Source organism: Nostoc sp., assembly GCF_036919575.1.
In the GTDB taxonomy this organism is placed as follows: domain Bacteria; phylum Cyanobacteriota; class Cyanobacteriia; order Cyanobacteriales; family Nostocaceae; genus Nostoc.
Genome location: NZ_JBALBY010000002.1, coordinates 1 through 57,671, shown reverse-complemented (window position 1 = coordinate 57,671; position 57,671 = coordinate 1). Strand labels below are relative to the sequence as shown.

General features: G+C 41.2%; 48 protein-coding genes and 1 pseudogene (1 of these 49 running past the window's edge). 28 read left to right on the top strand and 21 right to left on the bottom strand.

Features of this window, described 5'->3' with window-relative positions; translation table 11 throughout:
- The 6 genes and pseudogenes from V7K27_RS00795 to V7K27_RS00770 all read left to right on the top strand — a co-directional run.
- Positions 1 to 247 carry the 3' portion of an SDR family oxidoreductase gene (locus tag V7K27_RS00795; protein WP_334943375.1) on the top strand. It extends 665 nt beyond the left edge of the window, so the window shows 247 of its 912 coding nt (coding positions 666-912); the start codon falls outside the window, past its left edge; the stop codon is at positions 245 to 247.
- The gene (locus tag V7K27_RS00790) at positions 223 to 582 is read left to right on the top strand and encodes a polysaccharide biosynthesis C-terminal domain-containing protein (protein ID WP_334943373.1); all 360 of its coding nucleotides are present in this window, start codon (positions 223 to 225) and stop codon (positions 580 to 582) included. Before V7K27_RS00795 ends, V7K27_RS00790 begins: the two co-directional genes overlap by 25 nt.
- A gap of 2 nt (positions 583 to 584) precedes the next feature.
- Positions 585 to 1,538 (top strand): CgeB family protein, encoded by a 954-nt coding sequence (locus V7K27_RS00785; RefSeq protein WP_334943372.1) that lies wholly within the window; start codon positions 585 to 587, stop codon positions 1,536 to 1,538.
- A 34-nt stretch (positions 1,539 to 1,572) separates the two neighbouring features.
- On the top strand, positions 1,573 to 3,114 hold the full coding sequence (locus V7K27_RS00780) for a B12-binding domain-containing radical SAM protein (RefSeq protein WP_334943370.1): 1,542 nt from the start codon (positions 1,573 to 1,575) through the stop codon (positions 3,112 to 3,114).
- A gap of 38 nt (positions 3,115 to 3,152) precedes the next feature.
- Positions 3,153 to 5,165 (top strand): annotated as a pseudogene (locus V7K27_RS00775) (glycosyltransferase); the annotation flags it as partial.
- 330 nt (positions 5,166 to 5,495) lie between these two features.
- Positions 5,496 to 7,955 carry a glycosyltransferase family 4 protein gene (locus V7K27_RS00770; RefSeq protein WP_334943468.1) on the top strand — a complete coding sequence of 820 codons (2,460 nt, stop codon included), beginning with the start codon at positions 5,496 to 5,498 and terminating at the stop codon, positions 7,953 to 7,955.
- Here the strand turns inward: V7K27_RS00770 and trxB are convergent.
- Complete coding sequence (gene trxB / locus V7K27_RS00765) at positions 7,931 to 9,301, bottom strand: thioredoxin-disulfide reductase (RefSeq protein ID WP_334943368.1); 1,371 nt, start codon at positions 9,299 to 9,301, stop codon at positions 7,931 to 7,933. The two genes, V7K27_RS00770 and trxB, sit on opposite strands and share 25 nt — an antisense overlap.
- Before the next feature lie 426 nt (positions 9,302 to 9,727).
- Here trxB and V7K27_RS00760 point away from each other — a divergent pair, with 426 nt between their 5' ends.
- The 4 genes from V7K27_RS00760 (at position 9,728) to V7K27_RS00745 (ending at position 14,334) form a co-directional block, all read left to right on the top strand.
- The gene (locus V7K27_RS00760) at positions 9,728 to 10,348 is read left to right on the top strand and encodes a hypothetical protein (protein WP_334943366.1); all 621 of its coding nucleotides are present in this window, start codon (positions 9,728 to 9,730) and stop codon (positions 10,346 to 10,348) included.
- 125 nt (positions 10,349 to 10,473) lie between these two features.
- Positions 10,474 to 11,040, top strand: a complete 567-nt coding sequence (locus V7K27_RS00755; protein WP_334943364.1) for a Uma2 family endonuclease — start codon at positions 10,474 to 10,476, stop codon at positions 11,038 to 11,040.
- A gap of 359 nt (positions 11,041 to 11,399) precedes the next feature.
- Positions 11,400 to 11,975: a type IV pilin-like G/H family protein gene (locus tag V7K27_RS00750; RefSeq protein ID WP_334943362.1), complete on the top strand. Its 576-nt coding sequence runs from the start codon at positions 11,400 to 11,402 to the stop codon at positions 11,973 to 11,975.
- 139 nt (positions 11,976 to 12,114) lie between these two features.
- Complete coding sequence (locus V7K27_RS00745) at positions 12,115 to 14,334, top strand: O-linked N-acetylglucosamine transferase, SPINDLY family protein (RefSeq protein WP_334943360.1); 2,220 nt, start codon at positions 12,115 to 12,117, stop codon at positions 14,332 to 14,334.
- Between the two features lie 162 nt (positions 14,335 to 14,496).
- On the opposite strand, the gene V7K27_RS00740 is transcribed toward V7K27_RS00745, so the two are convergent.
- Positions 14,497 to 15,141 carry a nucleotidyltransferase family protein gene (locus V7K27_RS00740; RefSeq protein ID WP_334943358.1) on the bottom strand — a complete coding sequence of 215 codons (645 nt, stop codon included), beginning with the start codon at positions 15,139 to 15,141 and terminating at the stop codon, positions 14,497 to 14,499.
- 11 nt (positions 15,142 to 15,152) lie between these two features.
- Positions 15,153 to 16,310 (bottom strand): XdhC family protein, encoded by a 1,158-nt coding sequence (locus V7K27_RS00735; protein ID WP_334943356.1) that lies wholly within the window; start codon positions 16,308 to 16,310, stop codon positions 15,153 to 15,155.
- A gap of 554 nt (positions 16,311 to 16,864) precedes the next feature.
- Between V7K27_RS00735 and V7K27_RS00730 the strand changes: the two genes are divergently transcribed.
- Entirely contained in the window at positions 16,865 to 17,728 is an 864-nt protein-coding gene (locus tag V7K27_RS00730) for an alpha/beta fold hydrolase (protein WP_334943354.1), read from the top strand.
- 256 nt (positions 17,729 to 17,984) lie between these two features.
- On the opposite strand, the gene V7K27_RS00725 is transcribed toward V7K27_RS00730, so the two are convergent.
- From V7K27_RS00725 to V7K27_RS00705, 5 genes are all read right to left on the bottom strand, one after another.
- Positions 17,985 to 19,556 carry an MFS transporter gene (locus V7K27_RS00725; protein WP_334943352.1) on the bottom strand — a complete coding sequence of 524 codons (1,572 nt, stop codon included), beginning with the start codon at positions 19,554 to 19,556 and terminating at the stop codon, positions 17,985 to 17,987.
- 19 nt (positions 19,557 to 19,575) lie between these two features.
- A complete protein-coding gene (locus tag V7K27_RS00720) occupies positions 19,576 to 20,892 on the bottom strand; it encodes a Gfo/Idh/MocA family protein (protein ID WP_334943350.1) in 1,317 nt (438 codons plus the stop codon).
- Between the two features lie 135 nt (positions 20,893 to 21,027).
- Positions 21,028 to 21,225: a hypothetical protein gene (locus tag V7K27_RS00715; RefSeq protein WP_334943348.1), complete on the bottom strand. Its 198-nt coding sequence runs from the start codon at positions 21,223 to 21,225 to the stop codon at positions 21,028 to 21,030.
- 467 nt (positions 21,226 to 21,692) lie between these two features.
- Positions 21,693 to 22,466: a DUF4142 domain-containing protein gene (locus tag V7K27_RS00710; RefSeq protein WP_334943346.1), complete on the bottom strand. Its 774-nt coding sequence runs from the start codon at positions 22,464 to 22,466 to the stop codon at positions 21,693 to 21,695.
- 164 nt (positions 22,467 to 22,630) lie between these two features.
- Positions 22,631 to 23,701 (bottom strand): aldo/keto reductase, encoded by a 1,071-nt coding sequence (locus tag V7K27_RS00705; protein WP_334943344.1) that lies wholly within the window; start codon positions 23,699 to 23,701, stop codon positions 22,631 to 22,633.
- A 722-nt stretch (positions 23,702 to 24,423) separates the two neighbouring features.
- Between V7K27_RS00705 and V7K27_RS00700 the strand changes: the two genes are divergently transcribed.
- Entirely contained in the window at positions 24,424 to 24,624 is a 201-nt protein-coding gene (locus V7K27_RS00700) for a hypothetical protein (RefSeq protein WP_334943343.1), read from the top strand.
- Between the two features lie 72 nt (positions 24,625 to 24,696).
- The gene (locus V7K27_RS00695; RefSeq protein ID WP_334943466.1) at positions 24,697 to 25,071 is read left to right on the top strand and encodes a hypothetical protein; all 375 of its coding nucleotides are present in this window, start codon (positions 24,697 to 24,699) and stop codon (positions 25,069 to 25,071) included.
- Positions 25,072 to 25,201: 130 nt separating this feature from the next.
- Here V7K27_RS00695 and V7K27_RS00690 read toward each other — a convergent pair whose 3' ends face one another.
- The 4 genes from V7K27_RS00690 to V7K27_RS00675 all read right to left on the bottom strand — a co-directional run bounded on the left by V7K27_RS00690 (position 25,202) and on the right by V7K27_RS00675 (position 30,264).
- Entirely contained in the window at positions 25,202 to 27,415 is a 2,214-nt protein-coding gene (locus V7K27_RS00690; protein ID WP_334943341.1) for a xanthine dehydrogenase family protein molybdopterin-binding subunit, read from the bottom strand.
- On the bottom strand, positions 27,412 to 28,395 hold the full coding sequence (locus V7K27_RS00685) for an FAD binding domain-containing protein (RefSeq protein ID WP_334943339.1): 984 nt from the start codon (positions 28,393 to 28,395) through the stop codon (positions 27,412 to 27,414). The genes V7K27_RS00690 and V7K27_RS00685 overlap by 4 nt, the downstream gene beginning before the upstream one ends.
- The gene (locus V7K27_RS00680; protein WP_334943337.1) at positions 28,382 to 29,005 is read right to left on the bottom strand and encodes a (2Fe-2S)-binding protein; all 624 of its coding nucleotides are present in this window, start codon (positions 29,003 to 29,005) and stop codon (positions 28,382 to 28,384) included. Before V7K27_RS00680 ends, V7K27_RS00685 begins: the two co-directional genes overlap by 14 nt.
- A gap of 494 nt (positions 29,006 to 29,499) precedes the next feature.
- Positions 29,500 to 30,264, bottom strand: coding sequence for a DUF429 domain-containing protein (locus V7K27_RS00675; protein ID WP_334943464.1), 765 nt, complete (start codon positions 30,262 to 30,264; stop codon positions 29,500 to 29,502).
- A 408-nt stretch (positions 30,265 to 30,672) separates the two neighbouring features.
- Between V7K27_RS00675 and V7K27_RS00670 the strand changes: the two genes are divergently transcribed.
- The gene (locus tag V7K27_RS00670) at positions 30,673 to 31,932 is read left to right on the top strand and encodes a glycosyltransferase family 4 protein (protein WP_334943335.1); all 1,260 of its coding nucleotides are present in this window, start codon (positions 30,673 to 30,675) and stop codon (positions 31,930 to 31,932) included.
- Between the two features lie 13 nt (positions 31,933 to 31,945).
- On the opposite strand, the gene V7K27_RS00665 is transcribed toward V7K27_RS00670, so the two are convergent.
- Positions 31,946 to 32,092 carry a hypothetical protein gene (locus tag V7K27_RS00665; protein ID WP_334943333.1) on the bottom strand — a complete coding sequence of 49 codons (147 nt, stop codon included), beginning with the start codon at positions 32,090 to 32,092 and terminating at the stop codon, positions 31,946 to 31,948.
- Between the two features lie 96 nt (positions 32,093 to 32,188).
- Between V7K27_RS00665 and V7K27_RS00660 the strand changes: the two genes are divergently transcribed.
- Entirely contained in the window at positions 32,189 to 33,049 is an 861-nt protein-coding gene (locus V7K27_RS00660) for a calcium-binding protein (protein ID WP_334943331.1), read from the top strand.
- Positions 33,050 to 33,054: 5 nt separating this feature from the next.
- Here the strand turns inward: V7K27_RS00660 and V7K27_RS00655 are convergent, their stop codons facing one another.
- Positions 33,055 to 34,245 (bottom strand): DNA cytosine methyltransferase, encoded by a 1,191-nt coding sequence (locus V7K27_RS00655; protein WP_334943329.1) that lies wholly within the window; start codon positions 34,243 to 34,245, stop codon positions 33,055 to 33,057.
- A gap of 548 nt (positions 34,246 to 34,793) precedes the next feature.
- On the opposite strand from V7K27_RS00655, the gene V7K27_RS00650 reads away from it, so the two are divergent.
- A complete protein-coding gene (locus V7K27_RS00650; protein ID WP_334943327.1) occupies positions 34,794 to 35,927 on the top strand; it encodes an SAM-dependent methyltransferase in 1,134 nt (377 codons plus the stop codon).
- 183 nt (positions 35,928 to 36,110) lie between these two features.
- On the opposite strand, the gene V7K27_RS00645 is transcribed toward V7K27_RS00650, so the two are convergent.
- A complete protein-coding gene (locus tag V7K27_RS00645) occupies positions 36,111 to 37,199 on the bottom strand; it encodes an acyl-CoA desaturase (protein WP_334943325.1) in 1,089 nt (362 codons plus the stop codon).
- A gap of 203 nt (positions 37,200 to 37,402) precedes the next feature.
- On the opposite strand from V7K27_RS00645, the gene trpS reads away from it, so the two are divergent.
- The 3 genes from trpS to V7K27_RS00630 all read left to right on the top strand — a co-directional run bounded on the left by trpS (position 37,403) and on the right by V7K27_RS00630 (position 39,919).
- Entirely contained in the window at positions 37,403 to 38,413 is a 1,011-nt protein-coding gene (gene trpS, locus V7K27_RS00640; protein WP_334943323.1) for a tryptophan--tRNA ligase, read from the top strand.
- Between the two features lie 226 nt (positions 38,414 to 38,639).
- Positions 38,640 to 39,560: a methylenetetrahydrofolate reductase gene (locus V7K27_RS00635; protein ID WP_334943321.1), complete on the top strand. Its 921-nt coding sequence runs from the start codon at positions 38,640 to 38,642 to the stop codon at positions 39,558 to 39,560.
- 101 nt (positions 39,561 to 39,661) lie between these two features.
- Positions 39,662 to 39,919, top strand: coding sequence for an Rpn family recombination-promoting nuclease/putative transposase (locus tag V7K27_RS00630; protein ID WP_334943319.1), 258 nt, complete (start codon positions 39,662 to 39,664; stop codon positions 39,917 to 39,919).
- Positions 39,920 to 40,387: 468 nt separating this feature from the next.
- On the opposite strand, the gene V7K27_RS00625 is transcribed toward V7K27_RS00630, so the two are convergent.
- Both V7K27_RS00625 and V7K27_RS00620 read right to left on the bottom strand, forming a co-directional pair.
- Entirely contained in the window at positions 40,388 to 40,936 is a 549-nt protein-coding gene (locus tag V7K27_RS00625; RefSeq protein WP_334943317.1) for a phosphate-starvation-inducible PsiE family protein, read from the bottom strand.
- An 89-nt stretch (positions 40,937 to 41,025) separates the two neighbouring features.
- Positions 41,026 to 41,922 (bottom strand): tetratricopeptide repeat protein, encoded by an 897-nt coding sequence (locus tag V7K27_RS00620; RefSeq protein WP_442947577.1) that lies wholly within the window; start codon positions 41,920 to 41,922, stop codon positions 41,026 to 41,028.
- 496 nt (positions 41,923 to 42,418) lie between these two features.
- Here V7K27_RS00620 and V7K27_RS00615 point away from each other — a divergent pair, with 496 nt between their 5' ends.
- Positions 42,419 to 44,452, top strand: coding sequence for an elongation factor G (locus V7K27_RS00615; protein ID WP_334943315.1), 2,034 nt, complete (start codon positions 42,419 to 42,421; stop codon positions 44,450 to 44,452).
- 209 nt (positions 44,453 to 44,661) lie between these two features.
- Entirely contained in the window at positions 44,662 to 44,913 is a 252-nt protein-coding gene (locus tag V7K27_RS36345) for a hypothetical protein (RefSeq protein WP_442947576.1), read from the top strand.
- 242 nt (positions 44,914 to 45,155) lie between these two features.
- Here V7K27_RS36345 and V7K27_RS00610 read toward each other — a convergent pair whose 3' ends face one another.
- On the bottom strand, positions 45,156 to 45,626 hold the full coding sequence (locus tag V7K27_RS00610) for a hypothetical protein (RefSeq protein WP_334943313.1): 471 nt from the start codon (positions 45,624 to 45,626) through the stop codon (positions 45,156 to 45,158).
- Positions 45,627 to 45,806: 180 nt separating this feature from the next.
- Here V7K27_RS00610 and V7K27_RS00605 point away from each other — a divergent pair, with 180 nt between their 5' ends.
- Positions 45,807 to 46,463 (top strand): Uma2 family endonuclease, encoded by a 657-nt coding sequence (locus V7K27_RS00605; RefSeq protein WP_334943311.1) that lies wholly within the window; start codon positions 45,807 to 45,809, stop codon positions 46,461 to 46,463.
- Here V7K27_RS00605 and V7K27_RS00600 read toward each other — a convergent pair.
- The 3 genes from V7K27_RS00600 to V7K27_RS00590 all read right to left on the bottom strand — a co-directional run bounded on the left by V7K27_RS00600 (position 46,455) and on the right by V7K27_RS00590 (position 49,931).
- A complete protein-coding gene (locus V7K27_RS00600) occupies positions 46,455 to 47,240 on the bottom strand; it encodes a DUF4058 family protein (RefSeq protein ID WP_334943309.1) in 786 nt (261 codons plus the stop codon). The genes V7K27_RS00605 and V7K27_RS00600 overlap by 9 nt on opposite strands.
- A 160-nt stretch (positions 47,241 to 47,400) precedes the next feature.
- Positions 47,401 to 47,619, bottom strand: coding sequence for a hypothetical protein (locus V7K27_RS00595; RefSeq protein ID WP_334943307.1), 219 nt, complete (start codon positions 47,617 to 47,619; stop codon positions 47,401 to 47,403).
- Positions 47,620 to 47,756: 137 nt separating this feature from the next.
- Entirely contained in the window at positions 47,757 to 49,931 is a 2,175-nt protein-coding gene (locus tag V7K27_RS00590) for a GumC family protein (RefSeq protein WP_442947575.1), read from the bottom strand.
- Positions 49,932 to 51,079: 1,148 nt separating this feature from the next.
- On the opposite strand from V7K27_RS00590, the gene V7K27_RS00585 reads away from it, so the two are divergent.
- From V7K27_RS00585 to V7K27_RS00560, 6 genes are all read left to right on the top strand, one after another.
- The gene (locus tag V7K27_RS00585) at positions 51,080 to 52,444 is read left to right on the top strand and encodes a glycosyltransferase family 4 protein (protein WP_442947574.1); all 1,365 of its coding nucleotides are present in this window, start codon (positions 51,080 to 51,082) and stop codon (positions 52,442 to 52,444) included.
- Between the two features lie 352 nt (positions 52,445 to 52,796).
- On the top strand, positions 52,797 to 53,225 hold the full coding sequence (locus V7K27_RS00580; RefSeq protein WP_334943303.1) for a hypothetical protein: 429 nt from the start codon (positions 52,797 to 52,799) through the stop codon (positions 53,223 to 53,225).
- A 49-nt stretch (positions 53,226 to 53,274) separates the two neighbouring features.
- A complete protein-coding gene (locus V7K27_RS00575; RefSeq protein WP_334943301.1) occupies positions 53,275 to 54,117 on the top strand; it encodes an ABC transporter permease in 843 nt (280 codons plus the stop codon).
- A gap of 175 nt (positions 54,118 to 54,292) precedes the next feature.
- A complete protein-coding gene (locus V7K27_RS00570) occupies positions 54,293 to 55,252 on the top strand; it encodes a GDP-mannose 4,6-dehydratase (protein WP_334943300.1) in 960 nt (319 codons plus the stop codon).
- A 96-nt stretch (positions 55,253 to 55,348) separates the two neighbouring features.
- Positions 55,349 to 56,584, top strand: a complete 1,236-nt coding sequence (locus V7K27_RS00565; RefSeq protein WP_334943298.1) for an ABC transporter ATP-binding protein — start codon at positions 55,349 to 55,351, stop codon at positions 56,582 to 56,584.
- A gap of 105 nt (positions 56,585 to 56,689) precedes the next feature.
- Positions 56,690 to 57,430 carry an FkbM family methyltransferase gene (locus V7K27_RS00560; RefSeq protein ID WP_334943296.1) on the top strand — a complete coding sequence of 247 codons (741 nt, stop codon included), beginning with the start codon at positions 56,690 to 56,692 and terminating at the stop codon, positions 57,428 to 57,430.
- The last annotated feature ends 241 nt before the right edge of the window (positions 57,431 to 57,671 follow it).

Here is a 57,671-nt window from a genome sequence, read left to right as displayed (position 1 = left end):
AGAAAAAGTAAATCGCTTTCAGTTTTTTAATTACTATGCCAGTATGTTTAATCTGAATGTTAAACTATTGGCTCCTGCACAGGCTGGTATTGGTAGAGAAAGAATGCTGTTACAATCAGATTCTTCTTTATCAATTGAACAAACTGCTAATAGACTTGTTGGTGTTAGTTTCAATTCAGTTCAAGAGGGGTTTAGTAGGTTAAAAGTTGTTGGAGATGTGTCATGCAAAGACTTTCAACTTATATAATGAAGACAGATAATCGGGGTGGTTTTTGGGGAATCACACAAAATAATTGGGCAGAAGTAAACTTTATTGAAACCGCAGCAAAGCAAATCCGAGGCAACCATTATCACAAAGAGACTAATGAACTTTTTTTCATAATTTCTGGCGAAATTAGAATTGTAATTGATAATTTGCATTCAGGTGAACATATTGACTTTGAAGTTAAAAAGGGTGATGTATTTATAATTGAACCCTATGAAATACACACCTTTTATACCAAGACAGACTCACAATGGATTAATATGCTATCCAAACAGCTAGACCCTGAAAATCCAGACTTTCATGCAATAGAGGTTTAGATATGAACCAAAAGTTGCGAATTGGATTACGTTTACGTGGAATTGACACATTTGATGTTAGCAAGCCTGGTAACGTGCAAGGCGATGAGCAGGTAGCACGGGGATGGCAGAAATATCTACTTAGATGTGATGATGTGGAGTCAGTGTACTTATATTCATCTAGTGGATTAATTACAGAGAAGCTGGATGTTGTCATCCATTTCTATCCTTATTTGGAACTGGATGAAAAAGTAAAAAACTTTTTATATCTACAAAATGCTTTTCCTAATGCTTCTAACCCAACTAAATGGCTTTATCCTCCTGAACTTCATATTGGTACAGTCGGCGTATTTAATCAAATAAAGTCTAGATTTGATGGATATATATTCACAAGCAAAAAATTAATGGAAGCTTGTGCTTCGGGAGCCGTTATTCCTTTTGCAACTGATCCTGAACTGTTTTTTCCGCAACCTTCAAATCATTATCAGCATCCTGTGTCTTTTGTAGGTAATGATATTAGGGGTCCACTTGTAAATCAGCATTACTTTGTGCCGGCCTTGCCATTTGGTCTTGTCATATATGGAAATAAAGCTTGGTCTGAGCCATTACAAAAAGCTTGTCTTGGCAAATTACCAATGCCAGATTTACCTAAATTATATTCAAGTTGTTTAATTAATCTTAATGCTCATATAGAAGAGCATATTGAGTTAGATACTATCAATCTGAGAATTTACGACATATTGGCTTGTGGAGGGTTTATTCTTTCTGATCATGTTGATTCATTACAAGCTATCTTTGGAGACTCGCTAGTATGCACTACAGGAAATGAAGATGAATGGGCTAAGATTGTGCGCTATCTAGCTGATGACGAGGAACGACAGAAACGAAGTCAAGAAGGACGTAAGCTTGTTTTAAGCGACCATACCTATGCAAATCGCGTAAAAACACTCATTAGTTATTTAAAAGAAGTTCTTTAAAGAAGAACAATAATTATCATTTTTGGAGGTTGAAATGAACATACTTTTTGCAAATATTCCTTTTGTTAAATATGACAGTAAAGGAAATATATACACTGGTCCTAATGCAGGTTCACGTTGGCCTTGGACTTCGCCGGGATTAACGGATTATGCTTGCTTTCCCTTCTTCATGAGCTATGCAGTTAGCTACTTAATCAAACATGGTATTGATGCAAATTTTTATGACGGAGTTGCTCTTAAACATTGGGATTACGAACTAGTAAAGAGCCATATTGCTAAGTTTCAACCAGATATCTTGTTCTTGGAAACCTCAACACCTTTATTTCCCATTATTAAGGAGTTAGCTATATGGGCGAAAGAAAGCTTTTCTTCTCGTATTGTTTTAGTAGGTCCACATATTCAAGCTTATGCTAATGATTTAATTAATGAATCATTTATAGATCATTGTATTGTAGGTGAATATGAGAAGCCAGCATTAGATATAGTATCTAAGTTAGACAAGGCTAAACCTATATATGTTTACGACCATATCGAAGATATTAATTTAATAAATGGGGAAAATTTTCTACCATTTAGACATCAAGACTACTTGTATAACTACTGGGATTCTAGTATGAATACTCCTCGTTCACAGTTAACTGTTAGCACTTCCCGTGGCTGCCCATTCAAATGTACATACTGTCAATGGCCTAAAGTAATGAATAATGGTCAATATCGTAATCGCTTACCTGAATTGGTAATTGATGAGATCAAAACAGTTATCTCCACATACCAAGATTTTATTAATAACTTAAAAGCTGAGGCTCACGTAAATTATCACCATCTAATTAAGAAACAAAGTGAACTGAGTCAGAAGTTTCGCCAATACGCAAATCAAGGAAAAGTAACACAAGCTATTTATTTATATTCAGAAGAATGGCGAATTGCTAATCTTATAAATGAGAAAGGTATTCAAAGCATTTTTTTTGATGATGATACCTGGAATCTAGGTGGTAAAAGAATCACCGAGCTATGTAAGGGATTAAAAGATATAGGACTACCCTGGACTATGATGGGCAGAATAGACACAACCAGTTTAGAAATATATGACTTAATGGTTGAAAGTGGTTGTGCGGGTATGAGATTTGGAGTTGAGAGTTTTAATCAAAAATTGCTTGATAACACCAAGAAAAATTTAAGTGCTAAAAAAAGCTACGAAAATATTAAGTATTTAATTACTCGCTTTTCAGGGATGGAGTTTCACTTCACTACTATGAAAAACCTCCCTGGCGAAACTCAGCAAGATTGGGATAATGATCTAAAAATCCTGAACGAATTAAAGGAAATAGGAGCAAACCATAATAATAATATCCATTGGCAAAACTCAGATTGTGTTGCATTTCCTGGTACTGAGCTATGGGAAGAAATGGTAGCTCTTGGTAAGGGAGAGGAATTAAAAAACCTTGATCTATATGATGGCAGCACTCATAACAATGAAAAACTAGCTGGTACTGTTGGATGGTTGGGTGCAGATTACCAACCAAAATGGTCTAAGTATTCTCAGATGGGAGAGCCAACAAACCTTCCCAGCAGCTAATTAAATTGACTAATTTTGAAATTATAGAGGTGACTTGCATGAATATTTTGATAGACGGTTATGTATTTGCGCGGCAAGATGAGACTGAGTTACACCAATTTTGGAAACAGGTTATACCAAAGATTGTTAATCGCCTGCAAAACGATCAAGTATATTTCTTAAATCGCACTTCAAACCCTATTTTTCAAGAAATTTCTAGCAGATTTAAGAATTTATTTGCCCCTTTAGTAGATTTTGAAAAATCTGCTATTGAAGACCGACGTTTAGCCGCACTGTGTCAAGAGCTTGATATTAATATATTTATAAGTACTTACTACACAAGTGCAGGCGCAGTAGTAAAATCTGTGTTTATATTATGCGATAAATTCTCATCTAATATTTTTGAAACTGACTATCATATCTCTTTATCTAGACAGCGTGCTATTAAAATGGCATCTTCCTATATTGCTGTTTTTCCAGATGAGGTAGATAATTTTAGGGCTAGGTATAAAATTCTGGAGAATAGAATTCGGGTAGTAGATACTACAGTAACTAATACTGAAGTAGATTGGGAAAGAATTGCTGAACAGTCTGCGATCGCAATTCAAAATATTTTTGATGAAAAACTTAGCCCAGAAGTTATCATTTCACATATAGCGGAAGAAGAAGCAGTAAAATCCGAAGCTTCTTCTCTTACACAAGACATAGAGAAAGCAGCATTAGATTTATGGGAGACAGAGAGAAAGCCTCAAAGTTATGTGTCTGCCCAAAACCCTCTTCAGACCCTTTCTGTTTGTATGATGGTGCAAAATTCTGAAAAAACTTTGGCTCTTGCCTTAGAGTCACTAAGTGAAGTTTATGATGATTTAATAATAGTTGACGGAGGTAGTACTGATTCTACTTGTCAAATTGCTTTGTCTTATGGAGCGAAAATAATTTATTCAAAATGGAAGGGAAATCATTCTGAGCAGCGAAACGTTTATTTGAAAGAAGTTAAGACTGATTGGGTATTTGTTCTTGATTCTGATGAGTTTATCGACAAGAAAACTCTTGAATTTTTAGCTCTAATAAAACAGCAGCCAGAATCACTAATAACTGATAATTTTTGGATTTCAAGAAAATGGATTACTCCATTTAATAAAAAATATTACATAGCAAGTCAACCACACTATCCTGATTGGCAGCATAGGCTTTTTAAATATAATGAAAAAATTTATTATGAAGGCAAAATTCATGAAGTAATACATGGTCTTTCACACCAAGGTGTATATTTAACAAACTTAAGTATATATCATTTAGATTTATTAATTAATAGTGAATCCCAACGGCAGCAAAAAGTTATAAAGTATTCCTTAATCTCACCCCAAGATGGAATGCCACACTTTTACTTGCCAAATATAAAAAATGTACAAAAACAAGCATGGAGTTATAGTCAAATCCTTCCTATAGTTCAAAGCTTACTTAATCCTATGCCTATCAAATGCAAAGTATGTGAATCTGATGCATATCTCTTTGATAAAACTATCATATTAGGTAAGTATGAAGTTGATTATTTTCAATGTTCTAATTGTGGTTTTGTTCAGACAGAAGAGCCTTACTGGTTAGCAGAAGCTTATTCTGATGTCATCGCAAAAAGCGATGTCGGTTTAGTATTTCGCAATAATTATTGTTCACAAAAAACATCTCATATCATTTTTAATCTATTTGACCGTGAGGCTAAATTTTTAGACTATGGTGCTGGCTATGGTCTGTTTGTTCGGATGATGAAAGACTTAGGCTTTGATTTTTATTGGTTTGATAAGTTTTGCAATAATTTGTTTGCTCAAGGTTTGGAAGTAGGGATAAATAATTCTTGTGAATTAGTAACTGCTTTTGAAGTTTTTGAACATTTTGTGAATCCTATTGAAGAGATAGAAAATATTTTGCGATTTTCTAGAAACATTTTATTTAGTACAGAGATTTTGCCTACAGATAATCCTAAACCTGATGAATGGTGGTATTATGTACCTCACGAAGGACAGCACGTATCAATATATACTTTAAAGGCTTTGTCAATAATTGCAGATAAGTATAATTTGAACTTTTATTCTAGTGATACATTTAATGGTATATCTTTACACTTGCTGACAGAAAAAAAACTAGCACCTGATGTTTTTAAGAACTTGTGTCACAGTCAGCCTGGGGAAATAAAAAAAGTATCTTTACTACCAAGTGGTTTAACTAAAGGAGATGGTTTATCGCTAGTAGATAACGGAACACAGATTAAAATAGCCTTAGATATTGCTGTACTAGGTTTAGGAACTATATGTGAAACTGCCAAAACAGGAGTTTTTAGAGTAACAGAGTATCTTTTAAAAGGACTAATAAAATCTCCTCAGTGTCATATTTATTTATGTACGAGTATGCCTGATTTATTTGATGCTTGTCAGATTTATATCAATCAAAATTGTGAATGTAAAAATCTTCATTTATTTCACTCGTCAGAACTAGAATATCAAAATATAGATATTTATCACTCTACTTATTATCCTTTACCAAATAATATTTATTATGCTACAAGACTTGTCACAAGTTATGATTTAATTCCTATTCTTTTTCCAGAGTATTTTAATCATAATTCAGAGCATAAGCATATGATTAAAAATAGGATAGATCAAATAGATAAGAATGATTTTGTGTGCTGTATTTCCGAATCAACAAAACAAGATATTTGCAAATACCAACTAAATCTTGATGAAAAGCAAGTATTTGTTACATATTTAGCTGCTGATAAAGAAAAATTTTATCCTTGCGATGATCAGGAATTAATTATCAAAACGAAAGAAAAATATAAAATACCAGATCAACCTTATCTCTTAACTTTATCAACCCTAGAGCCAAGAAAAAATATAGCTCATGTTATCCGTTCTTTTTTGAGATTACTTAAAAACCAGCATATTGATGATCTTAATCTAGTATTAATAGGTACAAAAGGATGGCAATATGAAGAAATTTTTGCAGAAATAGATAGAGTTAAAGAATTAGAAAACCGAATTATTGTTACTGGTTATGTTCCCGATGAAGATTTAGCTTCTCTATATTCAGGCGCATTAGCCTTTATTTATGTATCTTTATATGAAGGTTTTGGCTTACCACCATTAGAAGCTATGCAATGTGGAACTCCAGTCATAACCTCTAACACTTCTTCCTTGCCTGAAGTGGTTGAAGATGCCGGAATTATGCTTGATACTCATGATGGAATAGGGCTTTGTGATGCCATATTTAAGCTATATTCTGAACCCGAATATCGAGAGATTTTAGCAAAAAAATCTGTTCAACAGGCTCAAAAATTTAGTTGGGATAAATATGTTCAAGAAACTATCAAAATTTACGAGTTAGCGAAAGAAAAAGCAAAAACTTTACCTCCTCGTAATATTTTAATTGATGGTGTCTTTTTCCAACTCTATAAAACAGGAATTGCTAGAGTTTGGCGAAGTCTGCTAGAACAATGGTCAAATAGTGATTTTGCTAATCATATCCTAGTCTTAGATAGAGCCAATACTGCACCCAAAATTAATGGTATCCGTTATCGCATAATTCCCGCCTACGACTATAACAATACCGACGCTGATAAACAGATGCTTCAACAAATATGTGATGATCAAGAAGCGGAATTATTTATATCTTCCTACTACACCACCCCCATTAATACCCCTTCGGTATTTATGGCTTATGATATGATTCCTGAAGTATTAGGAGGAAATTTAAATGAACCTATGTGGCGTGAAAAACACAATGGTATCAAACACGCCTCCGCTTTTATTGCCATTTCTGAAAATACAGCTAAAGATTTAAGTAAATGTTTCCCTGAGATACCCTTAGAATCAATTACGGTGGCTCATTGTGGAGTAGATTCTCTCTTTTCTTCAGCTTCCTTAGATGAAATTAAAGATTTTAAATATAAATATGGCATTGATAAACCATACTTCCTGTTGGTTGGTACTGGAACTGGTTACAAGAATAGTATTTTGTTCTTCCAAGCTCTTTCAAAACTTGCCAATAGCTATGGATTTGATATTGTTTGTACAGGAAGCGGCGGTTTATTAGTACCTGAGTTTAGAGCTTACACATCAGGTAGTGTTGTTCATATGCTGGAACTTAGTGATGAAGAGTTGGCAACAGCTTACTCTGGTGCTGTAGCACTAGTTTATCCTTCTAAATATGAAGGTTTTGGAATGCCTGTATTAGAAGCAATGGCTTGTGGTTGTCCTGTTATTACTTGTCCTAATGCTTCAATTCCAGAAGCAGCAGGAGACGCAGCAATATATGTGAATGATGATGATATCGATGCACTAGCAAATGCGCTCTGTGAAGTGCAAAAGCCTAGTATTCGGAACTCATTAATTACTGCGGGTTTGGCACAGGCGAAAAAGTTTTCCTGGTCAACAATGGCGAATACTATAAGTGCTACCTTGATTAAGGCTACTGTTTTACATTTAAATCTTAAGGAAACTAACCTAATTATTTTCCCAGACTGGTCACAGCCAGAAGACCTACTATATCAAGATTTAGCAAGTGTCATTTCTACTCTCACTACTCACCCAGATAAAAGCCATATAACTCTCCTGATAGATACTCATAACGTTTCTGAAGAAGAAGCCGATATGCTTTTATCTTCTTTGACCATGAATTTGCTCATGGAGGGTGATGTAGATATAACTGAGGGGCCAGAAATTTCTCTGCTAGGCAAGATGAGTGATACACAATGGAAAACTCTTTTGCCTATAATTAATGCTCGAATCGCTCTAGCAACAGATAATCAACAGGCGATCGCCCAAGCGAAAGCAGAAACTCTTCCTTACAAGTTGCTTTCAATCAACTGACGGTATTCGCTCTTTTGCTTCACACCTTTAACTTCCTTCACCAGTTCCTTATTTTTGAACAATTGAACAGTTGGTGTTCCTGTCACACCAGCATTTTCAGCAATATCTCGATCTTTGTCGATGTCAATTTCCACAAAGTGAATTTTGCTGTCAAATTCATCCACCACTTTATTTAAAATTGGCTTTAGGGTATGACAAGGGCCGCAACCAGGAGAGACGTATTTAACCAAGAGTAAGCGATCGCTTTCATGGAACAATTTCCGTAAAGCATAACCTCCCTCATGGCGCGTCCCATTCAAATTAAATTCAGCTTCTTCCTCGGCTTCAGTCTTTTTGGCTGGCTGATGTTCTAATTCATTATCTGCTGTTTCTGCCTGTTGATGGAATTCTTGAATCAAGCCACTGAATGACAACCAACGTTCTGCTAACATCGCCGCCATACAGCCAGTACCCGCAGCCGTAATTGCTTGCCGAAACTCATGATCTTGCACATCGCCAGCAGCAAAAACGCCCTCTACACTCGTTTCTACAGTACCGTGCTTGGTGACAACATAACCCACCTCATCCAGTTCTAATTGCCCCTTAAATAGAGAGGTATTGGGACTGTGACCAACGGCGTAGAATAAACCCTTAGCGTGCAGTTTGCTCTCTTCACCAGTTTTGGTATTGCGGACTTTCACCCCTTCCATGTGACCATTACCGAAGATATCCACAGCCTCTGTATTCCAATGCACCTGAATTTTTGGGTTGCTCAAAACCCTGTCTTGCATGGCTTTAGACGCTCGCATCTTATCAGTGCGTACCAACATATTCACCTTAGAACCGTATTTGGTGAGGTAAATTGACTCTTCCGCCGCCGAGTCGCCAGCACCAATTACAGCCAATTCTGCGCCATGAAAAATTGGTGTTGCACCATCGCAAATCGCACAAGCAGAGATTCCCCGACTCCAAAATTCATGTTCGCTGGGTAAACCCAAACGCTTTGCTGTTGCACCAGTAGCAATGACAATGCTGTTGGTTTTAATTTCCCTTTCTTGCGATCGCACTATAAAGGGACGCTGACTCAAGTCAACTGAGATAACATCTTCAGTATATAGTTCAGCGCCCCAGCGCTCCGCCTGTGCCTTCATCTGATCCATCAGTTCTGGCCCCGTAATCCCTTGGGGAAACCCAGGAAAGTTCTCGACTTCCGTGGTTGTCATTAGTTGCCCACCAGGTAATCCCCCGGCTTGGAAACCTTCAAATACAACGGGTTTCAGGTTAGCGCGTCCCGCATAAATGGCGGCTGTGTAGCCTGCTGGCCCAGAACCGATAATTACTAAGTTTTCTACTGTGGGGTTAGTCATGACCATATCCAAACTCATAACGACTACGCTTAATATAGCATAATAAATTGTGATTGGCTACATCATGGTGGAAGCGATCGTAAAATGCCTATGGTGCTATACGCTCAATACTTGTCAAACAGCCTCTTAGAGGATGTTTGAAAAGTCCTATTGTCGGTATCAAATAGTTTTAGATCCCCCTAAATCCCCCGATAAATTGGGGGACTTTGATTCTGGTTCCCCCCTTTTTAAGGGGGGTTAGGGGGGATCTAAAAGTGCCTAAAGTCACAGCGAAACACTTTTCAAACAACCTCTTAACTCCTAAGACTGTTCTTGCAGATGCTTCCTGATAGTTTCAACGTTTAGTTCTAAAAATTCTGCTATTTCTTGAATGCTCATACCTCTCTCAACACATTTCCCGACATCTCACCCATAATTTAAAATCTCATGAAGCTAGATCCAACTCAGACATATACCTTTAGCAAATATTTTGAAAGCGGTTACTATTCTGAAGACTTGGCTCAAGCCTTCGGTTATTCACTAGAGTACAAAGTATTTCAATTGCCACAATACTCAGGCGAATTGGATAGATTGCTCGAATTGAGAGAAAGGATAGAAGAATCTCTCCCTTATGTAGAGTTGACTACTGAGTTAGCGAGAAGGGAAGTAATAATTTCTAGAATAGTCTTAGAGTTGATACATTACACGAAGGCAAAACTAAGAATAGAATTTAGCCTGAGAGTGAATAATCAACTTCAAGGTACACTAGATTATTTAATTAGAACCACCCAACCAAATCAACTATTAGTCATAGAAGCGAGTCTTGCTGATTTAAGTAGAGGCTTCACTCAATTAGTAGCCCAAATAGTTGCACTGGATTTTTGGGAGGATTCCCCAACTGTTGCAGAACAACCTATATTAACTGGTTGTGTCACTACAGGAAGTTTGTGGCAGTTTGCAAGTCTAGATAGAGTAAATAAACATTTTACTCTAGGGATTAATAGCTACAGAGTTGTCGAAGATATTGAGGAATTGATGAGAATATTAGTAAGGTTATTGAAAAATTGAGAGAGAAACCAAAAAACATCTCACTATCTCACCCATCCCTACTTACCTTGTAGCTTTCTTAGAGTAGCGGCAATTCATGAATTGCCGCTACTTATGATATATATAAGAGTATTTTCTGTAATATTATGTCTTTCACCATTACAGACTTAGAGCAACTACAAACCGAGCATCCAGAATGGCAGATGGAGTTGGTAGAGGGGAAAATCATAGTTATGGGGCCATCAGATTACGAGTCAGAGGAAATTGGCGCTCGTCTAATTACCTTCTTGAATAACTGGGTCATGTCGCGCAAATTAGGGCGTATAACTGGCTCTAGCGCTGGATTTATCCTGCCGAATATAGAAGAGGACGACTCGGAAAAAAGAAACCTACGCGCCCCTGACGTGTCTTTTGTTAAGGCTGACCGATTGAAGAAGACCAAGCGCGACTTTGTAGAGTTAGTTCCAGACCTGATGGTTGAGATTAAATCTAAAAGCGATAGAATCAAACCGCTTGAAGAGAAGATTCAGTTATTTTTGCAGCTTGGGTCTGTAGTCGGCATATTGATTGACCCTGATAAATTGACAGTAACCGTTTATCGAATAAACCAAACTCCAGTGTTGATGCAGAATGGCGACACGCTCACACTACCAGACTTGCTACCAGGTTGGGAACTGGCAATATCAGAGTTGTGGCCACCTGAGTTTGATTAAGGCGCTTTTAGAATCGAAATTGAGAATCTATATAATATAGTCAACTTAACGTTAAAAAGGCGGTTATAAACCGCGCCTACACAGGCAAAACCCACCTTTCCTGGCGGAACGCTACGCGAACGTAGGTTAAGAAACCCTTGATTTTGTATTAGTCCACGGAGGTGGACTTTGTTTGTGTAGCCGCGTTCGCGTCAGCGTGCCGGAGGCTCTATTCTATTCGCCAAGGCTTAAATTAACTATATAGATAGATAGTCAAAAAATAGTCAAAAATTTTTTTTGGTGGGGTGATAGGAAACCGATCGCAGTTGGGTAAGTTATATCTAGAACACAGAATCACTTCCTACCCCCGGAAAACACTTATGAAGACCGAACTAAAAGCCAAGTTTCTCCAACACATTCTCGCCAAGAAGAAGGCAGATGAGGGTTTTACACTTATTGAATTACTAGTAGTAATTATCATCATCGGTATTTTGTCTGCGATCGCCCTACCTTCTTTCTTGAACCAAGCTAACAAAGCCAAGCAGTCGGAAGCTAAAACCTACGTGGGTTCCATGAACCGCGCGCAGCAAGCTTTTTACTTAGAAAATACTTTATTTACAAGTACAATTGGTAGTTTAGGACTTGGTATTGCAACATCAACCATAAATTACCAATACCAAATTGCCTGGGCGGGTGGTAGTGTAGCAACCAACCAAGCACAAGTAAAAGTTACTACCGCGCCTCTCAAAAGCTATGTTGGTGGTGTAGAGGTGACAAGCCAAGCTGCTACCAGTGAAGCTACTACCATCGCTGTTTTGTGTGAATCTGCAGACACAGTTCTTGCCGGTGGTACAAATGCAAGTGCTACCACTGCATTTACCTTCACCGCTGGAGCACTTGATTGTACCAGCAACAGCGGCATCGGCGCCAACAAGTTTATCTCTATGGCTAAGTAACCAACCAAAGACAAAGAGTATATAAATTGTCTTTCAACTAGATATTTTCCAAAGTGGGTAGATGCTTCTATCCACTTTATTTCCATTATGTCAGTAGTTCACAATTATATTCCTCATAAAATTTTCTCAGAGAATTACAATGATTACTGATATATATAATTGGCAAAATCAAGCAGAACAATACTTCATTCAAGAAAAATATTCGCAAGCAGCACAGTTATATGAACAAGCAATAGCGATAGAACCAAATGCTATTTCTTATTATTGGCATTTAGGGTTACTATTGCTATTACAAGGGCAAGAAGCAGAAGCTCAAATGGCTTGGATGCTGCCAATGACAGAGGCAGATGAAGAACAGTTACCAATTTGGACAAATGAACTATTTCAAGTTTTGCAAAGAGAAGCTGAAAGACGCGAAACACTTACAGAAGATTCTCTAGCTTGGTTAATTCGCCAGCACATGCGGGAAATTAATCCTAGTTATATAAATAATTTACTTCAAATCCTTATACTTTCTCTCAAATTACAAAAATTTGAAGAAATTGATAATTTGAATGAGTGGGGATTAATTGAAAGCTTAAAGGCAAAAGAAAATATAGAAATTAATACCGAATTATTAATCCAAGTTTTAAAACAATTTTTAAATACTGTTCCCTTACATCCAATTAATCTAAATTTAATAGAAGCTAGTCTGTCTTATTTCTCTGATCCTCATCAATGCTTCTGTATAGTGCTTCCTGCCGCTGTGAAAATTGGCCATACTTTAGGGCAGCCTTTACTAGCAGCATCTCTTCTGGAATTGCATTTGCAACTGGAGCCAAATAATGTAGAAATTTTGCGGCACTTAGCGAGTTTTTATCAAGACACTCGTAATTATTCTCAAGGAATAGAGACAGCTAGGTTGTGTTATTCCTTATCAGAAAGCTTGGCTGATAAAATTTTTGCACTCCATTTGCTGTTAAGGGGTCTAATGTCAGCAGGAGGATATTGGCAAGAGATATGTACAACTTGTCAAGAATTGGAAACTGTGTTTCAACAGTTTATTAAAGCTGAACGAATTCCTTTACAAGAAGCAACAATACTACGCTTGCTTTCGCCATCTTTTGCGATACCTCACATTAAAGATGCTCCTGCTGATTTCCGAGCTATTCATAATCAGGTAGCTGAGATTTATAATAAATATATTCAAGGTCTTGGCCAATCAAAAGCAAAAAACTATGCTCATGAAATTATTAATCATCAATCTTTAACACACCATGCGAATAAATTAAAAATTGGTTATATATCTTACGCTTTAAGGAATCATTCGGTTGGTTGGCTAGCTCGTTGGTTATTTCAACATCACGATCGAGATAAATTTGATATTCATACTTATTTTGTTAACTACAAATTAATAAACGATAATCTCCAAGAGTGGTATCTAAGTCACGGAGGTAAAGCTCACAAATTAGGCATGAATGGTCTAGAAATTGCTGACCAGATATATCAAGATGAAATTGATATTTTAATTGACCTTGATAGCATCACTCTAGATATTACTAGTGAAGTGATGGCACTCAAGCCAGCCCCAATTCAAGTTACTTGGCTGGGGTGGGATGCATCAGGCATACCTGCAATTGATTACTTTATCGCAGACCCTTATGTACTGCCAGATGATGCCCAAAATTACTATACAGAGAAAATCTGGCGATTACCTCAAACTTACATAGCAGTAGATGGTTTTGAAGTTGGTGTACCAACTCTCCGCCGCGATGACTTGGATATTCCTATGGATGCCGTTGTATATCTCAGCGCCCAAAGAGGATATAAACGCCATCCACAAACGACAAAGTGGCAAATGCAAATTATCAAACAAGTACCTAACAGCTACTTTTTGATTAAAGGACTTGCTGAGGAGGAAACAATTAAACGCTTCTTTTACCAAATTGCCGAAGAAGAAGGTGTAGATTGTTCTCGGTTACGATTTTTACCAATGGTTCATTCAGAGGCAGTTCATCGTGCTAATTTAGGCATTGCTGATATTGTATTAGATACATTTCCCTACAACGGAGCGACAACAACCTTAGAAACATTGTGGATGGGTATTCCTTTGGTGACACGAGTTGGTGAACAATTTGCAGCGCGTAACAGCTACACCATGATGATAAATGCGGGTATCACAGAAGGCATTGCCTGGACTGATGAAGAGTATATAGAATGGGGTGTGCGTTTGGGGAAGGATGAAGTTTTACGCCAGCAAGTTGCTTTGAAGCTGAAAGCATCGCGGCAAACAGCACCCCTGTGGAATGGCAAACAGTTTACCCGCGAAATGGAAAAGGCTTATGAGCAGATGTGGCAGAAGTATATTGAGAAAAAATAAGCTCCTATAGCGTTTTTCGTTTGTATGCAATACACTTTGACCTCTCTCCAAACCTCTCTCCTAAAAGGAGAGAGGCTTTGAATCTTACTCCCCTTCCCTTGTAGGGAAGGGGCTGGGGGTTAGGTCTGTATTAAACTCAACCCAGAAGCGCTATAGTGCTTACTATACTTCAGAAGCCGCTCTGGTAATTGATAGCAATTGTTCGTAATCCTTTGGTGTATCAATATCGATATTCCCTAGTGGAAACGAAATGGAAAACACTTCATTCAGATTATTATTAATAACTTTTTTTGCTCCTGAAGTTTCTTTCAAAGCCGCAAGTTCTGAAAAATATCTCTGACTAAATAGAGCGGGTACACCTAATGTATTCGCATATTCACAAGCAATGATCGGTTTTTTTGCCGAATAATAGGCATCCACAAGTTGATTAATAATTTGGTGAGAAACAAATGGCTGGTCGCAAAGTGTAATAACTACTGCTTCTATTTGTTCAGGAAGATTATTTAATAATTCAATACCGCTCTTGATTGAAGCACTCATTCCACAAGCCCAATCCAAACTCTGAACTACTATAACGGGAAGTTGCTTAATTTGGGGATGAATCTGTTCTGCATTTGCTCCAAGTACTACTACCACAGGTTGACAAACTGAAGCGATCGCTATTTCTGTAATATACTGCAAAAAACTACGTCCTTGGTAAAGCAATAGTTGTTTTGGTGTACCCATACGAGTCGATGCACCCGCAGCAAGAATCATAATTGCTATGGTTGATTTTTGATTGTCTATTTGCTCACTGTTAAATACCATAACAGATAAAACTATGTGGTAAGTAGCAAGTTTAAGCTGCTTTCATAGCATTGGTGAATTGGTTGATTGCGATTTCTTAAAAAATTACCACTGCGGTTTGTTAACACTGCTTGAATTTCAGCAATAATCGCGATCGCTATTCCTTCAGGTGTATCTGCTCCAATGTCAATCCCAATCGGGCCATGCAATCTTTTTAATTGTTCAGTATTATAAACCATTCCTTGCGAATGTAAATCTTCAAGCAATCTTTCAGTACGCAGCTTTGGGCCTAAAACCCCGATGTAGCGTGCCGGAGATGGCAGCAACATTTTCAAAATTTCCAGGTCGTCAAGGTAATTATGCGTCATGACTACAGCAACTGTGTAGTCATCTATAAATACCTGTTGATGTACAATTTCTCGCCGACTCAGAATGATATCGCAAGAAGCAGGAAATCGCTCTTGAGTTGCCTCATTAGCTCGACAATCGACTACAGTAACGTCCCAACCTAATGCTTGAGCAAACTGTGCTACGGGTACAGCGTCATAACCTGCACCAAATATTACTAGAGGCGTGGGTGGTTGGATGACTTCGATGAAAACTTCTGCACTGCCTAAAGGTAACTGATAGTTATTTACCCTTGACTTTTGATTAGCAAAGGCTGCTTGAGCATCTGCAATCACAGATGGAATTAAATTTGGATCTTTGATGTCAGTAATAATTTTACCATTTGGATGCAGCAGTAAGCGCGACCCAAGTTTGACATTGACTGCGCCTTCAAAGGCAAAGACTGTGGCAATAATACCCAAATGTTTTTTATTAAAGCACTCCTGGATAAATGCGATCGCATTCGGTGTACTTTCTCTCTCAAGACGTTCGACGAGAACTTGCACTATCCCATTGCACCCTAGACCAAAGCCCCAAAGAATATCTTCAGATGCGGTGTGATCGTAAGTAACAACAATTGCTTCACCGTCTGACATTCGTTGTTGAGTATGCTCAAATACGTCATTCTCCAAGCAACCAGCGCTGATTGTTCCAATCATCCGACCTGTATTTGCGATCAACATTTTGGCACCCGGTCGGCGATAGGTTGAACCTTCGGTTTTGACTACAGTGGCCAGGAAAGTGATTTCACCACTTTTTTGACTTGACTCGAAGCCTTCTAAAATTGCTTGTAATTCGTTCATTTGATTGCTTATTTTTCGGTTTCTAGCAGTTTGTCAGCTTGAGCAGCAGTCCCAGACTGTGCCGTTGTGCGTCGCTGCTAGTGTCAAACACTCCTTCGATTTGCCGCCCGTTAACGATTACAGTCTATGCATTCGACTGACAGCGAGCGCGGTGTTGTACTACTCAAGATAAGGGAAAATATCCCTGAAATCATGCCCCACAGGATAGTTGTCAACTTGAGCCATTTATCTATCATTAGAGTTAGCACGGAATACTGATTTTCCGTAACTGACTGTGAATACTCTCAACCAGCCGCAAGATTACAGAATTTTATGTTATCTTTTGTGCCGCAGGAAATGAAAGACCCTGCTCCTTACCATCTATAGCGGTTCTCAATTGCATGAAATACAGACCTAACAAGAACAGCCCCAACCCTTGTAGCGTTGAGGAGTAAGCCTCAAAGCCTCTCTCGTCTTAGGAGAGAGGTCAAAGTGTATTGTATACAAATGAGAAGCGCTATATTGATAAGCATCGTTGATTAACATTGCCGTAAAAATTTAAGTCTTTTCTTCAAATGAATTCATACACTGAAACAGAATTCCTGGTTGGTGATATTCCGTACCAAATGTTCGTTCAATGTTACCGGCCAAGGAAAGACCGAAATTCAGTTCCTATTGTACTTTTACACGGCGGTTTTCATACAGGTAGTTGCTTTGTCAAAACACCCGATAATCGCCAAGGTTGGGCAGTATATCTGACAGAACAAGGCTGGGAAACCTACATTGTTGACTGGCCAGGGCATGGTCGATCAGGCTGTGTCCCAGATTTTCCCACGATGCCATATCAACGGGTAATTGATGCTACTGTGGCGCTACTCGAACAAATTGGCCCGGCTGTGATTCTTACCCACAGTATGTCTGGTGTCGTTGGTTGGCAGATAGCACAAACCCATCCCAAACTTGTTAAAGCTATTGTAGGCATTGCACCAGGGCCACCAGCCAATCTATTACCAGCGATCGCAAAAGACTCTCATGAGGCTTTTCTCGAAGACCGTCCACGTATTCAGTCGCGTGAAGAAACTAAAAAATACTTCACTAACTCAGATAATTTTCCGCAAGAAGTATTTGAGAATTACTTTTGTAGTTTAGTCCCTGAGAGTGCGCGAATTAGTAACGAGCGCAGAAATGTTGAAGGACAAGGGCTTTATATTTCCCACCCTCAGGTACTATTTGATATTCCCATCTTAGTGATCACAGGCGACCAAGACCCGCGCCATTCTCGTGAGGTAGATGCAGAAACTGCAAAATACTTCCGGGGTGATTTTGTTTGGCTTCCTGAAGTTGGACTTCCTGGCCATGGTCATATGCAAATGCTGGAACACGGTAACTTAGCGATCGCTGATCTATTTATCAATTGGCTGCATAGCAAAGGTCTATAGCGGTTCCCGACTTGGTGAGGTACGTTTTTAAATCTGCTTAGTTTTCTAGAAAAGATTGAGGTGTACCTCAGTTGCTTAGGAAAGGCTATATATGAGCTTTTATCCATTTTCTCAAAACGCTATTGTCAACTATTATTTTTTGGCGTAGGCGTAGCTCGCTGTAGGCATCGCACAACTTTTCGGTCTACTGATATTAAGCAAGGGAAGAGCGATCGCATTTCATCAGAAGTCTTTTCTAAGTTCGTGCTTCTTGAGATTAGTGAGCGTAAATCATGTGAGAAATAACTGGGGGTTCATCGCCTTGATGAAAGGCAAAAACCTTTTCACGAATCTCTCGATCTGCCACTGTAAACCGTTCATATTGACGCAAATGATCCACCCAAGACTCGACGATAAATGTCTCTAAGTAGCGATTTGGCTGACCTGTATCATGAAAGATGCCCCAGCGAATTGCACCATCTCGTAACCGCACCACGCGCAGGGCATTAATTGCCGCAATGAATTCCTCTGTTTGATCTGGGTCAATACAATATTCAATTGTGACTAAAACTGGGCCTTGTTCTGGTTGCAATTCAATTACTACCAGAGGTTCGGCTCGCCATAATGCTGAAGCTAAGTCAAGTTTTCCTGACAGCAAACGATAACGCCGCGCCGTCAATGTTCCCCCCACTAAGCCAATTGCAGCAACAAATAAGGCACTCGGCGTTCCCCAATGTTCTGCTGCTGCACCCCAAACAATACTACCAATTGCTGAACCTCCTTGAAATACCATTTGATAAATTCCCAGCGCCCGCGCCTGCACCCAAGCCGGAACAACAAGCTGCACTGTGATATTCAAACTGGATGTCATGCTTGTCCAGGCAATCCCAGCCGCCACTAAAGCCAGCAACACCAAAGGTATATTGTCAATCAATGCCAGAATTAATGTCGCGATCGCAAACACAAAAGTTGATGCAATCACAACTCCATCAGCTGTAAGATGTTGCCGCACTCGTGGCATCAAAATCGCCCCGACAATCGCCCCAAATCCAAAGCTACTGAGTAGTAAACCATACCCACCTGCTCCCTGTTGCAAATCCTGCTGTGCTACCAAAGGCAGCAACGCTAACAAAGCACTCGTGCAACTAGTTAAAACAGCTGCTCGAATTAACACGGCTTGCAGAGCGGGAGAAAAGCGGAGATAGCGAATACCAGCCCGCATAGAACCTAATACTCGCTCTGCGGGTAGGGCGCTTTCATAAAACGGTTTGCGCTGCCAACGGTAGAGAACGATAATTACCGCAACAAAGGAGAGGGCATCAATTAAAAACACAACTCCCGCATTTGTTGCTACCAAAATCAAGCCAGCGATCGCCGGGCCAACGGCTCGGGCAATATTAAACCCAGCACTATTTAAAGCAATGGCAGCCATGAGTTGCGATCGCGGTACGAGTTCTGGTACAATCGCTTGCCAAGCTGGGCCATTCATTGCCGCTCCTAAGTTGAGCAAAAACGTCAGCCCTAGCAGTGACCACGGTGTAATTGTACCTGCAAAAACCAATCCACTCAAGATCAGTCCAGCAACCAACATCCAAGCTTGCCAAAACAGCAGTAACCGACGGCGATCAAAAATATCTGCCGTTGCTCCGGCTGGTAGTCCTAACAGCAGCATCGGCAAAGTTGCTGCTGTTTGCATGAGTGCCACCAACAGAGGAGAGGTGGTGAGAGAAGTCATTAGCCAAGCTCCCGCCGTGTCCTCCATCCAACCCCCAATGTTGGAGACAATTGAGGCAATCCAGCGATCGCGAAACAAAGAGTTACGGAGCGGACTCCAAGCAGAGTTTGTCATGACTGCGCTATCCACCTATTTACTTCAGCATTCTAGGAGCCGGGCCACGAGTAACATCTAATCCTGACATCCGAGGTAGAGCGATCGTCTTGCCTGTTTGTGCGGCCTCGTAAATCAACGCTATCAGTTTTTGGTCTTGTAAACCTTCTTCACCAGGGGTATGAGGTTGTTTATTCTGAATCACACAATCCGCCATGTGATCAATTTCTAAGGCGAACTGGTTCTTCTCGCCCATGCGAATTTCGCTGACGTTTTCTGCCATGCTATTTGTTGGTGATTTACGTGAAATCATCATCCGCAAACCGTTGTAAGAGAACGCCGGATCGAGTTGTCCCCAAGCATCAGAACCGAAGACGCGAAACCGACGCGCTTCGTGAAAGCCGTAACTGGTGGAGCAAATCGCTACTATCCCACTAGGAAACCGCAGCTGGAAGGTGGCACTTTCTTCTACTTCTTTGAAGCGCGGATCGCCAGGGGTGCTGAAGGTTTGGGCGCTAATTGCGATCGGTTCCTCTCCTGTCAAATAGCGAGTTGCATTCAAGCAATAAATTCCCACATCGGGTAAACAGCCACCTCCAGCTAAGGCACGTTTCAATCGCCACTGGTTTAAGTCACCCCCCTGGTTTTGGCCGTTGTCTGCCTGAATCACCTTGATGGTTCCCAATTCTTTGCTGCGGATCATCTGAATCATGGCGCGATGGTGCGGCTCATATTGGCAGCGATAAGCAATCATCAGCTTGCGATCAGCTTGTTTGCACGCGTCGATCATCTGCTGACAATCTTCCACTGTGGTTGCCATCGGCTTCTCACACAGAATATGTTTACCTGCTTTCGCACCACGCACCGTATATTCTCGGTGCATACTGTTAGGCAGTACGATATAAATCACATCAACGTCTGGATTGTTGCGAAGATTGTCGTAATTTTGATAGTTGTAAACATTCTGCGGTTTGATGCCATACTGCTGTGCAATTTGATTGGCTTTGGCAGCATCGCCACTAACTAATGCAGTTGGCTTTGCTAGTTTAGATTCTGCAAATGCAGGCATAATTTCTTCTAATGCCAGTCTACCAAGTCCGACGATCGCAAACCCCAAGCGTTGCTCTGGGGGTAATGCAGTTGCTGGCCCTCCTGTCTCAACTTCGGTTGATGCCGAGATGGGCGGAAACTTAATCTGAGGCGGCAAGGAACCTCCGCGTGGGGTGGCTTGCTGAGTTGGTTGTTGGGCTGCAACCTCTTCGCCTATACTACCAATTGCGGTGGTTGAAATGGCTCCTAACCCAGCAGTAGTTAGAATCTGACGACGAGAAAATTTTCCTTTCAATAATTCAGACATTGTGGTTCTTTAATGATCAAATTTTGGACTTAGTAGAGCTTTGCGTAAATATCGTGGCGAATTGAGGGTTGAAATTTAAATGCATAGGCGCGGCGCAATCCGCAGAGTCAAGCGCAGAGGCACGCAGAAAATTTGCTACAAATTAAATTTGGTAATACCCTGCAATGCCAATGCGTTGACTGACAATGCCAATGCGTTGGCTGACAATGCCAATGCGTTGGCTGACAATGCCAATGCGTTGACTGACAATGCCAATGCGTCGGCTGACAATGCCAATGCGTTGACTGACAATGCCAATGCGTTGGCTGACAATGCCAATGCGTTTTTCTGCAATTAAAAACGCTACACTTTTTCAGCAAGCCCTATTTAGGCAACTCGAAGAAATAAATTATCTATAGGAATCATATTTGAGTTCTGAAAAAATCTCGGTAGTCTTGTAGTAGCCTGTCATGGCTTTTAATGTTGCAAAAAAAATTGCTTTGTTGGGTGGAGGCTTTGCGTAACCCAACATCCTGATAATCAGTTGGGTTGCGCTCCGCTCCACCCAACCTACCTACCTACGTCTAATGTCCACTACGTGTATTTCACTAATCTTATACTAGTCCTATAATTCCTTCATACAAGGCTAATATTAGATTCTTCTCTCCCAACCTCTCCACATCCACGGCAGTTGCTCCTAGGGGAAACCCCCAAGGCATACTGCCGAGGCTTTTACGGACGCTCGATTACTCGCTATTGCTAACGCCCCACTGCTTCCCCAACTTCAAGAGCAATGGAATATTTTTTTATTTGAAAGTCCCTTACGGGGTACTGGTTGAACTTGGGGTGCTAGTTGAACTTGGGGTACTAGTTGAACTTGGGGTACTGGTTGAACTTGGGGTACTGGTTGAACTTGGGGTACTGGTTGAACTTGGGGTACTGGTTGAACTTGGGGTGCTAGTTGAACTTGGGGTACTAGTTGAACTTCCAGGATTAATAATGGAACGAACTTGTTGCAGGTGTTCTTGGAGGGTTGGTAGCGTTTGAGCCGCAAATGCTTTCACGTCTGAATCTTGTCCTTGTTGAGCTTCACTTTGAAAAGCGGAGATATCCTTTTCATGATCTTCAAGCATCTGATTCAGATATTGGCGATCAAAGTTAGCACCAGAAAGTTTAGATAAGCGTTGCTTCACTTGCTGATTTTTCCTGCCGATACTAGTTGGCAGCGTCACACCTTTTTGAGTCGCTAACTGTTTGAGTTGATTGTTGACTTGGGTATGATCTTGAACCATATGCTTTCCAAACTGTTTTACCGCATTGCTAGTTCCACGTTGTGATGCTAGTTGTCCTAGTTGGACTTCTGCTAAACCACCTTGAGCCGCTTCTTTGATAAACTGTCTGTCTGAAGAACTGAGGCTATTTTGCCCTGACGTAGTTGGTGACGCAGTTGGTGATGGAGTCTCAGTTGTTTGCACAGGCACAGCAGCTGGAGCTTCAGATATATTCTGGTCATGGGGAGTAGTTGGTGTGCAACCAGTCGCCAGAGATAAAGCGATCGCTACTATACCAGTAGAAACTATTTTGAAGTTGGACATAATCAATGTTTTCCTTGGATAAAGCTATCTTTTGCAACGTAGAATGAAAAACAAGCGCGATCGCCCAGTTATTGCAGCAGCAGGCGTTGAAGAATTTAAATCTTGAGCAAATCGAGAGATATCGCTGTTTGCATAAAAAAACAGTTAAAGAATAGGATTAATATTTACCCTAACCAAGCTGGATTCATTGCTGTACTATCATTTTGGGTTGTAGTCTTATATCGTTCGTACTCCCCTTTAGCTGCTGCCTCACGGGTACGCGCTAACAGTGCTGTAACTCGTGCCTGATCCATTGGCTTAAAGGTGCGAACTGCTTCAAACGCCTGGTCTAAAATTCTCATGCTGTCGATGCCCGTAATTACAACTGAGGTTGGCAAATTCATGGCGTAGTGCAGGCACTCGATCGCACTGACTGTATTGCTTCTAAGAATGTAAGACTCCCCAATAGTTTTCATTGCCAGTACACCAATGTTGTTTTTTACTAGCACAGGTAAAACCTGATGTTCAAAACTTCTAAAATGGGCATCCATCACATTCAAGGGCATCTGCACAGTGTCAAAGCGGAAAGCATTTTGTGTAGCAGTTTCCAGCATCTGAAGGTGAATCTGAGGATTCTTGTGTCCTGTAAAACCGATATAGCGAATTTTGCCCGCTTTCTGCGCTTCGACTACTGCCTCCATCGAGCCGCCAGGAGCAAATACCCGATCGGGGTCTTCAAAGCGCAGTATTTCATGATGCTGTAATAAATCAATGTGATCGACCTGCAAATCTTTGAGCGATTCATCAATCTGCATCTTGGCAGCGGCTTTGGTGCGACCGTCGATTTTCGTCATTAGGAAGACCTTTTGACGATAACCATCTTTAAGAGCATTTCCCATCCAACGCTGGCTACGTCCGTCGTGATAGTCCCAAGAATTATCCATAAAGTTGATACCGCGATCAATCGCACTGCGGATCAGTTTGATACTTTCTTGCTCCTCTTGAATTTTTCCAATGTGATATCCCCCCAAGCCAATCACAGATACTTGTTCTTTGGTGCGTCCGAGGTGGCGATACAACATTTCGCCGCGTCGGGTTGCAGTGGGTGAACTTTGGGCTAGCTGTTGAGTATTTTGATCAACAGGTTCTGTTTGGGCTAATAACGGCTGCAAAAATCCTTCCGAAACTGCAAGTCCTGCCGCTACTAATCCCGAAGCAGAAGCAGTTTTTAACAAGCTGCGTCTACTAATCTCCATAATTGTCTCCTACAAGTAACAACAGGAATGAGCCGTATAGTATCACGACAATCTGGCACAGAGACTCTAACTAAGGTGTGTTTTGAAATATACTCCGCAAGATGCATTCACAATGCTTACCTTTTGTTTACAGCTATTTTCAGGTAAATAGACCATGCGGTAGGGGCACAGCAATGCTTATTAGTGTCAACTTAAGGCAAAACCCTTTTAAAATCTCGTTTCCAGCAAGAGGCTGGAAATGCAGTTCCTGGTGGCTCTGCCGCGAGTTACAGAGGCGGAGCCTCAATGAGGGGCATTCCCAGTCGGAGACTCTTAACGAGACACGAGACAACGAGACAATCTTCAAAGCTGCTTATAGACTGGCTTTCACGTTAAGTTTACACCAATGAGCTTTTTCTGTGCCTCTACGACAGATGTGGTTCAAATACATGATTTCTGCTGTAATAGGACTTACGCAAAACTACACAGCGTAGGGGCAATTCATGAATTGCCCCTACCGTCAAATCAGGGTTTGGGCTATTGTTTGCGTAAGTCTTGTGTAAGTAGGTGGGCGCAATTAAAGTTAACTGACGTGGGCTGTCATTTGTCCTTTGTCCTTTGTCATTGGTAAGGGTTTTAAGCCTATTTACGTTCCGTAACATAATTTGGTTTATTCCCACCAACTTACTTAAGCTTGCTTGATTTAAAGCTTTATCAATAAAAGTAGGAGTTTTCAACTGTGAATGCAAGTTGATGCATTCCCAATGCAAATTGATGCATTCCTAATGCAAGTTAATGTATTGCTAATGCAAGTTGATGCATTCTTAATGCAAGCTGATGTATTGCTAATGCAAGTTGATGCATTGGCAATGCAAGGTGATGCATTGCCAATGCAAGCTGATGCATTCGCCATGCTTACCTTTTGTTTAAACTTGCCGATTTAAAACTTTAACTTACTGATATGTTTTTAGTTGCAATGGGTACATTAAATGTATACTATATTGGTAGATACATTTATGAGTATCCAAGATACAACACGCCGTTTGCGCCCTCAAACCATTAGTCAAGATATTAGCTCATTCCACGGTTTGCAAACCGTCAGTACCTACAACACGAGTCGTGCTGATGCTTCAGATGCAAAGTTACACGAAGTTTATCAGGCGATGTTGATTTCTCAACAAACTGAAACCGAGAAACTAGCTTTATACCGTGCTGCTTCTGATGCTGCCCGACTAGGAGAATGGGAATTTCATAATGCTGTATTAGCGATGAAAGAAGTCGTGCGGGGGCAATATGGTTCAGATAGCGATCAAGCTCAGGCTGTGGGATTGAAGAAAAAATCAGATCGCAAGCGTCCTTCCCGCAAAAAGCTAGTTGCGATCGCCAGTTAGGAATAAGAATTAAATAACATACAATTTACGTCGCTGGCTTACCTCACCCTCAATCCCTCTCCTTATAAAGGAGAGGGAAGCTAGATATAGCATGACCAATGACCAATGACCAATGACCAATGACCAATGACTACAGCAGTTTGTCTAATGTAATTGGTAAATCACGGACGCGCTTACCTGTGGCATGATACACAGCGTTAGCGATCGCCCCTGCGGTTCCAGTAATGCCAATTTCACCGATTCCTTTCACACCAAGCGGGTTAATATGTGGATCGTGTTCATCAACGAACAGCACTTGAATATCAGGAACGTCTGCATTTACTGGTACGTGATACTCACCTAAATCGGCATTGACAACGCGCCCCCGATAAGGGTCTGTTAGGGTGTGTTCCATTAGCGCCATGCCAATTCCATAGACAATCCCACCGATCAGCTGACTGTTGGCTGTTTTCGCATTGAGTACGCGTCCGACGCCAAAAGTTCCCACCCAGCGCGTGACTCGCACTTCACCCAAGTCAGGTTCAACGCGGACTTCGGCAAACTGCGCTCCAAATGCGTGCATTGAGAACTTCTTTTGTTCCTCTCCGGGCTTGGCATCTGCACGCGCTTCGATCATTTTCATTCCATGCCGTGCCAAGATTGCCTCATAAGTTTCGCTTGCTGACGATTTATTTTTTAAGAAAAAGCTGCCATCTTGGGCAATCACATCTTCAGCTTTTGAACTATAAAGCGGCGATTTTTGATCGGCGAGTGCTAGTTGCAAAAGCTGACTGCGAGCTTGATTTCCGGCTAAATGCACTGCCGAACTCACACTAGCGGCGGTTTGCGAACCACCGGAAACGGGGGCTTGTGGCATCTTAGTATCGCCTAGTTCAAACCGGACTTTGTTAACTGGTAGACCGAGTGCTTCAGCTGCGACTTGAGTCATCACAGTATAAGTACCCGTACCAATATCTTGCGAACCGCTCCGCACTACGGCTGTACCGTCTGCCATAATTTGAGCGATCGCAGCTGCTGGGGAACGATAGGTAGGATAAGTAGCTGTTGCCATACCCCAACCGATCAAATAGTTGCCGTCTCGCATCGAACGCGGCTGAGGATTGCGCTTTTGCCAGCCAAACTTTTCTGCCCCTAATTTGTAACATTCTCTCAGTGACTTGCTCGACCAGGGCAGTCCTTTGCTAGGATCAACTTCAGCATGGTTACGCAAACGCAGTTCCACCGGATCGATATTCAGCGCATAAGCCAGTTCGTCCATTGCCGATTCTAAGGCGAACGATCCAGAAGCTTCGCCTGGTGCCCGCATATAGGTTGGTGTTCCTTCATCGAGATTAACCAGACGGTGGGTGGTTTCGATATTTGGGCAAGCGTAGAGCATCCGGGCGCTTTTACCAACAGGTTCGATAAATTCATCGAAAGTTGAAGTTTGGGAAGTCCCAGCGTGTCGCAGAGCGGTTAATTTGCCCTCGCGGGTTGCACCTAAAGAAACTTGTTGAATTGTCTCTGGTCGGAAGCCAACAGGCCCATACATCTGTATGCGTCCCAGAACTAATTTCACTGGGCGATTAACTTGTTGGGCTGCGATCGCCGCTAGAGGCACATGCGACCAAACCGACCCTTTGCAACCGAAGCCACCGCCCACAAAGTAAGACATAATGCGGATTTTCTCTGGCTCAATTCCTAATACCGCCGCAACTTTTTGTTGAGCCGAAAAGATTCCCTGAGTTGCGTCATACAGCAGCAGTTCATCGCCTTGCCAAACTGCTGTTGTGGCATGAGGCTCCATTGGATTGTGATTTTCGATCGGTGTAGTATAGGTTTGCTCGACGCGGACAGCAGCCGCCGCTAGTCCCTGGTTGACATTGCCGTGAGCTAAATCAGGCGGCTCATTTATCGGGATTTTACCTTTAGGAAAGTATGCCTTAGCGAGGTTGTCTCGCATATTAATGGTTGGTTTTTCTTCGTCATAGCGAACTTGCACCAGAGAAGCAGCGTACATAGCTCGTTCAAATGTATCGGCAATCACAACACCGATATGCTGACCGCTATAAAGCACAACGTTATCTTGCAGCAGATTCAGCTTATTACCGTTGCCCTTTTCGCCAGATGCCTTGGGTGCGTTCAGGTGGGTAATAACTGCTATCACACCCGGTACTTGTTCCGCCGCCTTTGTATCGATTTGGGCGATTTTACCTTTGGCGATCGTGCTTTGAATCGTGACTCCATAAGTCATTTTTGCTATCGGAAACTCTGCCGAATAGCGTGCGCCACCCGTTACCTTGAGATGTCCATCGACTCGATTTAGCGGTTTGCCGACAACTATATTTGTATCGCTTGTATTCATGCCATCCCTCCCACGGTTGTCAGCGCTTTAACAATTGTGCGTTTAGCCAGTTCCACTTTAAAGCCGTTGTATTTTTGAGGTTTAGCTCCGGCGATCGCAACTGACGCTGCTGCTTGAAATGTTGCCTGATTTGCAGGTTTGTTCAAAAGTGCTTTTTCAGCTTCAAAGGCACGCCAGGGCTTTGTTCCCACACCACCCAGGGCAATGCGTGCCGAGCGAATAATCCCATTTTGAATATCCAGCGCCGCCGCAACCGATGTCATTGCAAAAGCATAGGAGGCGCGATCGCGGACTTTTAAATAGTGCGATCGCTTTGCAAAGTTTGAAGCAGGTAAATCAACGGCAACAATTAATTCTCCGTGTTGTAAAACTGTCTCCCGTTCGGGTGTATCCCCAGGTAGAAGATGAAAATCGGCGAGGGGAATACTGCGCTCTCCATTCGGCCCGCGTGTTTGCACAACTGCATCCAGTGCGATCATTGCTACAGCCATATCGGAGGGATGCGTAGCAATACAGCGATCGCTTCCGCCGAAAATCGCGTGAATCCGGTTATAACCCTCAATTGCCGGACAACCTGAACCGGGAACGCGCTTATTACAGGGAAAAGCTGTGTCACGGAAGTAGTAACAACGGGTACGTTGCAGCAAATTTCCGCCTACTGTCGCCATGTTTCGTAGTTGCGGTGATGCCCCAGACAGCAACGCCTCCGATAGCACCGGGTAACGTTCCCGAATTATCGCATCATAGGCAACATCGCTATTACGTGCCATTGCTCCAATGCGTACACCGTTACCTTGGATTTCTATCTTGGTTAGCGGTAGTGGGTTAATATCAACCAACTCTTTTGGGGTCTGTACATTCAGCTTCATCAAATCAATTAAGCTTGTACCCCCTGCCAAGTAAGCAGCTTGCACCTCTGGGGCGACCAACGCCACGGCATTCTCTGCTTGTCCTGCTTTCTGATAGCTAAACGGCTGCATCTTTTTTCCCCTCTAAGACATCGCGGACAGCAGCCACGATATTTGGATAAGCACCGCAACGGCAGATATTGCCGCTCATCAGTTCCCGAATGTCGGCATCGGATTTAGCGTGTCCCTCGTTGACTAAACCCACTGCCGAACAAATCTGTCCCGGTGTGCAATAGCCGCACTGAAACGCATCGTGGGCAACAAACGCGGCTTGCATCGGGTGCAAATTGTTTCCTTGCTCCAGTCCTTCAATAGTTGCGATCGCGGCGTCGGTGTGCATAATTGCAAATGTCAGGCACGAATTAATCCGTTGCCCATCAACCAGCACCGTACAAGCACCGCATTGACCGTGATCGCAACCTTTTTTAGTACCAATTAGCCCGATGTATTCCCGAAGTGCATCAAGTAACGTAACACGCGGTTCAATCTGTAAACTATGTGCTGTTCCGTTCACTTGCAGCGTTACCTTCATCGTCTCAGATGTCGAAGTTGTCAGCATTGGAGTAGTTTTTTTTACTTGAGTTTGTGCTACAGCTTTCCCTACAAAATTAGCGATCGTCGCTGCTACTGTGCTGACGACCATCAATTGACCCAATCTGCGGCGTCTTACGACAAACCTCATTTGTTTACTCCATTCTGTTTTTGTTGGTAATAATATTGAGTAATTATCTTGACTTCAATTCTTTATAGAAAACCACTTTTTATTAGAAGCATTTTCTCAAAATGACATTGTTAATAGAATACAATTTCATCTTGTGATCGTCTCTCTATCAGGAGATTTATGCCATAAGTATCATCTATAGCAGTCTGCTTTGATTTGTGAGAATTGCAAGCCGCAGATCCCCGACTTCTCAAAGAAGTCGGGGATCTTGTTTCTGCGCGTTTGATTCAGGATTGCTATATAGTTATTTAGATAAAATCTACAATTGGCACGGTCAAAGAAAAAGAAAAGCGATCGCCCCAGCCTTTAAGTATCAGAAGTATTTGCTGTAGGACTTACGCAAAATATCTCTGAAACTCTGATTTCTCGGTGTACTCTGCGCCTCTGCGGTTCGTTATTCCGGTAAGTCCTATACTGATATCAGTAAGTTGAAAGATGTCAAGATGACTTAAATCTTATGAGAGTAAAATTCTTTGAGGAATAATAATGTAGCCAGTGGTGCCGCAGCTACGCCCGTCGGAGACATCGCCTAATACGAGGTTACGTTGTTCTCCCCAATACCACCAATGAGCAGCAACATAAGCACAAATTAGGCTATCTAGTTTATCTTCGGTTGCTTTCAGGGCTGCGCCTGTGGTGGGGATTTCAAGAGGAAACGAACCGCAGAGGCAAGAGAGGCGCAGAGGAGGAGAGAAGGAGGGGAGGAGATCGAGAAGATAATTTTGGAGTTTGATTAGTTCTAGGCGGCGCTCATTCAGGCGTCCTTTTTTGTATTTGAGAATGCGTTCTAAGTTGAATAGGTTAACGATCGCTGGGTGGGGAAAGACTTCTATTTGATATCTTCCAAGTTTTTGCGGTTCGATGGTGGGTGCGTGTGCAAAACCGCGTGATTCTAATTCTAAGCCAAAGTTGATGGTGCGATCGGCGAAGGGTAGGTTTTTATTAGCTGGGTAGCATCCCGCATGATATTTGCCAAAGTACTTGTGGCTGAGTTTGTCGGCGAGGCGACTCCCGCTAGCGTTGGGTATGAGGGTAGGTGCATCTACGCCGATGATCGCTGGTTCATCTGGTTGTACCCTCAGATCGATCCAGGTGAGAATGTCTGCAATGGCTTCTTTGCGATCTAAATCAACTAGTTGCAGTTGTCCATCTATCCATTCTAAGCAGCATAGTCCACTTGGTTGCGATCGCCAGCCTAAATCAATGCCAATAAATTTCATGGTCATAACACGAATTTGCGATTATTTTCGCATTTCGCGGCAACGATTCACTTAAATTTACTTGCAAAAAATCATGGAAATAATCTTATAATCTTAAGAAGCTTGTCTTAATTTATAAGAAGAATTCAGAACTCAGGAGTCAGAATTCAGAATTGAATTCTGTACGAGTGGGTAATGAATATTGGTTAAAACCTCGCCCCTGGCGGTCACTGAGCGTGGCCGTTGTGTGGGCGAAAAAAATTAAAATATTCTCGCCTTAAAACTCTATTCCTTTATGGGTAGAGTATTCAGAATTCTGAATTCTAAATTCTGTATTCTGTATTCTGTATTCTGAATTCTGAATTCTGAATTCTGTATTCTGACTCCTGTTTTATTTTATCTGGCAATAAGTTAATCAAGATTATTCCGATGCAGATTTTATTTTTACACCCCAATTTTCCCTCGCAATTCCGCAACCTAGCGACAGTTTTAGGTAAAGATAAGAATTACAAAGTTGTCTTTGGGACAAATCGACGTGAAGGGGAAATACCTGGCGTTTATAAGGCTATTTACACTCCTTCTCGGGAAGCGGCTCCCCAAACCCACCACTATGTTCGCAACCTAGAAAATGCTGTTCTCACCGCGCAGGCTGTCTATCGCGTCGCAGAAAAATTAAAAGCTGAGGGTTTCGTTCCAGATATAGTTTATGGTCATTCTGGTTGGGGACCGACTTTATTTATGAAAGATATTTTTCCCAAAGCCGAATTATTGTGTTATTTCGAGTGGTTTTATCATGCTCACGGTTCCGATGCAGATTTTGACCCCAGTGAACCACTGAATGCTGATGATGAATGCCGCATCCGCGTGAAAAATGCGCCGATTTTGACTGATTTATATAGTTGCGATCGCGGTCTTTCTCCGACGAATTGGCAACGGCAGCAATTTCCTAAAGAATATCATAGCAAAATCACTGTACTTCATGATGGTATTGATACCAAATTTTTTGCTCCCAAAGCAGGCGCAAAGTTAGTTTTACCAAGAATAAATCTTGACCTTTCCCATGTGGAAGAGTTGGTAACTTATGTGGGACGCGGGATGGAACCTTATAGAGGTTTTCCGCAGTTTATGGAAACAGTGGCGCTAATTCAGCAGCGAAGACCTCAGTGCCATGTAGTAGTTGTGGGAGAAGATCGGGTTGCTTATGGGAAAAATCTCCCCGATGGTCAGACTTATAAACAATTAATGCTAGAAAAATTATCTTTAGATTTATCGAGACTGCACTTTACAGATAGGCTACCTTACAATGAATACCTTCAGGTTTTGCAAGCTTCTTCTGCTCATATTTATTTAACCCGTCCTTTTGTTTTATCCTGGTCAATGTTAGAAGTAATGGCAGCAGGATGTTTATTAGTAGCTTCTAAAACTCCGCCAGTATTGGAGGTCATACAGGATGGAGTGAATGGACTGCTGGTAGATTTCTTTTCTCCCCGGAATATTGCTAATAGGGTTGAAGAGGCGCTGAATAATCCTCAAGAGATGAACGCAATTCGGGCGAATGCGCGAGAGACAATTATCAAGCGTTATGATTTGGCAAAACTTCTACCACAGCATTTGCAATGGATGTTCGCTGGTAAAAGTTCTGAGAGCTTGAAAAAGCGCCCAAGTTCTAAAGGATTTGGCAGAAATTAGATGACATTAGTCATTAGTCATTGGTCATTAGATAATTGTAGGTTGGGTGGAACGTAGTGAAACCCAACAAACCCACGAAAATGTTGGGTTTCGTTCCTCCACCCAACCTACGTAGATGAAGGGTTTTTGGCGCTAACACCAAGCGTATTGCATTAGTCATTGGTCATTAGTCATTGGTCATTAGTCGTTAGTCGTTAGTTACAACCAAAAAAGGACAAATGACTAATGATAGAGAAATATAAAAGCGGTATTTAAAATGCGAATTATTTTTACCATTGCCCATTTTTTCAAACCTAGCAGTGAGGGTCGTCATGCTTCCCAACGCAAAGACCCACAACCCCGCTTGGAGGCGTTAACTAAAAGTCTTACCGCCTTACATCAATTATTTGGCAAATCTCAAAGTATCATCAACATTGCTCAACGACTAGCTTTCCCTGCTAACCAGCCGCAGTCTCACGAACTAGATATTGTTATTTGTACAACCCAAGATAATCATCTTCTGAATCAGCTTCCCTTCCCATCCCATTTATATAAACATCATTCTACTGATGTAGAACCTCTGCTTTTGGGGTTTGAGTGCCAAGCTGTTCTGCAAAGTTGTCTCGGTCAATATGATTACTACTGCTTTCTTGAGGATGACCTCATTATTCATGACCCTTGGTTTTTTATAAAATTAAACTGGTTTACCCAACAAGCTGGTGACTTAAACTTGCTCCAACCAAATCGTTATGAAGCCTCCCCCTACGGTTTGGTTCACAAAGCTTACATTGATGGAGATTTGGCTTTAAGAGTAACTGCTCCCTTTCAAAATGTGCAGGAGCAACCGGAACTCAAGGGTACAATTCTGAATACACCAATTACCTTTTGTCGTGCCCTCAACCCTCATGCAGGCTGCTACTTTTTAAATGCAAATCAGATGGCTCATTGGGCTAATCAAACTTATTTTCTCGATCGAGATATTAGCTTTGTTAGACCCCTTGAAAGTGCTGCTACTTTGGGAATTATGAAGACATTTCGGATTTACAAAACCTCACCAGAGCAAGCCAGCTTTTTGGAGATTCAGCACTTTGGAACAGGATTTCTGGGGCTAATTGGAGGACAGGTGGGTTTGGCATAATGCTCTTAATCAAAAATTAGTTCAGTCTGCTCAAGCGGAGTAACTTTAACTCTACTTTTGGTATTAAGAGCAATATCAGTTAGATAAGGAATAAGCGTGTAGCCAATGCACTCTGCTAGACGTGGTGGTACAGCATTTCCAATTTGCCACATAGCTTTTTTCATAGAACCTTTAAAAATAAATGAATCTGGAAATGTCTGTAATCTTGCCATTTCACGCGCTGAAATTACACGGTTTAGATATGGATGAATATGAGTACCGCCGTGATTCTCTTTAACAGTCATACTTGGTTTTTCAGGATATTGTCGTTTGAAAGCATCAACATATTTTGTATATAAAGAACCACCTGGAGGTACTTTAGCAATACGCTCCATATACTCAGGTGAATGCTTAGTCCACTGATGGTTTATCTCTGGTATTGGGGTATATGGTGGTAAATCGGAAATAGCTGATTCAATAGGTTTGTATTCTTCAGGTAACAACTTAGCTTTGGGATAGGGATTTGGCATTCCAAATCTGTTAGCTATAAAGATAGCTCTTGGTCGAATTTGTGGCACTCCGTAGGCAGCAGATTCCAGAATTGCAACAGATATATTCGGATAACCAATAAATTCAAAAGCTTCAATAATTGCTTTTTTTACATCTCCGTTTTGTATAGTCAGAATGCCTGGAACATTTTCCATAACAACATACCAAGGACGTACTTCTGAGACAACACGTACAAATTCATAAAATAAACGATTGCGGGGGTCTTTATGGTCACGTTTTCCTGCTACCGAGAAACCCTGACATGGCGGCCCGCCTATAACAAGATTTATTTCAGGTAAGCCAATTTGTTGTAGCCAATTATGGGAATCAAACTCTTCGATATCTCCACAAAAGTGATGACATTGTGGAAAGTTATTTTTATGGGTAGCAGAAGCGATTGGGTTGATTTCAACACTAGCTAAGGGTTTAAATCCAGCTTGAACTAGTCCTTGTGTTATTCCCCCTGCTCCACAAAACAGATCGATAAAGGTGTAATTAGATGGTGGATTTGGCACAGAATCAACTTCAATGAATATTTTGTATGGATCGGAGTCATTTTGATCTAGTTCTCGTTGGATACGTTCATAACGTCCTAATTTGGGTTTTTTTTGCTTTGTAGTAGAGTGATTTTCCTCATTAGGAAAAAAAGAAAGTTGGGTTCCTTGCATCTTTTGTTTGATATTGATGTCTGCTTCTGTGTGACATATAGCCTACGATATATCAAACATGGCATTCTTTTTCCAGAAACCCAATGAACCAAAGGTGTAGGGGAGTTCAACTGCTCGGCTAGGGTGTATCTGCCACCATTAAGAAATATTTCGCCAACGGGATTATATCTCGGCTCAATCTCGTGTTGTATCTTCAACAATATTCCTAAATGTATGTTAATATTTCTTACATTTTAGTGTTAAAAAACTAAAAAAATCCAATCCTTATATTAGGAATCATATTTGATTTCTGAAAAAATCTCGGTAGTCTTGTAGTGGACTGTCTACGGCTAAAATGTTGCAAAAAAAATTGTAGGTTGGGTGGAGGCTTTGCGTAACCCAACATCCTGAATATATGTTGGGTTGCGCTCCGCTCCACCCAACCTACGTCTTCAACAATACTCCTAGATGTATGTTAATATTTCTTACATTTTAGTGTTAAAAAACTAAAAAAATCCAATCCTTATAGTACCGTAGGTTATTTTAATGCTTTGTTAGGAGTATAGACTATGACTGCTAGTACCCTGCTGCAAGAAATAGAAAAGTATATCCCGATTGTGGGAGATATAAATATCAAGAGTCCATTAGCATACCAAGCAACTCGTGGGGTGGTTGAGGTAGTTAACACAGTCCAAATGGCAGTGGCAGAGGCTTATATCAACGGATTAGAAGTTCCTGATTCAGTCCTAGAATCGTTTTTCGATACCTGTATGCCAATTTTCTTTCAGTATTTCCCATCCCTCCTGGCACCGTATGAATGGGTATTAAAAGAAACTGATCATCTCGCCGAAGGCTCACGGGAACTAATGAAAATTCAGTACGACTTGCCTCAAGCCATGCTGAATACTATGTTATGGGACGGGAAAGTTATTTATCCTAAGTACAGCATGGGATTGTGGGAAAAAGGAGCATTAAACCTTGAGCAATCCCAGATGCACATGATTGATGATGTGATTGAAAAGCTAGACATCAAGGACGGAGACAATATCTTAGACTTTGGGTGTGGCTGGGGATGTGTTCCTAATTATATTCTTTCTAAGTTCCCCAATGTCAAGTTTACGGGTCTTAATTTGAGCCATGAGCAATGTGAATATATCCGCCACAAAATGCAAGATCCTGAGAGTTATCTGAGTTCAGATCGCTTTACCCTATATGAAGGTGATTTGAATAATGCAACTTTCGAGACAAAGTTTGATAAAATCCTCTCGATTGGTGTTTTTTGTCATGTTGGTAACTTAACGGGAGCCTTTAAAAAATTAGCTTCGTTTCTGAAGGATGATGGCAAAGTTTTAATTCACATTATCACAGTCCGCATCCCTAACAATATGTCTAGCGTTTACACCCACAAATATATTTTTCCACACGGTCGGTACTGGAATTACGATGCAGTTCCCAGCCATAACCAAGACCTCAAAACAATTCAAAAATGGTATCTCAATGGCTCTAATTACTCTAAAACACTAACTAACTGGTTACAAAATTTTGACAACAACCAGGCAACAATAAAAACATTAAACTATGGCATGGACTATGCCAAGTTTCGCCGGATATGGAGGTTTTATTTGATCTGGTTTATTCGCAATTTTGCTTGTTGTGATGGAGAATATAATGGTAATGGTCAATTTTTAATGGTTCATGCTTAACCGGACAAAGGTAGAGTTTCCCCTGTTAGGCGTTGAAGGGTATAAGTAGGTAGGCGTAATCAAACATAAGATCAAACCTCACCCTCAATCCCTCTCCTTACTAAGGAGAGGGAAGCCGGAGGCAGGGTGAGGTTTTATATTTAATTTGACCGACTTACTTAGTCTCAATTGTCAACTAGAATATTAGACGGATGTCTTTGCTTCAGCCTTGAACACTGAGTTCTGACAGTTTCGGTTTCTGGCGCAAGCGAGAAGTTCTGTTTCAGAAGGGACTCTAATCTTTGATGCCAGGTTCAGGAACTCAAGCATTCTGATGAACCAAAATGTTGGGTCTGGAAGATAAGCAACCTGTCCTTTTCGCACGGTTATACCATGTCGGGCTGATGACTGGAATGCATGATGAAGATTATGCCAGCCTTCACCCAGAGTCAGAAACGCGACGAGCCAATGATTTCTACTGTAGTCGTTGGTTATGAAGGGTTGATCGCCCAGTATGTGGCTGAGTGAGTTGACGGTGGCGACACAGTGGAAGAGGACAGTCGTGCTGAGGAAAAAAGCGCCGAGATATTCATATCCACCGATGTAGTAGGAGAACGCACCGAGAGCAACGGTGGGAATGAAGTGCAAACGGTCAACAATCTTCAAAACCAGATTATTCTCAACATCGGTGGGAAGCTTCGAGGGAAAAAACTGTGGGGAGAATAGCCATCCAGCTTGAGACCACCAGAATCCTTTGATTCCCTTGAAAGGCATATAGGGGGAATGAGGATCTTTTTCCTGGTCTGAGCATTGATGATGGGCTACGTGGTGAGCTTTCCACCAACTTGGCCCCATCTGCCCGGCTGAAGCAGCTACGATGCTGCCAACGCATAGAACTGAGGTTGGAGCCTGGTAGCTCTTGTGGGTGAGTAGCCGATGGTAGATGCCGGTAGTTGCCAGCATTCGTATTATATATAAGAACACGGCCCATAAGGCAGCACCCCACGATAAGCCAGTAACAATAATGAGTAGTGATCCTAAATGACTCACGACGATCAAAGTAGGACCTAGTACGTAAGAAATAATTGTGAGCTGAGAGTATTGCTTCATTAGTCTTTTAACGTCCTTAAGCTTCAAAATAGAAATGCGCCACATCCTGGCCCCAGTCAAGCTCGCGGACAGCAAAACGCCCACCGTTGCCAGCGTTAACAGTACAGGGACATCTTGGCACAATTTGCTATGCGATTGTATCGACTTATTTACAGCTTTTTCTTTTGCGATCGCACTTAACATTCAAGATAGTCGCTACAAGCTGTCGTTTTCCTTCGTGAAGAGTTTCTATCGCAATCTAAGTTGAGTTAAAATCTCTCATTCTACAACGGCCAGTTGACCTGGAAAATGTCAAAATTAAATGAGTTTTGCGTAGGCGCAAGCGACTTGTCGCCAGACATCGCCACTTTACATAGCGCAGATTTGAGATAACTAAGTTGGAATTTATGGGCAAGCAACGTGTTCTTTCTGGAGTTCAACCAACCGGCAATTACCATCTAGGTAACTACTTGGGAGCTATTCGCAACTGGGTAGAAGGTCAGAGCGAATACGAAAATTACCTTTTTGTGGCTGATTTGCATGCGATTACAGTACCACACGACCCAAAGCAGTTGGCAGCTGATACCTACACCCTTGTTGCTCTCTATCTAGCTTGTGGTCTTGATTTAAATCACTCCACCATCTTTGTACAATCCCACGTTTCGGCTCACAGTGAACTCACCTGGTTGCTCAACTGCATTACACCTCTAAACTGGCTGCAAGACATGATCCAGTTTAAGGAAAAGGCTGTGAAACAGGGAGAAAATGTGAGTGCAGGCTTGTTGGATTACCCTGTGTTAATGGCAGCTGATATTTTGCTTTACCAAGCGGATAAAGTGCCAGTGGGTGAAGACCAAAAGCAACACTTGGAATTGACACGGGATATTGCAGCTCGGTTAAATCACCAATTTGGTAAACCAGATCAACCAGTTCTGAAGTTACCAGATCCTTTAATTCGTAAGGAAGGGGCGAGGGTGATGAGTTTGGCGGACGGTACACGCAAAATGTCGAAGTCTGATCCTTCCGACTTAAGCCGGATCAGTTTGCTAGATTCGCCAGAACAGATTCAATATAAGATTAAGCGTTGTAAAACCGATCCGATTCGTGGGCTGACTTTTGATGATCCAGCGCGTCCAGAGTGTAATAACTTGTTAACGGTGTATACATTGCTTTCTGGGAAGAGAAAGGAAGATGTCGCAATTGAGTGTCAGGATATGGGCTGGGGACAATTTAAGCCATTATTGACAGACACAATAATTGAGTCCCTGAAACCAATTCAAGAGAAATATCAGTCGATAACGGCAGACAAAAGCTATTTAGAGTCTGTGTTGCGGGATGGAGGGGAAAAAGCTAGGGCGATCGCAAATCAAACTTTATCACAAGTAAAAGCTGCTTTAGGCTTCTCTCTTCCTGTATAAGGTTTCACTTTTAGGTGTGATTTGCTATACCATTTAACAAGAAAGAATTCAAGAGTCAGGAGCCAGAATTCAGAATTGAATTCTGTGCGACTAGTGGATGAATAAACGGGTTTAAGTCCCCCACCAAATTTTAAATTTGGTGGGTCCCAATCCCCCACGAGAGTGATTCTGACTCCTGAATTCTGACTCCTGAATTCTTCTTGAAGAAATTGAAATTCTTAATTTTATGCATCACACCCATAGCCCCACACCCTTCAAGAGAGCTGTACAAGCTGGTGAATTTCTCGTTACCGCCGAGGTAGCACCGCCGAAAGGGGGAGATCCAGCGCACATGATTCAAATGGCGGCGACTCTTAAGGGAAGGGTTCATGCTGTCAATGTTACTGATGGTAGCCGCGCCGTGTTACGGATGTCTTCGTTAATGGCGTCGGTGATTTTGTTACAAAACGGCATAGAGCCGATTTGTCAAATTGCTTGCCGCGATCGCAATCGCATTGGTTTACAAGCTGATTTGATGGGCGCTCATGCTTTAGGCATACATAACATTTTAGCTTTGACTGGCGACTCAGTAAAAGCAGGCGATCATCCAGATGCCAAAGCTGTATTTGACCTAGAAGCTGTACGACTGCTGCAACTAATTCGGAAGATGAATCAAGGCGTTGATTACAACGAAAAACCTTTGACTGATGGAGCCTTAGATTTATTTGTGGGTGCAGCAGTAGATCCGCAATGTCAGAGTTGGTCGGGTTTGCAAAGTCGATTTGAACGCAAAATCGAAGCCGGAGCGCAGTTTTTTCAAAGTCAGTTGATTACCGATTTTGAGCGGCTAGAAAAGTTTATGGACACAATTGCTGCTGGCTATAAAAAACCGATTCTGGCAGGAATTTTTCTGTTGAAGTCGGCAAAAAATGCTCAGTTTATTAATAGATGTGTTCCGGGTGTAAATATTCCCCAGCATATTATTGATAGATTGGCAAAAGCCAAAGACCCTTTTGAGGAAGGAATAAAAATTGCCGCCGAACAAGTGCAAATAGCGCGGCAATTATGTCAGGGTGTGCATATGATGGCGGTGAAACGTGAAGATGCGATCGCGCCAATTTTGGATTTAGCTGGCATTGCTCCAGTTAATCAGTTGGTATCTAAGTAAAGGAGATATAGCGTTTAACCTCACCCCGATAAAGCTGTGCTTTATCTCCCCTCTCCTTAGTAAGGAGAGGGGTTGGAGGTGAGGTTTTGACGCTATAACAAATGTACAAATTTACCCGGTTAAGCCGAGAGGAGTTAGCAGAAATGTTGGGTATAGACGAGGAATTCAAAAAGACAAGGATGTATCAATCAATCAAAGAAGACGGCTTAGAAGAAGGTCGCCAGGAAGGTCGCCAGGAAGCTAAGTTAGAAGCTATTCCCCGATTGTTGGCATTGGGGTTGAGTGTGGAACAAGTGGCGGTGGCTCTCGATTTAACAGTGGCGCAAGTACAACAAGCAGCCCAGAATCAGTCTAGCTGATATAGGACTAGTATAAGATTAGTGAAATGCACGTAGTGGACTCTCATGGCTTTAATAGTGCATTAGACGTAGGTTGGGTGGAGCGGAGCGCAACCCAACTAATTATCAAGATGTTGGGTATAAAACCCCGTCATAAAGGACGGCTTTAAGTTTTGTGGCAATGAGTCTTTATCCCCGTTACAAAACTGTACCCAACTCTTAGAGACGCTGCGCGTAGCTTGCTTCCCGAAGGGTACGACAAAGCTCAGGGCATCGCTTCCGACTTCCGACTTCATTAAGAATGTTGGGTTACGCAAAGCCTCCACCCAACCTACAATTTTTTTGCAACTGGCAATTTAAAATTGTAATCTATACCAATACTATACATCAAAGTTCCTGATGCAGCCTTAAGCAAAGGAGTGCAGAGTAGGAAAATACTTTTTCACCACTCCCACTCCCCACTCCCCACTCCCCATTTGTCATAACAATTCATCCAAGCGGTTGATTCTCATCACATTGACGTGAATACTGCAATTCCAACTCATTTTGCCGTTCCCTACCTCCTCTATACGCAACCGGACAAACCTTAGTGTTAGCGCTCATACAATCCATGTGTGGCGTCTTAGCACACACCACAAGTAGTCCACCCAGAACAAACAACAATCCACAAATTGCCAGCGTATTAACCCAATAAATTTCCAGCGCACCGTGAACTACTATCTCTCGCAGTAGAGATACAATTGTTACCTCAACTGCCACTCCCACAGAGATACTATGTTCTTGCAAATAGACCATTAATAGTCGGAATAACTCGACTAAAATCAACACAAATAGTATTTTTGCAGTCACATGTTTATAGTCTAGGGGCTGCGTGATGGCAATAGCTATCCCCCACAATTGGATCAGCATGACGGCAAACAATCCCAAACACAAGACAATCACAATTAAGTCTTGGAAGGCTTCCATGTTGCGAACAATTGAGTGCCGATCAAGCCAGCGATCGCTAAATAAAAATCGACTCTTCAGGCGCTTTTGCATGTACGTTTTATTCCAATCGGGACTAGTTCAGACAACACCAGCGAGTCAACCCAATACTTTTATGTTATGCAATATTAAGATTTTGCGCCTCAGCGAGGTTGGTAATTTAAATTTTGTGCTTGTTGCAACAATTGCTCGGCATTTTTTGCCCACTGAGGATTCCTCTGAGCATTGTATAAATCTCTAGCAAATTGCAATACTTGTACTGCATTTCCATATTGCTGTAACTGGATAAAAACTAAGCCTGCACCATAATAAGCGTTGGGATAGTTCGAGTTAGCTTCGGCTGATTTTCTAAAAGCCTCTAAGGACTCCTCTAATTTGTGCTGGATAAACCAAATTGAACCGAGATTATAGTAAGCTTCTGGATACTTTGGATTAATTTTTACTGCCTTACGAAAGGCATCTTTTGCTTGATCTACTTTACCTTGTTGGAGATAACACATCCCCATATGGTAAGGAGGCTCTGGTGCATTTTTGCTATATTCTATGGCTTTTTTAAAAGATGCGATCGCTCGCTCACAATCTCGTTGCTGTTCTCGTAGCAACCCCAAGTTATAGTGGGCAAATCCTAGTTTGGGATCGAGTTCTAACGCTCGTTGCAAATAATCGTTAGCTAATTGTAAATTATTGCCTTCCAACAACGCACCACCTAAATTAGCAAAAGCTGGAGCAAATTTAGGATCGGCTTGCGTTGCTCGATAAAATGCGTCCGCAGAGGGTTGTAATTTTCCCGTTTGTCGGAATGCTAGCCCTAAATTATAGTGCGCTGGTGCTAATGTCGGATCTAATTGGGCTGCTTTTTTAAAGGCCGCGATCGCATCTTGTACTTTTCCCGCCTGAATTGCCTGTAAGCCTTGGTTTAACCAGTCTAGGGCAGTTTTAGCATGAGATTGTGCCAGCTTTAAGGCGACAGGAGGAGATAGAGAAAGAGAGGGCGAGGAAATACTCACAACCAACAAAGTCAAACTTACAAAGAAAGGCAGAGGGCAGAGGGCAGAAGGCAGAAGGTAAGAAAGTATAATGAGAACTTTAGTTCTGAGTTTAAAGCTCAGTAAAAATAAATAATTATACCAAGACTGCTTGCAGCGAGGTATAAAATGTCCTTGTTTCAATCTCACCCTTTTAAGGGTGGGTTCCTTCTGCCTTCTGCCTCCTGCCTTCTGCCTTCTGAATAACCCTGCTATGCGATATTTAGAGAATGATAATCCCATTGATTTTCTGACTCGCAACACTTTCAGTTAAATTTACTTCATAAGGACTTTTTTACAAAAATTTTTTATTTGGCATGAAAGTTTGTGATACTTAACTTTTCTTAAGCTAAATCTTACGACAGGCTACAATTTTTTTAAGTTTCGATTAAAGGGAGGATAATAACGAATTAAAGAAGGGGTAATTTTGACTCCAGAGAACCATTTTTTTATCCCTGATATATACAGCAGAATAATGCGGTTATAAAAGACTTACCGCAAGGGAGGTTTTATGAACGAAAAAGTAAAATCGGGTTCGCGGAATGTTGCAATTGTCGGGCCTTATTTAAGTGGAAAAACCACTTTACTAGAAAGCTTGTTATTTGTCACAGGGACAATTTCCCGCAAAGGGAGTGTTAAAGACAGCAATACAGTGGGAGATAGTGCTGCTGAGTCGCGCGATCGCCAGATGAGTGTAGAAGTCAGCGCCGCTAGCACTGAGTATAACGACATTCGCTTCACTTTTATCGACTGTCCGGGAAGTGTAGAATTTGCCCAAGAAACGTACAATGCTTTAATCGGAGTGGATGCGGCAATTGTAGTTTGCGAACCCATACGCGAACGAGTCCTCACCCTTGCCCCTCTATTTAAATTCTTAGACGATTGGGAAATTCCCCACCTCGTCTTCGTCAACAAAATGGATCGTGCAAATATTCACGTTTTGGAAACGTTACACGCCCTGAAAGCAGTATCTAGCCGTCCTTTGGTAGCGCATCAATATCCGATCATGAACGGGGAACAACTCACCGGCTTTATTGATATGGTGAGCGAACAGGCATATCAATATCATCCAGGCGCACCTGCTGACCCTATTCCCTTCCCCGAAAGTTTAAAAGAAGAAGAACATACAGCACGGGCCCAAATGCTCGAAGCCTTAGCAAATTTTGACGATCATTTACTCGAAGAACTTTTAGAAGATATCGAACCACCCCAAGAAGAAATCCTCAAAGATTTAAAAATGGAATTAGGGGCAGATTTAGTAGTGCCCGTTTTCTTTGGTATTGCAGAACAAGATTATGGTGTTAGACCTCTATTAGAAGCCTTGTTACGGGAAGCCCCCGAACCAGAAACCACAGCAGAACGTCGTTTAAAAAACTTAAAAGGTGATACACCTCTAGCGCAGGTATTAAAAACTTACTACACTCCTCAAGGTGGCAAACTCTCTCTGGTGCGTGTTTGGCGGGGCAAATTAACTGATGGTATTGTCCTCAATGGCATTCGTACTGGTGGAATTTACCGCCTCATGGGACAACAACAGCAATTTGTTAACCAAGTTAGTGCTGGTGAAATTGTCGCATTGAGCCGTTTAGAAGGAGTCAAAACAGGCGATACAATCTCTATAGAACAGCAAATAAAATTACCCAAAGCTGCACACTTGGAACCTGTGTATGCTCTTGCCATTACACCAGAAAAGCGTAACGATGAAGTTAAACTCAGCAGTGCCATTACCAAGTTGTTAGAAGAAGATTCCTCACTTGCTTGGGAACAACACGGCGATACTCACGAAGTAATTCTGTGGGGTCAAGGCGAAATTCATTTGCAAGTCACCCTCGACAGACTGCGCCGCAAATATAACTTGCCGATGACAACCCACTCACCGCAAGTGCCTTACAAAGAAACCATCCGCAAAACAGTGGCTTCAGTTCATGGGCGCTACAAGCATCAAAGCGGTGGTCACGGACAATTTGGTGATGTTTTTCTCGAAATTAAGCCTTTACCACGCGGTACAGGCTTTAATTTTAATGAAACTATTGTCGGCGGCGTGATTCCCAAACAGTACATTCCTGGGGTGGAAATGGGCGTGCGGGAATTTCTGACACATGGGCCTTTGGGCTTTCCAATAGTGGATTTGGCGGTAACTCTGACTAATGGTTCGTATCACAACGTTGATAGTTCCGAACAAGCCTTTAAGCAAGCTGCCCGATTAGCAATGCAAACGGGGATACCCCAAGCGGAACCTACCTTGTTAGAACCAATTCTGCGGGTGGATGTTAGCACACCTAGCGAATTTACCTCGAAAGTGCTGCAACTGGTGAGTGGTAGACGGGGGCAAATTTTAGGCTATGAAGGCAGAAACGATTGGCAAGGCTGGGATAATGTCTCTGCATACTTGCCACAAGCAGAGATGCAAAACTTTATTGTAGAGCTGCGATCGCTCACTCTTGGCGTTGGTTCGTTCCACTGGGAATATGACCATCTTCAAGAAGTGCCGGAAAAGCTTGCTGAACGTGTGATTCACAGCAATGGTAATGGCAACGGCAAGTAATTTTAGATTTTGGATTTTAGATTTTGGATTAATCTAAAATCAACACTAGCCCGGAACTTTACAGCAGTTTTCATGTATTTGAACTACATCTGTTGTAGGGGCACAGCATTGCTGTGCCCCTACCGCGTGGTCTATTTACCTGAAAATAGCTGTAAGTTTCGGGCTAATAACTAAATCGCGTTAAAAATGACAACCAAAGGCAATTTGGTATAAGCAACAGATACCTCAAAATCGTATTTGGGTACTCCAAAGTCGTATTTGGATACTCCAAAGTCGTGTTTGGGTACTCCAAAGTCGTGTTTGGGTACTCCAAAGTCGTGTTTGGGTACTTCAAAGTCGTGTTGAAGTACTCCAAAGTTGTGTTGAAGTACTCCAAAGTCGTATTTGGGTACTCCAAAGTCGTATTTGGGTACTCCAAAGTCGTGTTTGGGTACTCCAAAGTCGTGTTTGGGTACTCCTAACTTTGTCGCACCGCGTCAAGTACACAGGTGCGTAGGCTTTGCCCGCCGTAGGCATCGCTCACTCTCGGCGTTGGTTCCTTGCACTGGGAATATGACCATCTTCAGGAAGTACCTGAAAAGCTTGCTGAACGTGTCATTCAAATTAATGGTAATAGCAACGGCAAGTAATTTTAAATTTTGGATTTTAGATTTTGGATTAATCTAAAATCAAAGCCCTGCGCTTAAAGGTGCAGGGCTTTTTGTTAGTGAATATTTAATACACTTTGAACGTGCTGTTGAAACGCTAATCCTCCTTGACCCCAACGTTCTTGGAATGCTTGTATATTTTCCAATTTTATTGCTTTTCCAAATCGAGGGAATTTAATAGCACAATCAAATACTTCGTCATTTTTTGGAGAATGATCCCAATTATCTGTCATCCAAACTACTTGTACAAGACGATAAATATTAAACTCGTCTCCATAACTATTATCAGGATAAAGTTGATTGTTTAGCATTTGAACAATGTGTGTTACTTTGCCATATTGTCTTAAAATTATCAGTTCACCTTCCTGTGGCGCTTTTGCACCTCTTTCATCTTTATGTTCTAAATTTTTCCAGTGTAAAGCGAAAATCTTTAAATTTGGCTCTATGGTAGGTATGCTTTGATAAGCCCAACCATCACTTGCTGAAGGTCTAATATTTTTAGTCCAAATTAATCCATTTAAATCCATAACTATTTCTCAACTTTGTTCTATTAGAGAAGCTACAGTTATAGTTTTCCCTAAAATATCGCTAAAGTAACATTTTACACATATCATAAATAAAAAGTTTGACAGTCCAAGATTATTCCTTGCTACGATAGTTACATCTTGGCTTTTGCAAATTTAAACATGAAATTTCAATGGTAAGTGATGGTAACACTTCAATTAAGACAATTAAGTGTTCCGCCGGGACATAGAGTAATACTCCACGATGTTAGCTGGCAAGAATTTGAGGCGATTTTAGAAGAACTTGGCGACCATCGAGCGGCTCGATTGGCTTACAGCAACGGAACTTTGGAGATGAGAATGCCGTTACCGAAGCATGAGAAAGCCAAAGTCATCATTGGGGATTTGGTGAAAATTCTGCTGGAGGAGTTAGAAATTGACTGTGAAACATTTGGCTCAACAACCTTTAAACGTGAAGATATGGCTTTTGGTGTAGAGCCTGATGACTCTTTCTACATTCAAAATCATGCTCAAATGATTGGTAAAGAGCGAATAGACTTGACAATTGATCCGCCACCTGATTTAGCAATTGAAGTTGATGTTACTTCCAAAACTCAACTAGATGCTTACGAAGCATTAGGAGTTCCTGAACTGTGGCGATATGAAGATGGTAAGCTAGAAATTAATATTTTTCAGGATCGTAAATACATTGAGTCTGAAATTAGTTCTACTTTTCCCAACTTGCCCATTGTTGAAGTAATTCCTCAGTTTGTCGAACAGAGCCGAACTTTAGGTAGAAGTCCAACGCTGAGAGCATTTCGTCAATGGCTAAGAAAACAAATCAACCCAAACTTAACGTAATCCCTGCTCTTTTAACAACTCAAATACCCAAGCTGCATCAACATCTCCAAGGGGCGGAACTGGTTCACGAGTGTAGTCTATAGCCAAATCAAATCCGGCGCGATCGTATACGCCGTTTAGCAATATTTGTAAGTCTACTAATGGTTCTGTATCACCCCGATGTATGGGTAACAAAAAAGCTGGAATCTGCTCTTGCAGTCCAAAAGGATATAATTCTGCCTTGGGGCGAGATTCACTACGACTTACCAAAATCCGATAGTCTGACTTAATTTGATTACCCAAGATTGGCATGGGTTCGCCACCACGCAGCAAGTCTATTTCTAGCAGATGAGTGAAGCTACCTAATACTTGCTGACGTTTACTTTCGTATGCCTTTCTTCCTTCCCCAGTCCGCTTATTTTTTGGGGACAGAATCTCAATCACTGTTACAATTTTTCCTGTTCCCACTTCTCGAACTTCTAAGTATCCTTCTTGCACTTCCTGTAGAATGGGAACGTTGACAGTTATCGGTTTTGTAGGCGATGCGGCTACTGCAATATTAGAAGTTTCTTTTTCTGTGTTTGTTAAAGAACGTCCTACAACCACATCAGGAATACCAACTAGAATAGAATTTTCATCTATCATTTGATATACCCGTTTCTCAACCGCCACTCGATATTTAGGTCGCAGTTGAGGAGCAATTGCATCTGCGATCGCAATAATTAATCGACTGTGAACTTCTGGCCACAGTTCAGGATTTTCTAGATAGGGGTTCATCCCTGGAAATGGCGAAGACATAAGCTTGGCTTATTGCAAATTCTTAATGCTGATCATAGCAATCTGGTTTGCGATCGCAAAGATGTTTTCTGTATGACGTAAAATTTTTACTATAAAAACCAAATTTTAACTTGACAAGTGTGATGGCGATACCTACGGTGAGCTACGCTAACGCAACTGACTAATTGGTTGATTCATGTTCAGATTCTCCATCACCTTTTACAGTTTTTATCGCAGCATTCAGACGATAACCAGCTTCTTGGATATAGTATCCAGCAGCGCCAATGTCTTCAAAGACATCATTAAATTGAGGATGATCTATTGTAAAAATCGCTCCTAACCTCTCACCAATTTGCTCAAGCTCTTGTTGAATTGCAAGTAGTTTTTGAGTATCGTTCATACTGTAACTCCGTGCTTTGAGTATTCACCACAAAGACAACTGCCCTGCCGAAATATTTGATTTTCCATCCCTATGGTAATCAAGTCGCACTTTGGTTGTAGTTAGCTAGTGTTAGTGCTGATGCGACTATTTATTTCCTAATAATAATAATAACTCTTGTTGGTACTTTTCTGAGCATTACCAACTATGCCCAATATATTCAACCGAGAAATTTTCAGGTTATCTAAAGCTGCTTTTAGCATTGAGGAATTTGTTTTTTCAACCCTGACTACTATCAAAAGCCCATCAGTGTGGGGTACTATCAGGCTAGCATCGGCTAATCCCACCAAAGGAGGGACATCATAAATCACTAGGTCAAAACTGTTATGTAAATCTGCCATTAGTTGCTTCATTTTTTGAGATGAGAGCAACTTTGTCGGATCGGGTGGTATTGGTCCAGAGGTGATTACAGATAATTGGTTCATGGAAGGTAGTTGTCGTATTACTTCTCCTAATGGCAAGTTTGTAGAAATTAAATTGCTTAATCCCCATAGATTATTTAAACCTGATAGCTCGTGAATTGTGGGTTTACGAAGATCAGCATCTACAAGTAAGACTCGTTGCCCCATTGTTGTAGCTATTTGAGCTAGATTGAGGGCAACTGTTGACTTCCCATCACCACTCATAGCTGAACTAATAACTATAGAGCGAATCGGGCGATCGGAACTGAGTAGTTGAATATTGGTATAAAGTACCCGTAGGGCTTCTAAAAAGTTGGTAGAAGAGTCACCATACTTTTGATCTGGTAAAACAGCCAACCCAGCCATTAAGGGAGAAGAAGAATTTTGGATATTTGCTAAGGAAGTTTTTTGATTAAAACTGCGGTTTTTCTTAGTTTGAACTTGCTTTTCAAAAGGAATATTTCCTAACAATGGTTGCTTGAGCTTTTTTTTCAGTTCATCAACAGTATGGTAGGTATTATCTAGCTTTTCTACAAGTAAGACAATACCAATTGCTGCGAGGATGCTTGCAACCAATCCCAGTATAAAATTGCGTTGGTTAGAAAAAGCATCAATAGGAATATCTGGGGTAGTTGGTCTTTGAAGTAATTGCCAGCCATTATCCGATTGGGATATTTCAATTTGGAGATTTTCGTGGGTTGATAGAAACCGATTTAAACTTTCAGTAGCAATTTGCAATTTGCGCTGTAATTCAGTATAATGCCGGATCAGAATTGGCAGTTGGTTCCGTCGTTGTGCAAATTTTTGTTCTATTTTGGCAAGTTCTTGGCTTTGTACTTCTAAGGTCTGAAACTGTGTCGCTATTTGGGCAAACTCTACACTCAATAAGCGCTCTGACTCTTGACGTAGCAAAGGTAAAAGACTAGCTCGTTTATCTTTCAATGTTTGGATGCTGGGATTCTCTTCTTGCAAACGAGTTGATTCTGTAGCAATCTGAAGATCAAATAGGCGTATTTGAGCAATCAACTGTTGATATAAAGGAGCATTATTCAGAATTGTTGTTGCTCCATTTTTTCCTTGTAGGATAGCAAAATTAGCACGAACTTGGGCTAACTGTAGATCAATTACTTGTTTTTGTCGAGAGAATTCAGCAGTTTGTAAAGCAATTTGCGTTACTTGGGTTTCTGGATCATTAAAATTATACTTTTGTCGAAAAAGTTGCAATTCTTTTTGGATTTGATCGACCCGATTTTGGATAAATGGCAGTTGTTTCTCAACAAACTGAACCCCCTGACGTAACTGGGTTTGCCTCCTTAGTTGACTATAGTCTAAGTAATTCTCTGCTATTCGCTCTAGTACAAATTGAGTCTGCTTTAGATTGCTATTTTGATAACGAACTTCTATAATCTTGGTTTCTTGTAAGCGATTAATCTTTAGAGATTCGATCAGAGAATAATAGTTGATTTCTGGATAGGAGGCTTGCAACTGTTTAAGAGTGCTTTTCATCAGTTCAGGACTCTTAAGAACCTGAATTTGGCTTTCATAATCTAGACTAGACTTCTGTGAGTTCAAGTCTTTGACAACATCCACAACTTTGGGATCATCATTTACTGGTTCTACCAACAGTTGAAAACTGCCTTCATATTCTGGGGGCTTCTCGTTTACCACCAAGTTAATCACTACAATTGTCATCAAAGCAATCGTTACACTTGTCATGAGTAGCGATCGTCGCCGTAAAATACTTATAAATTCTTGAAACTTCCATTCTTCTTCTTGTTCTTGGGCCCAGCGAACAGGTTGATTTTGAGGAAATGGAGGCACAGAGTTATGACTGCCATTAGAACTTGAATTTTGAGAAGGATAATTCTCTATCATGTGTTTAATAGTTGGTAATGCACTGAACGGGAGCAGTAAAAAGGCTTCTGAAACTTTCAGTTAAGTATCTTGAAGTTAAGTACTAATATATACTAAAGATAATACTTACTTCATATTCTCTTTAATGAAAGCTCTGTATTTTTTATGGAGTGCCGCACGTAATAAAGCAAGTAAAAAGTGCAACTTTCAGTACTTACTTGGTATTTGCTTGCTCAAAGTATAACAACAGAACTCAAGCATTGACAAAAAATACCAAATATCAAACAGGAGTTTCAGGTATTAAAACTTGATTTTTCGACGCTTTTTCAGCAATAACGGGGTTGGGCTATGCCTCGGCGACTTATCAAAGGATGATTAAGAAAAGCCTGAAACGCCTTATTTTCGTTAAATATAGTATATAGATACTAATCAATTTAGACAGTGCGTAAGTACTAAAAATATTTATTTTATAAAGATTTTGCTAGTATATCTTTGAGAATATAAAGTTTTGATGAGGTTTTGGTCTTCATAATTGAAACATGATAAGGTGGGGCGTAACAGATGTTACACCTAAAAAATAAAACTCAATGATGATATCTTTAAATCCCTTTAAGGATGTTTGAACAGTGAGCTTTGTATAATTATTGTTCTAGTTTAGGTAGCTTTTCGTAGAAAAGCCTTGCCACAGGGTGCGTAGTGTTCCAAGAAGAATTCAAAAGTCAGGAGTCAGAATGAAGACGCTCGTGGACATGAGAAAGCGTAGCGCTATCAGTGAGGGATTCAAACCCGCACTTCGATCCTTCGACAAGCTCAGGGCAGGCAAAAGCTCAGGGCAGGTGTTACCGCCTGCCGTACCCTTCGGGAAGCAAGCTACGCGTAGCGTCTCCAAGAGTTGGGCAAGCTCTGTTACCATCACTTTATTGTTGACCACTAAATCTGCATATTTAGTGGGGGTCTTAAACCCCTTTATTCAGAAGCTCGCCGACTGAGCTTTGTTCTGACAGCTGATGCCTTTATTCTTTCTTGGTAAAGCATCTCAGTCCTAAAGAGAGATTAGGCTTTTTGCTTTAACTCGTTCCGCTTAGGGAAACTTTAATACATAGCTTGAATCTTTCAAACATTGAGAGAATAAACAAGCCTTTTTCTACTCTAGACTAGGAACATAGATGATGAGACTTAATGAACTTAATCAATGGATTAATCAACAATTATTGCCATCGATTTCCACTGAGTTAGATGCAAGGAATAAACCTTCTATAAAAACTCAAAAATCAATTAAACTATCTGTACTAACCCAATTTTTTCCCCCAGATTATGCTGCTACAGGGCAGTTGATTGAAGAACTAGTGAAACAGTTAGCGAAGCAAGGGGTGGAGGTTGAAGTATTTACAAGTCAGCCAGGATATGCGTTTAGCTCTCATACGGCCCCAGCAGTTGAATGGGCTGATCAAATCAGAATTCAGCGATCGCGCACTGCCCAAATTTGGACGGGAAGAATTCGTGGTAAAGCTGTTAATGGAGTACTATATACTTTACGTGCTATGCTCTACCTGCTCAGAGCTTGGCGTCGCAAGAATATATTACTAATAACTACAGCTCCCCCATTTTTGCCAGTTATCGGATATCTGGCTTATTTATTGTTCCGATTGCCCTATGTGTGTGTACTCTACGATCTATACCCTGATATTGCGATCGCACTAGGCGTAATTTCCAAGCGTCACTGGCTAGTACGCTTGTGGCGTGGGATCAACAAACAGGTTTGGCTAAAAGCCAAGGGGATTATAGTACTTAGTCCGGTGATGAAAGAACAGGTATTAGCGCATTGTCCCGAAGTAGTTAATAAGATTTCTATAATTCACAGTTGGGCTAACCCAGAAGCGATCGTGCCGATTGTCAAACAAGAAAACTGGTTTGCTTGGAAGTATAATTTAGTTAACAAATTTAGCGTCCTCTATTCTGGCAATATGGGTCGCTGCCATGACATCGACACCATGTTAGAAGCTGCAAAGCAACTACAAGACGAGCCAATTCAGTTTGTCTGCATTGGTGGTGGTGCCAAACGCGAAGAATTAATCACGGAAGTAAATCGATTAGGGCTGAACAATTTTACGTTTTTACCTTATCAAGATCAGCAAGTGTTACCCTATTCTTTAACAGCTTGCGATCTATCACTAGTGAGTGTGGATGCAACTACAGAGGGTTTAGTTGTTCCCAGCAAATTTTATTCAGCTTTAGCCTCTGGGCGACCAATAGCAGTAATTTGCTCACAGACTTCATATCTGAGAGAACTAATGGCTGAAGCCAACTGTGGTGGGACATTTGATAATGGAGATGGTCAAGGTCTAGCGCAATTTATTCGCTTTCTGAATCGAGATCCACAAATAGGAGAACAAATGGGCAAAGCAGGTCGCCAGTATTTGCGAACGTCGCACTTTACACCGGGAGTTATCTCTCAACAATACTTAGATGTTTTGCAGCAGGCACTATTGTCTGATCAGATAATAGCCAGATATCAAAGCGATCTAAAATAAGTATATTGGAATTAAATAAGTCGGAAGTCGGAAGTCGGAAGTCGGAAGTATAGTTTTGTAACGGGGATTTAGCGAGAAACGCGGTCTTGGGCAAAGCCCCAAGTGGAGCGATTTCTCAAGACAGCGCTGCATTGCGGTCTTGGGGTCTCCCCTCTTGAGCAACTTTGTAAGACAGAACAAGACTTACATACTTGCTTTTTTATTGAACCGGGGAACTTAAACTAAACCGTTTTTGTTAATTGAATATTTTTGCAGTATTTTTTTAGGAGTTGGGCTTCGATGGTCTTATTGATCTCAGTCCCTCCAACATAGCCTTCCTTGCTCATAGTTGTTGTCTATACAGGAGGTGAAATTGCAGAAGAGGTGTGACCGAAATCGGAAACGTTCTCAGCGACGGGCTATTTATTGCCCCATTCATAGCTGCTATATCGATAGCGTCAGTCAGAAATATAAAATGTTTGCTGACCAAGCAGGTCAATTACAGGAACGAGGGATGAGTCGGCGGAATGCGTTGATGTTAGTAGCTAACCAAGCGGCAGTGGCTATAGAAGGGGAATGGTTAGAAGCTTTTTGGTGTGACGAGTGTCAGCAAACAACTTGGTATCATATTCATAAGTGTGGCGATCGCAGTTATGAAATTTCGGTAGCACCACAAGAACTATGGCAGCAAGTAAGCGGAGTGATTGATGCTTTGGGGAATCCTTCTGTTGGGGAGTTTACGCGTAAGAGTGCCAGATATGTTGGTTATCAAGGTGTTAAAGGTTTCCAATTTGTGAGTTAAGTGTTATTAGTGCCATTTTGTCAAACATATTAATCTTCAATCAATAATTATGAGTGATCCAAAAATTGTCTCTCAACAGGAGTTAGTGATTGAAGCTGGAGGCACAGACCACCAGTATTGGAAAGACATATGGCGCTATAGAGAATTATTCTATTTTCTTGCTTGGCGTGATATTTTGGTACGGTATAAGCAAACTGCGATCGGCATTGCTTGGGCACTGATTCGTCCGTTTTTGACTATGGTAGTTTTTACAATTGTGTTTGGACAATTGGCAAAGTTGCCTTCCGAGGGTGTGCCTTATCCAATTCTAGTTTTTTCAGCGATGTTGCCTTGGCAATTCTTCGCCAACTCACTCTCGGAGTGCAGCAATAGTTTGATTGGCAATGCTAACTTAATCTCAAAGGTATATTTTCCCCGCTTAATTGTACCGACAAGTGCAGTAGTAGTTAGCTTCGTAGACTTCCTAATTTCCGGGATGATTTTATTGGGGTTAATGGCTTGGTATAACTTTGTCCCCAGTTGGCGAATTCTGACACTACCACTGTTTATTGCTATTGCCTTTGCTGCTTCAATGGGGGCGGGATTATGGTTTGCTTCTCTAAATGTCAAATATCGAGATTTTCGTTACATTGTGCCGTTTATTGTGCAGTTTGGTTTGTATATCTCGCCAGTAGGATTTAGCAGCAGTGTTGTTCCCGAAAAATGGCGGTTGTTATACTCCCTGAACCCGATAGTAGGAGTGATTGATGGTTTCCGTTGGGCGATTTTAGGGGGTGAGTCAAAGTTATATCTCTCAGGTTTTTTGCTATCTTTGGGATTAGTAATTTTGCTATTCATTAGTGGAATTTGGTATTTTCGTAAGGTGGAACGGACTTTCGCAGATGTGATTTAAAGTTATATTGGGAGCATCTTAATGAGTGTAAAAAGCCTTGTAAAACCTCACCCCAACCCTCTCCTTGGTAAGGAGAGGGAGCAATAATCTTGTTTCTCATTTGGTAATTTGCTTTCACTGAGATGCTCCCGTTATATTTGCCCAATACTTTTAAAACATCCTCTAAAATAAGCTAATGAAAAAAGCTCTCATTTGTGGAATATCGGGTCAGGATGGAGCTTACCTGGCACAGTTACTTCTTAATCAAGGCTATAGCGTTTGTGGTAGTTCACGAGATGCCCAGATTTCCTCTTTCCAAAATTTGGTTAACTTAGCTATCCGTGACCAGGTGAAGTTAGAGTCAATGGCTCTAAATGACTTTCGGAGTGTATTGCAAGTGCTGACAAAAATCCAGCCAGATGAAATCTACAATTTGGCAGGACAAAGTTCAGTTGGTTTGTCTTTTGAACAACCAGTAGAAACTTTAGAAAGTATCACTACTGGGACTCTGAATTTATTAGAAGCTATTCGCTTTTTGGGTGTGCCAATCAAACTCTATAATGCTGGTTCTAGTGAATGTTTTGGGGATACTGGCCAAACTGCTGCTGATGAAACAACCCCATTCCGCCCCAGAAGCCCTTATGCTGTGGCTAAAGCTGCTGCTTTTTGGGAAGTTGCTAACTATCGGGAAGCTTATGGTTTGTTTGCCTGTTCTGGGATTCTATTTAATCATGAATCTCCGTTGCGACCAGAAAGATTTGTGACTCAAAAGATTGTTGCGGCTGCTTGTCGCATTGCTCAAGGTAGCACTGAGCAGCTTTATTTGGGAAATATGCAGATTCAGCGTGACTGGGGTTGGGCGCCGGAATATGTGGAGGCGATGTATTTGATGCTGCAACAGGAACAGCCGGATGATTATGTCATTGCTACGGGAGAGAGCAGTTCATTAGAGGAATTTGTCGCAGCAGCATTTGCATCTGTGAATTTAGATTGGCATCACCATGTTGTGATCGATAATAGCCTGCTGCGACCTACAGATTTAGCAGTGGGTAGAGGTAATCCAGTTAAGGCGAAGGAGAAGCTGGGATGGCAGGCGAAATATAAGATGAAGCAGGTTGTGCAAATGATGGTGGAGGCTAAACGATCGCAATCCTAAATCATTCATAAATGCGAAGGAGCATCCCGAAGGCAAGCGATCGCTTTGTCGTTCCTCATCGCTGCGGACTTATACCTACTGATAACTGAAAAGCTAATGTCTGACACTGTTATTCGAGTTGAAAATTTAGGTAAAAAATATATTATTGGGCATCAACAGCAAGAAAGTTACACTGCACTGCGCGATGTGATTGCTAATAAAGTTAAGTCCTTTGGTAATCTAATCCAAAATCCAAAATCCAAAATCCAAAATTCCCAGGAAGAGTTTTGGGCGCTGAAGGATGTATCGTTTGAGATTAAACAGGGTGACAGAGTTGGAATTATTGGGCGCAATGGTGCGGGAAAATCTACACTATTAAAGATTTTAAGCCGGATTACTGAACCGACAACAGGAAGCATCAAAATTAAGGGAAGAGTTGCTAGTTTGTTGGAGGTGGGTACAGGCTTTCATCCAGAGTTGACTGGTAGAGAGAATATCTATCTTAATGGTGCAATTCTGGGGATGGGCAAGGTAGAAATTAAGCGCAAGTTTGATGAGATTGTGGCGTTTGCTGAGGTAGAAAAGTTTTTAGATACGCCTGTCAAGCGATATTCATCGGGGATGTATGTGCGCTTGGCGTTTGCGGTGGCGGCGCATTTAGAACCGGAGATTTTAATTGTGGATGAAGTGCTAGCAGTTGGAGATGCTCAGTTTCAGAAGAAATGTTTGGGGAAGATGCAGGATGTAGCTCAACAGGGTCGAACGATTTTGTTTGTCAGTCACAATATGAGTACAATTCAATCATTATGCTCACGATGTATACTTCTTCGCTCAGGTAGTATTTTTGCAGATGAAGATCCTGTATCGGTAATACAATTTTACTTGCAAGATGCTCCTGCATCAGATTCGTTTGTGCGCCCACAACTGGGAAATAGTAATCCAACATTAACATTCGGAAAACTTATCTATAACACCACGCTTGATGGTATAGCCCAAGTAAATGTTGAGATATACAGTAAAAAAAAATCTAAAGTTTCCCTAGAAATGAGGGTATATGACTCTATGGGAGTAGCAGTAGGTTTTGGTAATTTTGGGTTATATTATCCTGGCCAGCTGATACAATTAGAGGAAGGTTTAACTTCTTTCTCTTTCTCTTTCCCTATTCATCAACTTGCTGTTGGGTCTTACTCTATAAGTTTGGATTTGTGCTTTCCATGGATTGAGTATCTTGATCGTGTTGATAACGCTCTATCTTTAGAAGTAGTTCGCTTTCCAATACATGGTGCAAGCTGCGTGCTTATGCAATCTTGGGGGCGAGGTTGTATAGAAATACCCCTGGAAATGATTAGATAAGTTCAAGCCAAGCATACGAAGACCGGATTATCGAGGGGGACAGAAGACTTTTAGTAAGCCCAAAGCTCTGATTATTGAAATTTCCATATAATGAGTTTTGAATACATGAACATAGTAAAATTAACAAAAGCTTTAATATTGAAAATCTTCCATTTTATGGGATATGAATTATATAAAATAGAACATAAGATTAGACAAGAAAAACAAAAAACACTTTGGCTAGAAAATTATGGAATTAAAACAGTAATTGATGTTGGGGCAAACGAAGGACAATTTACAAGATATATAAATAAAATTCTTCCAATGGCAACAATTTATTCATTTGAGCCTTTGCCTGATTGCCATAAGAAGTTGGTAGCCAATTGCTCTAGTATTAATAAATTTCACTCATTCAATATAGCATTAGGAGATATTTCAGGGAAAATAAATATTAATCGCTGTAACTTTTCGCAATCTTCATCTCTGCTTTCTATGAATAAATTGCATGAAGATGTTTTTCCTTTTTCAAAAGGAATATCTATACAAGAAGAAATTAATATTTCTAGTTTAGATGAAATTGCAGATCAGATGGTTTTGGAAAAACCTATTTTAATCAAATTAGATGTTCAAGGATTTGAGGATAAAGTGATTTCAGGTGGCATACAGACAATTAAAAAAGCAGATGTTTTAATAATTGAGTTATCACTAGAAATGTTGTATGAAGGTCAATTACTATTTGATGATATCTACAAAATTTTAACGAACTTGGGTTTTAAGTATCAAGGGAATCTCGAACAAATGCATAGTGCAGTTGATGGAAAAGTTGTTCAAAGTGATGGAATTTTTGTGAAATCTAATAATCAGTAACTAGTTCCTGTTGTCTCATTGGTTCTAGGCGCGGAGCAATTACCAAAGGCGTTGGTATAGCTCCAGATACTTTAGAGGATCAATCTTAAGTAAAATAAAACGGGATCATAGTGATGACAGTTTACATTTTAGATACGATCGCAATACTTGGAATGGGGCGATCGCTCTTATAAAATAGAAGTAGTAAGCTGCTCGTCGGGAGGCATCAGGAGAAACAGGATTAATGAAGTCGGAAGTCGGA

Coding starts and splice junctions, on each gene's coding strand:
- V7K27_RS00790 (WP_334943373.1), top strand. CDS start 223: ATGCAAAGACTTTCAACTTATATAATGAAGACAGATAATCGGGGTGGT.
- V7K27_RS00785 (WP_334943372.1), top strand. CDS start 585: ATGAACCAAAAGTTGCGAATTGGATTACGTTTACGTGGAATTGACACA.
- V7K27_RS00780 (WP_334943370.1), top strand. CDS start 1,573: ATGAACATACTTTTTGCAAATATTCCTTTTGTTAAATATGACAGTAAA.
- V7K27_RS00770 (WP_334943468.1), top strand. CDS start 5,496: ATGCCTGATTTATTTGATGCTTGTCAGATTTATATCAATCAAAATTGT.
- trxB (WP_334943368.1), bottom strand. CDS start 9,301: ATGACTAACCCCACAGTAGAAAACTTAGTAATTATCGGTTCTGGGCCA.
- V7K27_RS00760 (WP_334943366.1), top strand. CDS start 9,728: ATGAAGCTAGATCCAACTCAGACATATACCTTTAGCAAATATTTTGAA.
- V7K27_RS00755 (WP_334943364.1), top strand. CDS start 10,474: ATGTCTTTCACCATTACAGACTTAGAGCAACTACAAACCGAGCATCCA.
- V7K27_RS00750 (WP_334943362.1), top strand. CDS start 11,400: ATGAAGACCGAACTAAAAGCCAAGTTTCTCCAACACATTCTCGCCAAG.
- V7K27_RS00745 (WP_334943360.1), top strand. CDS start 12,115: ATGATTACTGATATATATAATTGGCAAAATCAAGCAGAACAATACTTC.
- V7K27_RS00740 (WP_334943358.1), bottom strand. CDS start 15,141: ATGGTATTTAACAGTGAGCAAATAGACAATCAAAAATCAACCATAGCA.
- V7K27_RS00735 (WP_334943356.1), bottom strand. CDS start 16,310: ATGAACGAATTACAAGCAATTTTAGAAGGCTTCGAGTCAAGTCAAAAA.
- V7K27_RS00730 (WP_334943354.1), top strand. CDS start 16,865: ATGAATTCATACACTGAAACAGAATTCCTGGTTGGTGATATTCCGTAC.
- V7K27_RS00725 (WP_334943352.1), bottom strand. CDS start 19,556: ATGACAAACTCTGCTTGGAGTCCGCTCCGTAACTCTTTGTTTCGCGAT.
- V7K27_RS00720 (WP_334943350.1), bottom strand. CDS start 20,892: ATGTCTGAATTATTGAAAGGAAAATTTTCTCGTCGTCAGATTCTAACT.
- V7K27_RS00710 (WP_334943346.1), bottom strand. CDS start 22,466: ATGTCCAACTTCAAAATAGTTTCTACTGGTATAGTAGCGATCGCTTTA.
- V7K27_RS00705 (WP_334943344.1), bottom strand. CDS start 23,701: ATGGAGATTAGTAGACGCAGCTTGTTAAAAACTGCTTCTGCTTCGGGA.
- V7K27_RS00700 (WP_334943343.1), top strand. CDS start 24,424: ATGCAAGTTGATGCATTCCCAATGCAAATTGATGCATTCCTAATGCAA.
- V7K27_RS00695 (WP_334943466.1), top strand. CDS start 24,697: ATGAGTATCCAAGATACAACACGCCGTTTGCGCCCTCAAACCATTAGT.
- V7K27_RS00690 (WP_334943341.1), bottom strand. CDS start 27,415: ATGAATACAAGCGATACAAATATAGTTGTCGGCAAACCGCTAAATCGA.
- V7K27_RS00685 (WP_334943339.1), bottom strand. CDS start 28,395: ATGCAGCCGTTTAGCTATCAGAAAGCAGGACAAGCAGAGAATGCCGTG.
- V7K27_RS00680 (WP_334943337.1), bottom strand. CDS start 29,005: ATGAGGTTTGTCGTAAGACGCCGCAGATTGGGTCAATTGATGGTCGTC.
- V7K27_RS00675 (WP_334943464.1), bottom strand. CDS start 30,264: ATGAAATTTATTGGCATTGATTTAGGCTGGCGATCGCAACCAAGTGGA.
- V7K27_RS00670 (WP_334943335.1), top strand. CDS start 30,673: ATGCAGATTTTATTTTTACACCCCAATTTTCCCTCGCAATTCCGCAAC.
- V7K27_RS00665 (WP_334943333.1), bottom strand. CDS start 32,092: ATGACTAATGCAATACGCTTGGTGTTAGCGCCAAAAACCCTTCATCTA.
- V7K27_RS00660 (WP_334943331.1), top strand. CDS start 32,189: ATGCGAATTATTTTTACCATTGCCCATTTTTTCAAACCTAGCAGTGAG.
- V7K27_RS00655 (WP_334943329.1), bottom strand. CDS start 34,245: ATGCAAGGAACCCAACTTTCTTTTTTTCCTAATGAGGAAAATCACTCT.
- V7K27_RS00650 (WP_334943327.1), top strand. CDS start 34,794: ATGACTGCTAGTACCCTGCTGCAAGAAATAGAAAAGTATATCCCGATT.
- V7K27_RS00645 (WP_334943325.1), bottom strand. CDS start 37,199: ATGTTAAGTGCGATCGCAAAAGAAAAAGCTGTAAATAAGTCGATACAA.
- trpS (WP_334943323.1), top strand. CDS start 37,403: ATGGGCAAGCAACGTGTTCTTTCTGGAGTTCAACCAACCGGCAATTAC.
- V7K27_RS00635 (WP_334943321.1), top strand. CDS start 38,640: ATGCATCACACCCATAGCCCCACACCCTTCAAGAGAGCTGTACAAGCT.
- V7K27_RS00630 (WP_334943319.1), top strand. CDS start 39,662: ATGTACAAATTTACCCGGTTAAGCCGAGAGGAGTTAGCAGAAATGTTG.
- V7K27_RS00625 (WP_334943317.1), bottom strand. CDS start 40,936: ATGCAAAAGCGCCTGAAGAGTCGATTTTTATTTAGCGATCGCTGGCTT.
- V7K27_RS00615 (WP_334943315.1), top strand. CDS start 42,419: ATGAACGAAAAAGTAAAATCGGGTTCGCGGAATGTTGCAATTGTCGGG.
- V7K27_RS00610 (WP_334943313.1), bottom strand. CDS start 45,626: ATGGATTTAAATGGATTAATTTGGACTAAAAATATTAGACCTTCAGCA.
- V7K27_RS00605 (WP_334943311.1), top strand. CDS start 45,807: ATGGTAACACTTCAATTAAGACAATTAAGTGTTCCGCCGGGACATAGA.
- V7K27_RS00600 (WP_334943309.1), bottom strand. CDS start 47,240: ATGTCTTCGCCATTTCCAGGGATGAACCCCTATCTAGAAAATCCTGAA.
- V7K27_RS00595 (WP_334943307.1), bottom strand. CDS start 47,619: ATGAACGATACTCAAAAACTACTTGCAATTCAACAAGAGCTTGAGCAA.
- V7K27_RS00585 (WP_442947574.1), top strand. CDS start 51,080: ATGATGAGACTTAATGAACTTAATCAATGGATTAATCAACAATTATTG.
- V7K27_RS00575 (WP_334943301.1), top strand. CDS start 53,275: ATGAGTGATCCAAAAATTGTCTCTCAACAGGAGTTAGTGATTGAAGCT.
- V7K27_RS00570 (WP_334943300.1), top strand. CDS start 54,293: ATGAAAAAAGCTCTCATTTGTGGAATATCGGGTCAGGATGGAGCTTAC.
- V7K27_RS00565 (WP_334943298.1), top strand. CDS start 55,349: ATGTCTGACACTGTTATTCGAGTTGAAAATTTAGGTAAAAAATATATT.
- V7K27_RS00560 (WP_334943296.1), top strand. CDS start 56,690: ATGAACATAGTAAAATTAACAAAAGCTTTAATATTGAAAATCTTCCAT.